General features: G+C 69.5%; 61 protein-coding genes and 2 pseudogenes (2 of these 63 running past the window's edge). 32 read left to right on the forward strand and 31 right to left on the reverse strand.

The annotated features are described in order from the left end of the window. Positions 1 to 62: the final stretch of a peroxynitrite isomerase gene (locus BST44_RS02295; RefSeq protein WP_083174858.1), read on the forward strand. 424 nt of this gene lie to the left of the window's left edge; only the last 62 of its 486 coding nucleotides appear in the window; its start codon lies off the left edge, out of view; the stop codon is at positions 60 to 62. 16 nt (positions 63 to 78) lie between these two features. Here the strand turns inward: BST44_RS02295 and BST44_RS02300 are convergent, their stop codons facing one another. From BST44_RS02300 to BST44_RS02310, 3 genes are read right to left on the reverse strand one after another with little or no spacing between them, the layout of a single operon-like run. Continuing rightward, positions 79 to 765, reverse strand: coding sequence for a PhzF family phenazine biosynthesis protein (locus tag BST44_RS02300; RefSeq protein WP_083174859.1), 687 nt, complete (start codon positions 763 to 765; stop codon positions 79 to 81). A 47-nt stretch (positions 766 to 812) separates the two neighbouring features. Continuing rightward, a complete protein-coding gene (locus BST44_RS02305) occupies positions 813 to 1,844 on the reverse strand; it encodes an alpha/beta fold hydrolase (RefSeq protein ID WP_083174861.1) in 1,032 nt (343 codons plus the stop codon). A 46-nt stretch (positions 1,845 to 1,890) separates the two neighbouring features. Beyond that, on the reverse strand, positions 1,891 to 2,856 hold the full coding sequence (locus BST44_RS02310) for a proteasome assembly chaperone family protein (RefSeq protein WP_083174862.1): 966 nt from the start codon (positions 2,854 to 2,856) through the stop codon (positions 1,891 to 1,893). A gap of 168 nt (positions 2,857 to 3,024) precedes the next feature. Between BST44_RS02310 and BST44_RS02315 the strand changes: the two genes are divergently transcribed. Beyond that, entirely contained in the window at positions 3,025 to 3,864 is an 840-nt protein-coding gene (locus BST44_RS02315; protein WP_083174864.1) for a trypsin-like serine peptidase, read from the forward strand. On the opposite strand, the gene sthA is transcribed toward BST44_RS02315, so the two are convergent. Next, on the reverse strand, positions 3,861 to 5,276 hold the full coding sequence (gene sthA / locus BST44_RS02320) for a Si-specific NAD(P)(+) transhydrogenase (RefSeq protein WP_083175084.1): 1,416 nt from the start codon (positions 5,274 to 5,276) through the stop codon (positions 3,861 to 3,863). The genes BST44_RS02315 and sthA overlap by 4 nt on opposite strands. Positions 5,277 to 5,387: 111 nt before the next feature. Here sthA and BST44_RS02325 point away from each other — a divergent pair, with 111 nt between their 5' ends. Then, positions 5,388 to 6,446 carry a DUF4192 domain-containing protein gene (locus BST44_RS02325; protein ID WP_083175086.1) on the forward strand — a complete coding sequence of 353 codons (1,059 nt, stop codon included), beginning with the start codon at positions 5,388 to 5,390 and terminating at the stop codon, positions 6,444 to 6,446. Between the two features lie 10 nt (positions 6,447 to 6,456). Here the strand turns inward: BST44_RS02325 and BST44_RS02330 are convergent, their stop codons facing one another. From BST44_RS02330 to BST44_RS02340, 3 genes are all read right to left on the reverse strand, one after another. Continuing rightward, entirely contained in the window at positions 6,457 to 7,146 is a 690-nt protein-coding gene (locus tag BST44_RS02330) for an iron-dependent transcriptional repressor DtxR (protein ID WP_065473127.1), read from the reverse strand. 181 nt (positions 7,147 to 7,327) lie between these two features. Continuing rightward, complete coding sequence (gene sigB, locus BST44_RS02335; protein ID WP_083174865.1) at positions 7,328 to 8,317, reverse strand: sigma-70 family RNA polymerase sigma factor SigB; 990 nt, start codon at positions 8,315 to 8,317, stop codon at positions 7,328 to 7,330. 134 nt (positions 8,318 to 8,451) lie between these two features. Next, a complete protein-coding gene (locus BST44_RS02340) occupies positions 8,452 to 8,853 on the reverse strand; it encodes a DUF3099 domain-containing protein (RefSeq protein WP_083174867.1) in 402 nt (133 codons plus the stop codon). An 80-nt stretch (positions 8,854 to 8,933) separates the two neighbouring features. Here BST44_RS02340 and BST44_RS02345 point away from each other — a divergent pair, with 80 nt between their 5' ends. Continuing rightward, a complete protein-coding gene (locus BST44_RS02345) occupies positions 8,934 to 9,173 on the forward strand; it encodes a DUF3039 domain-containing protein (RefSeq protein ID WP_064879665.1) in 240 nt (79 codons plus the stop codon). Here BST44_RS02345 and BST44_RS02350 read toward each other — a convergent pair. Both BST44_RS02350 and BST44_RS02355 read right to left on the reverse strand, forming a co-directional pair. Beyond that, positions 9,170 to 10,162: a YihY/virulence factor BrkB family protein gene (locus BST44_RS02350; RefSeq protein WP_083174868.1), complete on the reverse strand. Its 993-nt coding sequence runs from the start codon at positions 10,160 to 10,162 to the stop codon at positions 9,170 to 9,172. The genes BST44_RS02345 and BST44_RS02350 overlap by 4 nt on opposite strands. 64 nt (positions 10,163 to 10,226) lie before the next feature. Further along, a complete protein-coding gene (locus BST44_RS02355; RefSeq protein ID WP_007171575.1) occupies positions 10,227 to 10,412 on the reverse strand; it encodes a DUF7455 domain-containing protein in 186 nt (61 codons plus the stop codon). A 136-nt stretch (positions 10,413 to 10,548) separates the two neighbouring features. Here BST44_RS02355 and BST44_RS02360 point away from each other — a divergent pair, with 136 nt between their 5' ends. After that, entirely contained in the window at positions 10,549 to 10,914 is a 366-nt protein-coding gene (locus tag BST44_RS02360; protein ID WP_083174870.1) for a DUF952 domain-containing protein, read from the forward strand. Here the strand turns inward: BST44_RS02360 and BST44_RS02365 are convergent. The 3 genes from BST44_RS02365 to ppgK all read right to left on the reverse strand — a co-directional run bounded on the left by BST44_RS02365 (position 10,863) and on the right by ppgK (position 13,881). Then, on the reverse strand, positions 10,863 to 11,276 hold the full coding sequence (locus BST44_RS02365; protein WP_083174871.1) for a RidA family protein: 414 nt from the start codon (positions 11,274 to 11,276) through the stop codon (positions 10,863 to 10,865). The genes BST44_RS02360 and BST44_RS02365 overlap by 52 nt on opposite strands. 104 nt (positions 11,277 to 11,380) lie before the next feature. Continuing rightward, positions 11,381 to 12,895 (reverse strand): RNA polymerase sigma factor, encoded by a 1,515-nt coding sequence (locus BST44_RS02370; protein WP_142274334.1) that lies wholly within the window; start codon positions 12,893 to 12,895, stop codon positions 11,381 to 11,383. 176 nt (positions 12,896 to 13,071) lie between these two features. Then, on the reverse strand, positions 13,072 to 13,881 hold the full coding sequence (gene ppgK / locus BST44_RS02375; protein ID WP_083174873.1) for a polyphosphate--glucose phosphotransferase: 810 nt from the start codon (positions 13,879 to 13,881) through the stop codon (positions 13,072 to 13,074). A gap of 102 nt (positions 13,882 to 13,983) precedes the next feature. Between ppgK and BST44_RS02380 the strand changes: the two genes are divergently transcribed. Further along, complete coding sequence (locus BST44_RS02380; RefSeq protein ID WP_083174874.1) at positions 13,984 to 14,862, forward strand: inositol monophosphatase family protein; 879 nt, start codon at positions 13,984 to 13,986, stop codon at positions 14,860 to 14,862. Positions 14,863 to 14,868: 6 nt separating this feature from the next. Here BST44_RS02380 and cei read toward each other — a convergent pair whose 3' ends face one another. After that, positions 14,869 to 15,519 carry an envelope integrity protein Cei gene (gene cei, locus BST44_RS02385; protein WP_083174876.1) on the reverse strand — a complete coding sequence of 217 codons (651 nt, stop codon included), beginning with the start codon at positions 15,517 to 15,519 and terminating at the stop codon, positions 14,869 to 14,871. 194 nt (positions 15,520 to 15,713) lie between these two features. Between cei and BST44_RS02390 the strand changes: the two genes are divergently transcribed. Beyond that, on the forward strand, positions 15,714 to 16,016 hold the full coding sequence (locus BST44_RS02390) for a DUF4193 domain-containing protein (protein ID WP_007171590.1): 303 nt from the start codon (positions 15,714 to 15,716) through the stop codon (positions 16,014 to 16,016). A gap of 12 nt (positions 16,017 to 16,028) precedes the next feature. Here BST44_RS02390 and BST44_RS02395 read toward each other — a convergent pair whose 3' ends face one another. Then, entirely contained in the window at positions 16,029 to 16,514 is a 486-nt protein-coding gene (locus tag BST44_RS02395) for a DUF3093 domain-containing protein (protein WP_083174877.1), read from the reverse strand. A gap of 25 nt (positions 16,515 to 16,539) precedes the next feature. Between BST44_RS02395 and dut the strand changes: the two genes are divergently transcribed. Beyond that, entirely contained in the window at positions 16,540 to 17,004 is a 465-nt protein-coding gene (dut, locus tag BST44_RS02400; RefSeq protein ID WP_083174879.1) for a dUTP diphosphatase, read from the forward strand. 72 nt (positions 17,005 to 17,076) lie between these two features. Next, positions 17,077 to 17,841 (forward strand): DUF3710 domain-containing protein, encoded by a 765-nt coding sequence (locus BST44_RS02405; protein ID WP_083174880.1) that lies wholly within the window; start codon positions 17,077 to 17,079, stop codon positions 17,839 to 17,841. Positions 17,842 to 17,849: 8 nt separating this feature from the next. On the opposite strand, the gene BST44_RS02410 is transcribed toward BST44_RS02405, so the two are convergent. Next, positions 17,850 to 18,551, reverse strand: coding sequence for a hypothetical protein (locus BST44_RS02410; protein WP_083175089.1), 702 nt, complete (start codon positions 18,549 to 18,551; stop codon positions 17,850 to 17,852). Positions 18,552 to 18,689: 138 nt separating this feature from the next. Between BST44_RS02410 and BST44_RS02415 the strand changes: the two genes are divergently transcribed. Then, complete coding sequence (locus BST44_RS02415) at positions 18,690 to 19,058, forward strand: OB-fold nucleic acid binding domain-containing protein (protein WP_083174882.1); 369 nt, start codon at positions 18,690 to 18,692, stop codon at positions 19,056 to 19,058. A gap of 74 nt (positions 19,059 to 19,132) precedes the next feature. Beyond that, a complete protein-coding gene (locus BST44_RS02420) occupies positions 19,133 to 19,774 on the forward strand; it encodes a DUF3159 domain-containing protein (RefSeq protein WP_083175091.1) in 642 nt (213 codons plus the stop codon). A gap of 5 nt (positions 19,775 to 19,779) precedes the next feature. Here BST44_RS02420 and BST44_RS02425 read toward each other — a convergent pair whose 3' ends face one another. Next, positions 19,780 to 20,457, reverse strand: a complete 678-nt coding sequence (locus BST44_RS02425; protein ID WP_083174883.1) for a potassium channel family protein — start codon at positions 20,455 to 20,457, stop codon at positions 19,780 to 19,782. Between the two features lie 11 nt (positions 20,458 to 20,468). Beyond that, entirely contained in the window at positions 20,469 to 21,137 is a 669-nt protein-coding gene (locus tag BST44_RS02430) for a potassium channel family protein (protein ID WP_007171599.1), read from the reverse strand. A 130-nt stretch (positions 21,138 to 21,267) separates the two neighbouring features. Between BST44_RS02430 and BST44_RS02435 the strand changes: the two genes are divergently transcribed. From BST44_RS02435 to dxs, 4 genes are all read left to right on the forward strand, one after another. Continuing rightward, a complete protein-coding gene (locus tag BST44_RS02435) occupies positions 21,268 to 23,265 on the forward strand; it encodes an APC family permease (protein WP_083174885.1) in 1,998 nt (665 codons plus the stop codon). Continuing rightward, on the forward strand, positions 23,262 to 24,485 hold the full coding sequence (locus BST44_RS02440; RefSeq protein WP_439330689.1) for a class I SAM-dependent RNA methyltransferase: 1,224 nt from the start codon (positions 23,262 to 23,264) through the stop codon (positions 24,483 to 24,485). The genes BST44_RS02435 and BST44_RS02440 overlap by 4 nt, the downstream gene beginning before the upstream one ends. 201 nt (positions 24,486 to 24,686) lie before the next feature. Then, a complete protein-coding gene (locus BST44_RS02445) occupies positions 24,687 to 26,150 on the forward strand; it encodes a cation:proton antiporter domain-containing protein (protein WP_083174888.1) in 1,464 nt (487 codons plus the stop codon). A gap of 58 nt (positions 26,151 to 26,208) precedes the next feature. Then, positions 26,209 to 28,134, forward strand: coding sequence for a 1-deoxy-D-xylulose-5-phosphate synthase (dxs, locus tag BST44_RS02450; protein WP_083174889.1), 1,926 nt, complete (start codon positions 26,209 to 26,211; stop codon positions 28,132 to 28,134). Between the two features lie 101 nt (positions 28,135 to 28,235). Here the strand turns inward: dxs and BST44_RS02455 are convergent, their stop codons facing one another. The 3 genes from BST44_RS02455 to BST44_RS02465 all read right to left on the reverse strand — a co-directional run bounded on the left by BST44_RS02455 (position 28,236) and on the right by BST44_RS02465 (position 31,084). After that, positions 28,236 to 29,528: an HRDC domain-containing protein gene (locus BST44_RS02455; protein WP_083174891.1), complete on the reverse strand. Its 1,293-nt coding sequence runs from the start codon at positions 29,526 to 29,528 to the stop codon at positions 28,236 to 28,238. Position 29,529: 1 nt separating this feature from the next. Further along, on the reverse strand, positions 29,530 to 30,111 hold the full coding sequence (locus BST44_RS02460) for a DUF3000 domain-containing protein (RefSeq protein WP_244184712.1): 582 nt from the start codon (positions 30,109 to 30,111) through the stop codon (positions 29,530 to 29,532). 151 nt (positions 30,112 to 30,262) lie between these two features. Further along, positions 30,263 to 31,084 (reverse strand): enoyl-CoA hydratase/isomerase family protein, encoded by an 822-nt coding sequence (locus BST44_RS02465; RefSeq protein WP_083174893.1) that lies wholly within the window; start codon positions 31,082 to 31,084, stop codon positions 30,263 to 30,265. Positions 31,085 to 31,142: 58 nt separating this feature from the next. Between BST44_RS02465 and hemE the strand changes: the two genes are divergently transcribed. The 5 genes from hemE (at position 31,143) to BST44_RS02490 (ending at position 35,951) form a co-directional block, all read left to right on the forward strand. Further along, entirely contained in the window at positions 31,143 to 32,192 is a 1,050-nt protein-coding gene (gene hemE / locus BST44_RS02470; RefSeq protein ID WP_083174894.1) for a uroporphyrinogen decarboxylase, read from the forward strand. Beyond that, a complete protein-coding gene (locus BST44_RS02475) occupies positions 32,189 to 33,544 on the forward strand; it encodes a protoporphyrinogen oxidase (RefSeq protein ID WP_083174895.1) in 1,356 nt (451 codons plus the stop codon). Before hemE ends, BST44_RS02475 begins: the two co-directional genes overlap by 4 nt. 5 nt (positions 33,545 to 33,549) lie before the next feature. After that, positions 33,550 to 34,245, forward strand: coding sequence for a hydrogen peroxide-dependent heme synthase (hemQ, locus tag BST44_RS02480; RefSeq protein WP_007171616.1), 696 nt, complete (start codon positions 33,550 to 33,552; stop codon positions 34,243 to 34,245). Continuing rightward, positions 34,242 to 34,991 carry a class I SAM-dependent methyltransferase gene (locus tag BST44_RS02485; RefSeq protein ID WP_083174896.1) on the forward strand — a complete coding sequence of 250 codons (750 nt, stop codon included), beginning with the start codon at positions 34,242 to 34,244 and terminating at the stop codon, positions 34,989 to 34,991. The genes hemQ and BST44_RS02485 overlap by 4 nt, the downstream gene beginning before the upstream one ends. A gap of 111 nt (positions 34,992 to 35,102) precedes the next feature. Beyond that, positions 35,103 to 35,951 (forward strand): endonuclease domain-containing protein, encoded by an 849-nt coding sequence (locus BST44_RS02490; protein ID WP_083174898.1) that lies wholly within the window; start codon positions 35,103 to 35,105, stop codon positions 35,949 to 35,951. Positions 35,952 to 36,073: 122 nt separating this feature from the next. Here BST44_RS02490 and msrB read toward each other — a convergent pair whose 3' ends face one another. The 4 genes from msrB to BST44_RS02510 are packed head-to-tail and all read right to left on the reverse strand — an operon-like array spanning position 36,074 to position 40,150. Beyond that, a complete protein-coding gene (gene msrB, locus BST44_RS02495; protein WP_083174899.1) occupies positions 36,074 to 36,484 on the reverse strand; it encodes a peptide-methionine (R)-S-oxide reductase MsrB in 411 nt (136 codons plus the stop codon). Further along, a complete protein-coding gene (aftC, locus tag BST44_RS02500) occupies positions 36,481 to 37,791 on the reverse strand; it encodes an arabinofuranan 3-O-arabinosyltransferase (RefSeq protein WP_083174901.1) in 1,311 nt (436 codons plus the stop codon). The genes msrB and aftC overlap by 4 nt, the downstream gene beginning before the upstream one ends. 23 nt (positions 37,792 to 37,814) lie before the next feature. Beyond that, entirely contained in the window at positions 37,815 to 39,374 is a 1,560-nt protein-coding gene (locus BST44_RS02505) for an alpha/beta hydrolase (RefSeq protein ID WP_083174903.1), read from the reverse strand. 14 nt (positions 39,375 to 39,388) lie between these two features. Further along, positions 39,389 to 40,150, reverse strand: coding sequence for a pyrimidine reductase family protein (locus BST44_RS02510; protein WP_083174904.1), 762 nt, complete (start codon positions 40,148 to 40,150; stop codon positions 39,389 to 39,391). Here BST44_RS02510 and zapE point away from each other — a divergent pair. Next, positions 40,149 to 41,246 carry a cell division protein ZapE gene (gene zapE / locus BST44_RS02515; RefSeq protein ID WP_142274335.1) on the forward strand — a complete coding sequence of 366 codons (1,098 nt, stop codon included), beginning with the start codon at positions 40,149 to 40,151 and terminating at the stop codon, positions 41,244 to 41,246. The genes BST44_RS02510 and zapE overlap by 2 nt on opposite strands. Here the strand turns inward: zapE and BST44_RS02520 are convergent. From BST44_RS02520 to BST44_RS02530, 3 genes are all read right to left on the reverse strand, one after another. Then, on the reverse strand, positions 41,224 to 41,739 hold the full coding sequence (locus BST44_RS02520; protein ID WP_083174908.1) for a GNAT family N-acetyltransferase: 516 nt from the start codon (positions 41,737 to 41,739) through the stop codon (positions 41,224 to 41,226). The genes zapE and BST44_RS02520 overlap by 23 nt on opposite strands. Then, entirely contained in the window at positions 41,727 to 42,248 is a 522-nt protein-coding gene (locus BST44_RS02525; RefSeq protein ID WP_083175092.1) for a hypothetical protein, read from the reverse strand. Before BST44_RS02525 ends, BST44_RS02520 begins: the two co-directional genes overlap by 13 nt. Before the next feature lie 100 nt (positions 42,249 to 42,348). Beyond that, positions 42,349 to 43,083, reverse strand: a complete 735-nt coding sequence (locus BST44_RS02530) for a Clp protease N-terminal domain-containing protein (RefSeq protein WP_083174910.1) — start codon at positions 43,081 to 43,083, stop codon at positions 42,349 to 42,351. Between the two features lie 108 nt (positions 43,084 to 43,191). Between BST44_RS02530 and BST44_RS02535 the strand changes: the two genes are divergently transcribed. The 3 genes from BST44_RS02535 (at position 43,192) to BST44_RS02545 (ending at position 45,685) form a co-directional block, all read left to right on the forward strand. Continuing rightward, on the forward strand, positions 43,192 to 43,524 hold the full coding sequence (locus BST44_RS02535; protein ID WP_083175094.1) for a DUF732 domain-containing protein: 333 nt from the start codon (positions 43,192 to 43,194) through the stop codon (positions 43,522 to 43,524). Positions 43,525 to 43,749: 225 nt separating this feature from the next. Next, entirely contained in the window at positions 43,750 to 45,258 is a 1,509-nt protein-coding gene (locus tag BST44_RS02540; RefSeq protein WP_083174911.1) for an alanine/glycine:cation symporter family protein, read from the forward strand. Between the two features lie 82 nt (positions 45,259 to 45,340). Beyond that, positions 45,341 to 45,685 carry a DUF732 domain-containing protein gene (locus tag BST44_RS02545; protein WP_083174913.1) on the forward strand — a complete coding sequence of 115 codons (345 nt, stop codon included), beginning with the start codon at positions 45,341 to 45,343 and terminating at the stop codon, positions 45,683 to 45,685. 441 nt (positions 45,686 to 46,126) lie between these two features. Here the strand turns inward: BST44_RS02545 and BST44_RS02555 are convergent, their stop codons facing one another. Together BST44_RS02555 and BST44_RS02560 are read right to left on the reverse strand one after the other, a co-directional pair. After that, positions 46,127 to 46,330, reverse strand: a complete 204-nt coding sequence (locus BST44_RS02555; protein WP_083175096.1) for a hypothetical protein — start codon at positions 46,328 to 46,330, stop codon at positions 46,127 to 46,129. Between the two features lie 58 nt (positions 46,331 to 46,388). Next, the gene (locus tag BST44_RS02560; RefSeq protein WP_083174915.1) at positions 46,389 to 48,317 is read right to left on the reverse strand and encodes a putative alpha/beta hydrolase; all 1,929 of its coding nucleotides are present in this window, start codon (positions 48,315 to 48,317) and stop codon (positions 46,389 to 46,391) included. Positions 48,318 to 48,782: 465 nt separating this feature from the next. On the opposite strand from BST44_RS02560, the gene BST44_RS02565 reads away from it, so the two are divergent. The 4 genes from BST44_RS02565 to BST44_RS02580 all read left to right on the forward strand — a co-directional run bounded on the left by BST44_RS02565 (position 48,783) and on the right by BST44_RS02580 (position 50,722). Further along, a complete protein-coding gene (locus BST44_RS02565; RefSeq protein ID WP_083174916.1) occupies positions 48,783 to 49,130 on the forward strand; it encodes a DUF732 domain-containing protein in 348 nt (115 codons plus the stop codon). Between the two features lie 272 nt (positions 49,131 to 49,402). Next, positions 49,403 to 50,038 (forward strand): hypothetical protein, encoded by a 636-nt coding sequence (locus tag BST44_RS02570; protein ID WP_083174918.1) that lies wholly within the window; start codon positions 49,403 to 49,405, stop codon positions 50,036 to 50,038. Between the two features lie 45 nt (positions 50,039 to 50,083). Next, the gene (locus tag BST44_RS02575; protein ID WP_083174919.1) at positions 50,084 to 50,314 is read left to right on the forward strand and encodes a hypothetical protein; all 231 of its coding nucleotides are present in this window, start codon (positions 50,084 to 50,086) and stop codon (positions 50,312 to 50,314) included. A gap of 120 nt (positions 50,315 to 50,434) precedes the next feature. Then, positions 50,435 to 50,722, forward strand: coding sequence for a hypothetical protein (locus BST44_RS02580; RefSeq protein ID WP_083174921.1), 288 nt, complete (start codon positions 50,435 to 50,437; stop codon positions 50,720 to 50,722). 26 nt (positions 50,723 to 50,748) lie between these two features. Here the strand turns inward: BST44_RS02580 and BST44_RS02585 are convergent. Beyond that, positions 50,749 to 51,162: pseudogene (locus BST44_RS02585) on the reverse strand (transcriptional regulator); the annotation flags it as partial. A gap of 3 nt (positions 51,163 to 51,165) precedes the next feature. On the opposite strand from BST44_RS02585, the pseudogene BST44_RS02590 reads away from it, so the two are divergent. From BST44_RS02590 to BST44_RS02605, 4 genes and pseudogenes are all read left to right on the forward strand, one after another. Further along, a pseudogene (locus BST44_RS02590) lies at positions 51,166 to 52,023 on the forward strand (amidohydrolase family protein); the annotation flags it as partial. A 118-nt stretch (positions 52,024 to 52,141) separates the two neighbouring features. Continuing rightward, entirely contained in the window at positions 52,142 to 53,392 is a 1,251-nt protein-coding gene (locus tag BST44_RS31290) for a PPE family protein (RefSeq protein WP_083174922.1), read from the forward strand. 163 nt (positions 53,393 to 53,555) lie between these two features. Then, positions 53,556 to 53,747, forward strand: a complete 192-nt coding sequence (locus BST44_RS02600) for a hypothetical protein (RefSeq protein WP_142274336.1) — start codon at positions 53,556 to 53,558, stop codon at positions 53,745 to 53,747. A 47-nt stretch (positions 53,748 to 53,794) separates the two neighbouring features. Further along, entirely contained in the window at positions 53,795 to 54,322 is a 528-nt protein-coding gene (locus BST44_RS02605) for an Rv2253 family sensor-like surface protein (RefSeq protein WP_083174925.1), read from the forward strand. Positions 54,323 to 54,400: 78 nt separating this feature from the next. On the opposite strand, the gene BST44_RS02610 is transcribed toward BST44_RS02605, so the two are convergent. Then, positions 54,401 to 54,462, reverse strand: the final stretch of a protein-coding gene (locus BST44_RS02610; RefSeq protein ID WP_083174927.1) for a hypothetical protein. 238 nt of this gene lie beyond the right edge of the window; only the last 62 of its 300 coding nucleotides appear in the window; the start codon falls outside the window, past its right edge — the gene reads right to left on this strand; it ends in the stop codon at positions 54,401 to 54,403.

The following is a 54,462-nucleotide window of genomic DNA, read 5'->3' on the forward strand; positions in this document are numbered from 1 at the left end:
TGGGTGCGGTCGGGCAACCCTTGCAGCATCATCTGGCCGCGGTGCTGCACCGGCAGCGCTGAACCGGGGAACGCTCCGTCAGTTCAGCTGCGTCACACCATCGTTGACGACCCGCCCGGCCACCCCCACCCAGCCCTCGGCGTTCCACGTCGTCTCGATGACCGACCCCTTGCCCTGGGTGATGTGCAGGTCGCGGCTGAGGTAGTCGGTGATCCGCATCGCCGCCGAGCCGGTCGCCTCATCTTCGGGGACGCCCAGGTTGGCGGCGAACATCCGCGCGCGCAGCGACCCGGCGGCCCGGTCGGTCCAGGCCCACAGGTAGTGCGCCGTGTCGTCGGGGTAGTCGCCCGGGTCGGCGGCCAAAAGGTCTTCGGCGGAATCGAATTCGTGCAGGGCAACCTCGGGCGCCCACTCCGATCGGGCGCTGATGCTGGTGGAGTCGGCGGCGTAGCCCACCTGGACGATGCCCGCGGTCACCTGCAGTGTGTTGATCGGCGTTCCGTTCTGCCGCAGCCACCACGACGCGCCGACGGTTGGGTGCCCGGCGAACGCAATCTGGACCCGCGGGGTGTAGATCGTGGCGTGCGCGGTGGTCGACCCCGGCGCCGGGAGATCGACGAAAACCGTTTCGCTGTAGCCCAATCGGGTTGCCAGCCGCTGCCGGTCGCCGGGTTCCACCTGGCCGGCGTCCACGACGCCGAGCGGATTGCCGAAATTCCCGTCCGGGTCGGTGAACACCCGCAACACGGTGACGTCGATACCCATGGGCCGACTTTACGGCCCCGTCCGGGGGCCGCACCGGTCAAGGTGGTTCAGGTGGCGCTGCGCTCGTCGGAACCCATGGCGTTCAGCACGGCGACGCGGGTGGGGGCCGGGCCGCTGACGGCCTTCTCGCCGCCGCCGCTGCGGAGCAGCGCGCGCAGGGCGGCCTGGTCGTATTCGGCGGGCGCGGTGGTGTCGATGAAGCGCTCGACGACGTCGATGAAGCGGGCCGGGTCGTCGTGGAACGGAAAGTGGCCCGAACCTTCGAAGATCTCGAGGCGCGACCCGGGCATCGCGGCGTGCGCCATCCGCGCGTGACGCACGGGGACCACCACATCTTTGGTGCCCCAGACGATCTGCACCGGGATGGCCTCGGTCAGATAGCACCGGTCGAGCATGGTGACGATCTGCCCGCGCCAGTCCACCACCGCCCGCAGGGTCCGGCTGAAGGCCGCCGAGGCCGTCGGCTCCGGCAGGTCGTCGAGAATCCGCAAGACGTTGGGCAGGTCGCGGCCCAGGCCGGTGGACCCGATCGCCAGGCCGGCTATCCGTCCCGCCAGCTGGACCGCGGGCAGCACGAGGGGGAGCCGCAGCAGGGCCAGGGCCTCGCTGCCCATCGGCAACGACGCCAGCCGGAAGGCGACGTTGACGTCCTTGGTGACGCCACCGGCCGCGACCAGGATCAGCCGCTCGACCAAATGCGGGAACTGGTAGGCGAATTGCATGGCCACGCCGCCGCCCAGCGAGTGACCGACGATGGTCACCCGCTCGATGTCGAGCACCGACAGCAGGTCGCGCATCCCGTTGGCGTAGGCGGCCACCGAGTAGTCGGCGCGCGGCTTGTCGGAGCGCCCGTGGCCCAGCAGGTCGGGGGCGATGACCGTGAACCGCTGGGCGAGCTTGGCCTGCACGGTATTCCAGGTGGTGGAGTTGTCACCGATGCCGTGGACCAGCAGGATCGCCGGGCCGTCGCCGGCGATCCGGTAGGCGCGCTGGTAGCCGTGGATGGTGCGGAACTCCAGCCGGGGGGCGGTCACCTCCCGCACCGGGCGGAGAGTGCTCTTGCGCTTCCGCTCGGTCATGTCGCCAACCTTGGTGTCGGGCCGGGCTAGAGGCCGGGTGGAAAGGTCAGGCCTGGTCGTCGTCGTCGCGCTTCTTCTCCGCCTGCTGGGCGAGGAATCGCTCGAACTCTGCGCCAAGCTCGTCGCCGCTAGGCAGGTCCTCGTCGCGAGTTAGTAACGACCTGTTCTCCTGAGCGTCGATGAAGGCATCGTACTGGCGCTCGAGCGCGGTCACCACTTGAGCAACTTCCGCGCTCGCCTCGACCTGCTCGTCGATCTTGGTCCGGATCACAGCCGCCGCCTCGGTCAGCGCCGTCAGCGGCAGCTCGAGCGAGGCGATCTTGCCCACCTGCTCGAGCAGCGCCTCGGCGGCGGCCGGGTAGTCGGTCTGCGTCAGGTAGTGCGGCACGTGCACGGTGTAGCCGACGACCTCGTGGCCATGCTGGGCCATCCGGTATTCCAGCAGATTGGACGCGCTGCCGGGGACCTGGATCTCGGAGATCCAGGGCGTGAACTCGGCGATCAACTCGGGGTTGTTGGAGTGCGCGGTCATCGTGATCGGCCGCGTGTGCGGGACCGCCATCGGGACGGTGCCCAGGCCGATGGTCTGCCGCACGCCCAGGCGCTCGGCCAGCAGGCGTACCGCGGTGATGAAGCGCTCCCACTTCAGGTCCGGTTCCATGCCGGCGAGCAGCAAGAACGGGGTGCCGATGGTGTCGCGCAACGCGTACAGGCTCAGTTCCGGCTCGTCATAGTTGGTGAAGTGATCGGTCTTGAAGGTCATCAGCGGCCGCCGCGACCGGTAATCCAGCAGTTCGTCGATCGCGAAGGACGCGACCAGCTCGGTGTCCAGGGCCGCCTTCAGGTGCGACGAGGCCAGCCGGATCGCGTGCCCGGCGTCCGAGAACCCCTCCAGCGCGTGCACCAGCACGGGGCCTCGGCCGTCCGACGTCGACAACTGCGGCGCGGGCAGCTCGAGCTCGTACATGCCCGCCTGTCCCGGCTGATAGTGCGGGTCCTGTTCGTGAGCCATCGCCGATCGCCTCCTCTCGGGTGTCTCTGCAGGGTGCCCTACCAGTGTCCCCCGAATCGGGTGGCGCCAATATCAAACAGCGGTGTGAAGTTCGCGTTTAATCCACGGGCGAACGCGAGGCGGGGGCCCGCGCCGCGTCGGAATCTGACCGCCAGGCGGGCGTCGGGCATGATGAAAACGATGCGCGTTCCGATCGTGATGCTGTGCCTGGTGGTCGCCGTGGCGACGTCGGGGACGTCGTGCAAGCGGCCACCCGGCGATCACGCGTCCGCCCCGCCGGCGGCCCCGCCGCGCAGCAGTGCCCCGGTGCACCGGCTCGGTCAACCCCAGCCGAAGGCGGTGGCGGCGCCGGTCGACCCGGACAAGCGCGTCGGTGCGATCTTCATCGACGGCGGGCCGTTGCACGTGTGCACGGGCTCGGTGGTGCATTCGACGGGCGGCAACCTGATGATGACCGCGGCGCACTGCCTGGCCGGGGCGTCGAAGATCACCTTCGTGCCGGGTTTCTCCGGCGACGCGCCGCCGGCCGCGGGCGACGTGTGGACGGCCGACGCCGTCTACCTCGACCCCCGCTGGACCGCGAGCAAGGATCCCACCGCGGACTACGCGGTCGCACGGTTGAGCAACGACGCCGGGGGGTCGATCGAGTCGCACTCCGGTTTGGCGTTGACGCTGGGCACGACGCCGCCGCCCGGCAGCCACGTCACCGTGATGGGCTACCCGGCCGGCGTGGGCGGGGCGCCCATCGGGTGTCAGGCCAGCACGTCGGTGACCGAGGCCGGGTTCCCGTCGTTTCCGTGCGAGGGGCTGGTCGACGGGACCAGCGGCGCGCCCTGGGTCAGCGGGACCACGCTGACCGGGGTGATCGGCGGTTTCGAGCGCGGGGGCTGCGCCGCGAACGTCTCCTATTCGGCCCCGTTCGACGCGCAGACCGCGCAGTTGCTCGCCCGCGCCGACGCCGGCGGCCCCGGCGACCCGGTTCCGGGTCAACTCGACGACAGCTGTTAGCGGCGGAACTGGTTGAGGGCGCGCACCTTGTTCATCACGTCGAGCGCGGCCACCTTGTAGGCCTCGGAAAAAGTGGGGTAGTTGAACACGGCGTCCACCAGGTATTCGACGGTGCCGCCGCAGCCCATGACGGCCTGCCCGATGTGCACCATCTCGGTGGCGCTGGTGCCGAAGATGTGCACGCCGAGCAGCTTGAGGTCCTCGGTGGACACCAGCAGCTTGAGCATGCCGTAGGAGTCGCCGGCGATCTGGCCGCGCGCCAGTTCCCGGTACCGGGCTACGCCGACCTCGTAGGGGATCGCGTCCTTGGTCAGCTCGACCTCGGTGGCACCCACGTAGGACACCTCGGGGATGGAGTAGATGCCGATCGGCTGCAGCTCGGTGATGCCGTCGGTCGGCTCCCCGAAGGCGTGGTAGGCGGCCAGCCGGCCCTGCTCCATGGAGGTCGCGGCCAGGGCGGGGAAGCCGATCACGTCGCCGACGGCGTAGATGTGCGGCACCTTGGTCTGGAAGAAGTCGTCGACGAAGATCCGCCCGCGGTTGTCGGCCTCCAGCTCGGCGTTGTTCAGGTCGAGGTGGTCGGTCTGGCCCTGCCGCCCGGCGGAGTACATCACCGTCTCGGCCGGGATCTGCTTGCCGCTGGCCAAGGTGGTGACGGTGCCCGCCGAGCCGACGTCGACCGCGGTCACCTCCTCACCGAACCGGAAGGTCACCGCCAGGTCGCGCAGGTGGAACTTGAGCGCCTCCACGACCTCGGGGTCGCAGAAGTCCAGCATGTCGCTTCGCTTTTCCACCACGGTGACCTTGGTGCCCAGCGCGGCGAACATCGAGGCGTACTCGATGCCGATCACGCCGGCACCCACCACCACCATCGACGCGGGCAGCGACTTGAGGTCGAGGATCCCGTCGGAGTCGAGCACCCGCTCCTCGTCGAACTCGACGCCGGACGGTCGCGCCGGCCGGGTCCCGGTGGCGATGACGATGTATTTGCCACTGACAGTGAGCTTTTCGCGTCGGTTGGGGTCTTCGACCTCGATGGTGTGCGGGTCGACGAACCGCCCGTGACCGAGCAGCAGGTCGATGCGGTTGCGCATCAGCTGGTTGCGCACCACGTCGACTTCCTTGCCGATCACGTGCTGGGTGCGGGCCAGCAGGTCGGCGGGGGTGATCTTCTCCTTGACCCGGTAGCTCGCGCCGTACAGCTCGCGTTGGCTCATCCCGGTGAGGTAAAGCACGGCCTCGCGCAACGTCTTTGACGGGATGGTGCCGGTCTGGACGCACACGCCGCCGAGCATCTGGCCGCGTTCGACGACCGCGACCGACTTGCCGAGCTTGGCCGAGGCGATCGCGGCCTTCTGCCCGCCGGGCCCCGAACCGATGACCACCATGTCGTACTCTTGCGCCGAAGCCATGCGGTAACAGTAGATCAGCAGCACCCACAGTGCTGGGTTCATGCACAGGCCCGAGATTCCGCCCGTTCCCGCGAGCACGGGCTGACGGTGGGGGCCGTCAGCGTGGTGCGCATGACGACACATCGACCCGACTTCAAACTGACCCGACCCGGGGCGCTCATCGCCGCGCTGCCGGCCGTTCTCGGCTTCGTTCCCGAAAATTCATTGGTATTGGTGTCTTTGGACGGCGGCGACCTGGGCGCGGTGCTGCGGGTCGACCTCTCCGACGATCTCGCCGGCCGGGTCGGACACCTGGCGCAGGTCGCCGCGGCGGCCCGCCCCGACGCGGCGATCGCGGTGATCGTCGACGCGGAGGGGGCGCACTGCGCATGCTGCAACGAGGAGTACCGGATCGTGTGCGACGAGCTGGCAAAGTCCTTGTCCGAGCACCACATCGAGCTGTGGGCCGCACACGTGGTGGACCGGGTGGCGCCCGGCGGCCGCTGGCACTGCGTGGACGGCTGCGGGTCGAGCGGCGCGGTGGACGATCCGTCGGCGTCGCCCCTGGCGGCCGCGGCGGTGCTCGACGGCCGGCGCCTCTACGCGCGGCGCGCCGACCTGCAGGCCGTCATCGCGGTGCAGGACGCGGCGCGCAGCGAGGCCCTGACCGGCGCGATCGAACGGCAGGCGACCAGGCGCCGGGCGGCCCACCGCGCGGACCCGGCCCGCTGCGCCCGCGGCGACGTCAAGCACGCGATGACGGCCGCCGCCCGCGTGGCCGCCGGCGAGGCGCTGACCAGGACCCAGCTGGCGAAGCTGGGCTGCGCCCTGAGCGACGCGCAGGTGCGCGACATCCTCTACGCGCTTGCCGTCGGCGAGAACGCCGGCGAGGCGGAGACGTTGTGGGCGGTGCTGGCGCGCACGCTGCCGGCGCCCTGGCGGGTGGAGGCGCTGGTACTGCTCGCGTTCAGCGCGTATGCCCGCGGCGACGGGCCGCTCGCCGGGGTGTCGCTGGAGGCCGCACTGCGCTGCCGGCCCCAGCACCGGATGGCGGGCATGCTGGACACCGCGCTGCAGTCGGGGCTACGGCCCGAGGACATCCGGGAACTGGCGCTCACCGGCTACCGGCTGGCCAAGGAACTCGGGGTGCGGCTGCCGCCGCGGCGGCCGTTCGGCCGCAGGGCGTGCTAGCGGCGAGCGATCAGACCTTTTCCACCTTGACGGCGTGCGCCATCTCGTGCGGCAGGGTGACGTTCTCGTGCCCCGGGATGACGATGGTCACGCCGGCGGGGCCGGTCTCGACGGTCACCCGAGCGTTGGGGACGACGCCGGCGTCCTTCAGGCGGGTGATCAGGTCGATGTCGCCCTGCACGTGTTCGGTCAGCTGGCGCACGACCACGGCCACCGGCGAGCCGGGCGGCAGTTCGGTCAGCCTGACGAGGTCGGCGTCCTCGGCGCCGGAATCCGGGCCCACGCCCAGGTCCAACAGGCCGGGGATCGGATTGCCGAAGGGGGAGGTGGTCGGGTGGTTGAGGACCTTCACCAGCCGACGCTCGACGTCCTCGCTCATCACGTGCTCCCAGCGGCATGCCTCGGCGTGCACTTCCTCCCATGGCACGCCGATCACGTCGACCAGCAATCGTTCGGCGAGGCGGTGCTTGCGCATGACGGCGATGGCCAGCGCGCGGCCCTTGTCGGTGAGCTCGAGATGGCGGTCGCCGGCGACGTGGAGCAGCCCGTCGCGCTCCATGCGGGATACGGTTTGGCTGACGGTCGGCCCGCTCTGCTCGAGGCGTTCGGCGATGCGGGCACGCAGCGGCGTCACGCCCTCTTCTTCGAGGTCGTAGATGGTCCGCAGGTACATCTCGGTGGTGTCAACCAGGTCGTTCATTCAGCACCTTCCATCGCCGCCGAGTCTACTTGGCCGGCTGCGTGAATGGGTGTAACGCTTCCCCGACAAGCAGTATGCCCGCCGCGTCCGCGGCGGGCATACCGTCTTGCTACTGGCTCGGGCGGCGATCGCAAGCGCGGCGTTGGCCGGGCGCCGCGGGTCGCCGCAGATCTACCGGGTCCTAGCTTGCGTACGACCGTAGCCGGTCGGCGCGCTCACCGTGGCGGAGTTTGGACATCACGTCCCGCTCGATCTGGCGGACCCGCTCGCGCGAGAGGCCGAACAGCTTGCCGATCTGGTCCAGCGTGCGCGGCTGGCCGTCGTCCAGGCCGAAGCGCAGCCGGATCACCTGGTGCTCGCGCTCGTCGAGAGTGGCGAGCACGCTGCGGATGTCGGTGTGCAGCAGCTCGGCGATCACCGCGTTCTCCGCGGACATCGCCTCGGCGTCCTCGATGAAGTCGCCCAGCGGGGCTTCCTCTTCGGAGCCGACCGGCATGTCCAGGCTCACCGGGTCACGGCTGTGCTCGAGTAGGTCGTTGATCTTCTCGACGGCGATGCCGGACTCGGCGGCCAGTTCCTCATCGGTCGCCTCGCGCCCCAGGTTCTGGTGCATCTCCCGCTTGATCCGCGCCAGCTTGTTGACCTGCTCGACCAGGTGCACCGGCAGGCGGATGGTGCGGCTCTGGTCGGCCATGCCGCGGGTGATGGCCTGACGGATCCACCACGTCGCGTAGGTGGAGAACTTGAAACCCTTTGTGTAGTCGAACTTTTCCATCGCCCGGATCAGGCCCAGGTTGCCCTCCTGGATCAGGTCCAGTAGCGGCATGCCACGGCCGGTGTAGCGCTTGGCCAGCGACACCACCAGGCGCAGGTTGGCCTCCAGCAGATGACGGCGCGCGGCCTGCCCGTCGCGCACGACGGCCTCGAGGTCGCGTCGGCGGTTCTCGCCGAGGCGCTTGCGAGTCTCGAGCAGGTGCTCGGCGTAGAGCCCGGCCTCGATGCGCTTGGCCAGTTCAACTTCGCCCGCCGCGTTCAGCAGCGCCGTCTTACCGATGCCATTGAGATAAACGCGCACGAGGTCCGCGGCGGGGCTTTGAGCATCCAGATCGCCATCAAATCTGCTCGTGCTGGCGTTCGCCATAGCGACCTCCCGTTCGGCTTGTACTGTCATTGGGTTCAACGACAGATCAGCCCTGAGAGTTCCCGGCCCCCTGTCATCTCACACGTCTTGACGTGCAGGAATGTGCCGTCGACCTGAGAATGTCCTGAGAAGTCGGGGCGATGCGCTGCTCGGCTGGGAACCGGCTAGGAAACGATGTCGCCGCCCGGGCCGGGAGGCCATCCCGGCTGGGGGCGGCGGCGCGGTTCCAGCGCCGGGCGCTGGGCGGTGGGGAACAGCGGGGTGCGCCGCGCGGCATCGTCGAAGCGGCGGGGTTCGTCGGCGCTGCGCGGTGGCCGATCGTTGGCGATCAGGACCGCCATCCACGGCAACGGGATCGAGAGGGCCACGATGGCCAGCGAGATCAGGCCGTTGTGCCAGGCGCCGTAGGCCAGCGCGGCCAGAATCAGCGCCGGGATCCTGAACGCCATCAGCGTCAGGTACTTCCGGACCCGAGCGCGATGCTGCTCCTCGTAGGAGGGTGCTGCGGCGGTGATGAGGACTGGCCTGCCATCATCGTCGAACCCCAACTGGGTCTCGCGCTTCATTGCTCGCCGCGCCTCATTTCTCCACTCTCCCACAATCGACCGATTCCGGCAGAAGCGAGTCACGGGGCACAATGTCAGGTATGCAAACCCAGACGATCGAACGCACCGAGACCGACGAACGCGTCGACGACGGGACGGGCAGCGATACGCCGAAATACTTCCACTACGTCAAGAAGGACAAGATCGCCGAGAGCGCGGTGATGGGGAACCACGTGGTGGCGTTGTGCGGGGAGGTGTTCCCCGTCACCAAGGCGGCCAAGCCGGGCTCGCCGGTCTGCCCCGATTGCAAGCAGATCTACGACCGGATGAAGAAGGGCTAGATCGGCGCCGACGGCTCGGCCGTCACGGCGTTGTCGGGGGGCGCCGGCTCCGGTGGTGCCCCCGCGGCCCGCTTCGGCGCGGCGATGCGGGCTTGCAGCCATTTGCGCAACCGGTGGGCGTGCGTCTTCGGCGCCGGGAACTCCTCTTGGATCGCGGCGTTGAGTTCGGCCCCCAGCATGACGGCGAAGCCGCCGAAGAACGCGAACAACAGGAACGCGATCGGGGTGGCCAGCGCGCCGTAGGTGTAGCCGGTGCTGGTGATCCACCCCAGGTAGATCCGCAGGCCCAGCGTGGCGATCAGGAAGACCGCGGTGGCCAGCACCGCGCCGAAGAGCAGCCGGTGCGTCGGCAGCGGTTCGGGCAGGGCGACCCGGTACAGGATGACCACCCCCACCAGCAGGCCGAGGATCAGCACCGGGTAATAGCCGTAGCGCAGGACGTTGGCCAGGTCGTACGGGATGTGTTCGCTCACCTTGCGTGGGCCCACCACCAACACCGGCGCGGCGCACACCACGAACACCAGCATCACCACGTACAGGAACAGGGCGAACAGCCGCTGCCGCACGGGATGCCGCAACGGGGTCTGGTCGTGCGCCTCCACCACCGCGTCGACGTACGCCGAGATGGCCGACGAACCGGCCCACATCGAGATCAGGAAGCCCACCGACACCACCTCGCCCCGCGCGTTGGCGGTGACGTCGCGGATGGTCGGCTCGATGATCTCGTTGACGACGCTGGGGGAGAAGAAGCTGCGGATCGCCGAGATGATGCTCTTCTCGATCGCCGTCAACGTGTCCGGGCCGAACAGTGGCGCCACGTAGGCCAGGCTCCCGAGCATCCCGAGCAGCAGCGGCGGAAGCGACAGCGCCGACCAGAAACCCGCCTGCGCGGACTCGGAAAAGATGGAGTCATCCCAGCTTTTCGCGAGGGTCCTCAGACTGAGTCGCCAGATGTGATGGCGGGACGGTTTTGCGACTTGATCGCTCATACCCGTCCAGCATTACCGAAGACTGGCCCCGTCGCCCACATTGGCGACGGGTGAGTTGGCCGACCTAGCTTCCGCTGACCTCCAGGACGGCGGACAGCTCGGTCAGCTTGGCCTCGTGCTCGTTGGCGTGATGCTGGCAGAAGAGAAGCTCGGCTCCTGAAGGCAGCGTGGCGCGGACTCGAGCGGCGGCACCGCAGCGGTCGCAGCGGTCCGCACGGGTGAGCTCGGGACTGGTCAGAGTTGCATTCATGGCTTCTCCGTTCTTGCTTTTATTCACTCTCTCAGACGTATGGGGTTTTCGCGTTGTTCCCCGATCGTTATCGGGTGTGTCGTTTCTCACGGCGTGTAAACGTTTCGTTGCGGAAGGCTCTCTACAGTGATCACTTGTGACTTTCGCTCCTGACCTGCTGGTACATCTGTGCGGGCGCGACGAGTGGTTCGGTGCCCGCGCCGCCGGCGAGATCCGTCCCGACGCGTCGGGCGGCGGCCGCTTCATTCATCTTTCGGCGCCCGGGCAGGTCCACCTGCCCGCCAACCGTCTCTACCGGGGGCGCGACGACCTGGTGCTGCTGCACATCGACCCGGCGCGGCTGAACTCCGAAGTTCGTTGGGAGCCAGGGGTAGCAACGGATCCGGAGTCGATGCTGTTCCCGCACCTGTACGGTCCGCTGCCCGTCGGCGCGGTGATTCGGGTCACCGATTACCGGCCCGGGCCCGACGGGACGTTCCCGGCGGCCGGGGGGTCGACGTAGGCATCGGCCTCGATCTCGACCAGCAGCTCGGGCGCGATCAGGGCCGACACCTCCACCATCGTCGCCGCGGGACGGATGGTTCCGAAGACCTCCGCGTGCACCGCCGCGACCTCGCGCCAACGGGAGATGTCGGTGACGTAGACGCGGGTGCGGACCACGTCGGTGAGCGCCGCCCCCGCCCGCCCCAGCGCAGTCTCGATGCGGCGCAGGGCGTCTCGGGTCTGTGCGGCGACGTCCGTCGCCGGGCCGGCGCCGGTCGTTCCGGCAACCGACACGTGCGGGCCGACCCGAACGGCACGCGAATAGCCGACGGTGTCCTCGAACTCCGATTCCGAGGAGACCAGTGTGCGGTTGGCTGCCATGCGCCTCACCGTACGACGACGCCGCGGCCGGCGCGACGCATTTTCGGCGACGAGGTCAACGAGGTTGCGCGGCAACGGGTTCCGCGATGACAGGCGCCGGGTGCTTAGTCGAGGTAGTCCCGCAGGACCTGGGAACGGCTGGGGTGGCGCAGCTTTGACATCGTCTTGGATTCGATCTGACGGATGCGCTCGCGGGTGACCCCGTACACCTGGCCGATCTCGTCGAGGGTGCGGGGCTGGCCGTCGGTGAGGCCGAAGCGCAGCCGTACCACGCCGGCCTCGCGCTCGGAGAGGGTTTCCAGCACCGACTGCAGCTGGTCCTGCAGCAGGGTGAACGACACCGCGTCCACGGCCACCACGGCTTCGCTGTCCTCGATGAAGTCACCCAGCTGGCTGTCGCCCTCGTCGCCGATCGTCTGGTCCAGCGAGATCGGCTCCCGGGCGTATTGCTGGATCTCCAGCACCTTTTCGGGCGTGATGTCCATTTCCTTGGCCAGCTCTTCGGGCGTGGGTTCGCGGCCCAGGTCCTGCAGCAGCTCGCGCTGGATGCGGCCCAGCTTGTTGATCACCTCGACCATGTGCACCGGGATGCGGATGGTGCGGGCCTGGTCGGCCATGGCGCGGGTGATGGCCTGGCGGATCCACCACGTCGCATAGGTGGAGAACTTGTAGCCCTTGGTGTAGTCGAACTTCTCGACCGCGCGGATCAGGCCCAGGTTTCCTTCCTGGATGAGGTCCAGGAACGCCATGCCGCGGCCGGTGTAGCGCTTGGCCAGGGATACCACCAGGCGCAGGTTGGCTTCGAGCAGATGGTTTTTCGCGCGATCGCCGTCGCGGCAGATCCACATCATGTCGCGGCGCTGGGCGGCGGGCAGCTTGTCGCCGCGCTCGGCCATCTCGGCCATCAGCTGCGTGGCGTACAGGCCGGCCTCGATCCGCTTCGCCAGCTCGACCTCTTCCTCGGCGTTGAGCAGCGCCACCTTGCCGATCTGCTTGAGGTAGGCGCGAACCGAGTCCGCGGAGGCGGTGAGTTCGGCGTCCTTGCGCGCCTGGCGCAGCGCCTCGGACTCGTCTTCGTCCCAGACGAAATCCCCGGAAGCCTTGTCCTTTTCGGAGGGCTCGGCGATTTCCTCGTCGTCGGCGGCGGCCTCGGGGGCCGCGACGGCGGCCGGGGCGGCCCCCCCTTCCTCGGCGTCCTCGGAGTCGGCCGGGTCGATGTCGGCGTCCTCGCCGTCGGCCGCGACGTCGTCCTCGAGGTCGTCGAGGCTCAGGTCGCCGGCGTCGATCTCGAGGTCTTCACCGGGCTCGGCGTCGAGCTCCGCGTCGTCGAGATCTTCCACGACCTCGACGTCCACGTCGGCGTCCGCCGGGGCGCCCTTGGCCGCTTTGGTCCCGCGACCCGACGGGGCCTTGGCGGCGCGGGGCTTCTTGGCGCCGGCCTCGGCGTCGGCCTCGGACTTGGCGGTGCGCGCGGGCGCGGGCGCCTTGGCGGCGCGCTTGGCCGGGGCGGCGCCGTGGGCGGCCTTGGCCGCAGGGCGCTTGGCGGGGGCGGACGGAGACTTCGTGGCGGTCCGTTTCACCGGCGCGTCGGTTGCCGGGCTTGCCTTGGTCGCTGCCACTTACACCCCTTCGTTTGGACTCACCTTCGGTGGGTAATGGGCATGGTTAACCGAAAGTGTCTGCTATGTCGATGTCGGCGTTGGATCAGCGTGGGTATCTGCACGCTATCGGTCGGGCGGTCGCCGATGACCATTGTAACGACAGTGCCCCGCCGAACGGCTCTGCCGGGCGAAAATCAGTGGGTCACGTCCGAGGTCGAGGCCATGGCGGCGCCGACTATTCCGGCGGTGTTGAGCAGGGCCGCAGCCACCACCGGGGTGCGGTTTTCCAGCAGCGGTAGCCATTTGTCGGCCTTGCGGCTGATGCCGCCGCCGGCGATGAACAGGTCCGGCCAGACCGCATTCTCGATGGCCACCAGCACCCGGGTGACCTGCTTGGCCCACTTCTCGTAGCTCCAGCCGTTCCGCTCTTTGACCGACGAGGCCGCGCGCAGTTCGGCTTCCTTACCGCCGACCTCGAGATGCCCGAACTCGGTGTTGGGGATCAGCACGCCGTTGTGAATCACCGCGGAGCCGATCCCGGTGCCGAACGTCAGCAACACGACCAGGCCGGACTGGTTCCTGCCCGCCCCGTAGTGCTCCTCGGCCAGCCCGGCGGCGTCCGCATCGTTGAGCACCGTGACGTCCTGGCCGTCCAGCGCGGCGCTGATGATGTCGCGCGCGTTGGTGCCGATCCACGATTTGTCGACGTTGGCCGCCGTCTGGACCACACCGTGGGTGACCACCCCCGGATAGGTCACCCCGAGCGGACCGGTCCAGCCGAACGCGTTGACGACCTCGGCGATGGTCTTGGCGACCGCCTGGGGGGTCGCGGGTTGCGGGGTCAACAGCTTGATCCGCTCGCCGATCAGCTGCCCGGTGTCCATGTCGACGATGCCGCCCTTGATGCCGCTGCCGCCGACGTCGATGCCGAAACCCCGACGCTGTGGTGTGCCGACGGCCGCGCCGGCGGCGGGCGTGTCCGTAGTCGAGTCGGTGCTGGTCATCGAAGCTCCTGCGGGTCCTTGGGCTGTGCGCCCACCTTAGCCCGGCGTGGTGGTGGCTAAGGGGTATCTGCGGGGCCGTGGCGGTTGTGATGCGATAGACCCGTGACCCGAGGAGACGACGACCCCGACCGGTTGCGCGCGGTGGCCGAGTCGCTGGCCTCCGAGGCCGCCGCGTTCGTGCGGCGCCGGCGCGCAGAGGTGTTCGGCGCGGCCGGGGCGAGCTCGACATCCCCCGGCGACGGCGCGGTGCGGTCGAAGAGCACCCCCACCGATCCGGTGACCGTCGTCGACACCGAGACGGAGCGCCTGCTGCGGGACCGGCTGGCCGAATTGCGGCCCGGTGACCCGATTCTCGGGGAGGAGGGCGGTGGCCCGGCCGATCCGGCGGCCACGCCAGTGGACGCGATCACCTGGGTGCTCGACCCCATCGACGGCACGGTGAACTTCGTCTACGGCATTCCGGCGTACGCGGTGTCGGTCGGCGTGCAAGTCGACGGCGTGTCGGTGGCGGGGGCGGTCGCCGACGTCGTCGGTGGCCGGGTGTACTCGGCCGCGGTCGGGCTGGGCGCGCACGTCGTCGACGAGCGGGGCGTCAACCCGTTGCGATGTGCCGAGGTCGACGATTTGTCAATGGCGTTGCTGGGCACCGGTTTCGGTTACTCCCGGCAGCGTCGGGCCGCGCAGGCGGAGCTGTTGGCGCGGCTGCTGCCGGTGGTCCGCGACGTCCGCCGGATCGGTTCGGCCGCGCTGGACTTGTGCATGGTCGCGGCGGGCCGGCTCGACGCGTTCTACGAGCACGGCCTGCAGCCGTGGGATTGCGCCGCGGGCGCGCTGATCGCGGCCGAGGCGGGGGCGCGGGTCTCGTTGCCGCCGCGCGACGTCGAGGGTGCCGGGCTGGTGCTGGCGGCCGCCCCGGGAATCGCCGACGAGCTACTGGCCGCGCTGGACGAAATCGACGGCCTGGACCCGATTCTCGACTGACGTCGGTCAGCAGCTGCTGGAGTGGATCTTGGTGAGCAGCGCCGGGTCCGACGGCTCGGTGGCGCCGGGGCGCAGGGTGGCCAGTACGGCGTCGATGTCGTCGTTGTGGGCCAGCGCGGTGAAGTCCGTGCCCAGCGCCAGGTCGACGGAGTCGTCGGCGCGGCTGTCGTTGAACAGCTCCATACACGGCGCCACCAGCCACACCGCGGCCGCGGTGGCCTGCCCGGCGGTACCGAACCGGATCTCGCCCTGACAGGTGAGCCGGGCGCCGGCATACAGCGGGTCGTTGGCGGCGGCGGGCGCAGCGAAGCCGAGGTCTTTGAGCGCGCCCGCGACGTCGCCGGCTTGTCCGCCTCGGCCGCTGGCGTTGAGCACCCGGACCTTGGTGTCGCTGAGTTTGGCGGGTGTGACATCCATCATCGCGCTTCGCGAGACCTGCTCGCCGAGCTGAGCCGGCGCCGATCCATCCGCCTTCGGCGGCGGGTTGCACACCGCCACCTCGTGCACCTTCGCGGGCCTGGTCAGCGCGATCGTCCACACCACGGCCGTCACCACGACGAGGAAAACCACCACCACGATGGCGGGCCGGGGATTGCGCCGCCGGAAGGGCCGGCCGTGCTTGTCGAACGCGGTACCCTCGGTGATTTGTGCGACCACAGGTGCACTCTAATCGCACGAGAAACGCACTGTTCAAAGGCGAACGCAAGGGCCAAGATGGGCGTGTGACGTAAATCACACATTAACGGCCCACGATACGGGCACGAATCGTTTGGTGGATGCGTTCGACGCTGGTACAAAGCGATGCCTGAGATTACGAGGGCATGCAGAGGCAATAGGGCAGGGGAAGAGATATGCCTACCGACTATGACGCTCCACGGCGCACCGAGACGGACGACGTCTCGGAAGATTCGCTGGAGGAGCTCAAAGCCCGACGCAACGAGGCGGCCTCGGCCGTCGTCGACGTCGACGAATCCGAAACCGCTGAGTCTTTCGAGCTGCCCGGCGCCGACCTGTCCGGGGAAGAACTGTCCGTGCGAGTCATTCCGAAGCAGGCTGACGAGTTCACCTGCTCGAGTTGCTTCCTGGTGCAACACCGCAGCCGGTTGGCCAGCGAGAAGAACGGCTTGATGATCTGTACCGACTGCGCGGCCTGATCGGTTTCGAGGTCAGCTGCGCAATGCCGATAGCACCCGCTCCGGGTGGCGGCAGCTCACCAGCCAGTACGGCGTCGGGTCGTCCGGATCGTCGAGGACGACCAGGACCATCGGACCGACCCATGCCCGGTGCAGGACGAACGCCGCCGGGTCGAGCTGGCGGCCCAGGGCCGCGGACTTGGCCGACGGGGCTACCGCTGCGGATCGGGCGATCGCGGTGACCGGCAGGTGCGCCTCGCCGGCCCACAGCTCCACCCCTCCCGGGACCTTCGGATCGGCGGTGACCCGGATCTCGACGCGGCCCAGCCACCACAGCGCCCCGGCCGCGACGGCGAACAGCGTTGCGTACGGCAGCCACGTCGGTCCGGGGGCGACACCCATGTTGACTTCGAAAGCGATGAGGCCCGCCAGCCCGAAGCCCAGCGGCCACCACCACCAGGGCACCCACAGTCGTTCGCGATATCGCAGACTGTGCGGCGCGACGCGCGTACCGGACACGCAGTCAAGGGTAATCTGTGGCCCCGTGTCGACCAGTCTGGCCATCGTCCGCCTCGATCCCGAGCTTCCGCTGCCCACCCGTGCCCACCAGGGTGACGCCGGGGTGGATCTCTACAGCGCGGAAGACCTCAAGCTGGAACCGGGGCGGCGCGCCCTGGTCCGCACGGGCGTGGCCGTCGCGATTCCATTCGGGATGGTCGGGCTCGTTCACCCGCGCTCGGGGTTGGCCTCGCGCGTGGGACTTTCGATCGTCAACAGCCCGGGCACCATCGACGCGGGCTATCGCGGCGAGATCAAGGTCGCACTGATCAATCTCGATCCGGCCGAGCCCATCGTGGTGCATCGTGGCGACCGCATCGCCCAGCTGCTGGTGCAGCGGGTCGAGCTGGTCGACCTGGTCGAGGTGTCGTCGTTCGACGAGGCCGGCCTGGCCGAAACATCCCGTGGCGACGGCGGCCACGGCTCCTCCGGCGGGCATGCGAGCCTGTGATGCGCGCCGGTGGCGATGCGGTGGGGCTACCGCCCGCCCGCGGGGACGAAGCGATGAGGAGGGGCGGCGCTGATGGCTGCATTCGGTAAGCGCTCACGCAACGACGAGACCGGTGTCGGTCAGCCCGACCCGGCGGCGGGCGACGCCGTGGCACCACCCGGCGACGAGGCCTCCGACGAGATCGAAGAACTCGAGGGCCCGTTCGACATCGACGATTTCGACGACCCGTCGGTCGCGGAGCTGGCGCGCCTGGACCTGGGCTCGGTGCTCATCCCCATGCCGGAGGCCGGCCAGCTGCAGGTCGAACTGACCGAGACCGGGGTCCCGAGCGCCGTGTGGGTGGTCACGCCCAACGGGCGCTTCACCATCGCCGCCTACGCGGCGCCCAAGACGGGCGGCCTGTGGCGGGAAGTGGCCGCCGAGCTCGCCGATTCGCTGCGCCAGGACTCGGCCAAAGTCAGCATCAAGGACGGGCCGTGGGGCCGCGAGGTGGTCGGCTCCGCCTCCGGTGCGGTGCGCTTCATAGGTGTCGACGGCTATCGCTGGATGATCCGTTGCGTGATCAACGGTCCGCACGAGACCATGGAGGCGCTCGAGCAGGAGGCGCGAGCAGCGTTGGCCGACACCGTGGTTCGCCGCGGTGACACACCGCTTCCGGTGCGCACGCCGTTGACCGTCCAGCTGCCCGAGCCGATGGCGCAGCAGCTGCGGGAAGCCGCCGCCGCCCAGCAGGCGCAGCAACACGAGGAGGCGCAGCAGGGCGCCGACGAGCCCGCGGCGCGCCGCAGCGCCGACGGCTCGGCCATGCAGCAGCTGCGCACCACCACCGGCGGCTGACCGGGGGCTCAGCTCGCGTCGGCGAGGGCGGCCAGGCAGGCCGCGCCGAGCGCGGCGGGGTCCGCGCCGATCTGATCGAGCGTCACCGTCCGCAGCGCCGCGCGCGCCGCGGCGCCCACCCATTCCACCCCCACCCGCAGCGGGTGGACGGGGTCGTCGACCGCGGCCGCGACGCCCAGCGGCGCGGCCAGCCGCGCCAGCTCGGCGTGGGTCGGGGCGACGTAGGCGGCGGCCTCGTCCATCGCGCCGGGCAGCTGCGGCCATTGGCCGCGCCAGGAACGGGCCAGTTCGTCGGCCAGCCACGGCGGGCTGGACGCCCGCATCTGGCCGGTCGTCACCTCCAGCCCGTCCGCGCGCAACTGTGCCGCCGTATGCCGCGCCGCCAGGGCCGCGGGCGCCCCGTCCGGCGGCCCGGCCCAGGCCGGCAGCGCCGCCAGGACGGCGACCACCTTGTCCGCGTGGGCCAGCGCCCAGGCGACCGCCACGGCCGCGCCGATCGACACTCCGCCGACCGCGATCGGGCCCGTCCGCGCGGCGGCGTCCAGCGCGGACACGTAGCCGTCGATCAACCGATCCGGCCGCGGCGGCGGGGCCACGAGAAGGGCGCCGACCTGGCGCAACGGACCCGAGAACGCCCGCTCGACGTAGTCGTCGTCGGACCCCGTGCCGGGCAACAACACGGTGCTGACACCCCGCAGATCGACAGCCACCCCCCGATAGTGCCCCGGCGTTCGGCCGCGCTCCAACATGGGTGTTTGAGTCGGTTGGCGCATGGGAACCAACAGGTCTACGGTGTCCGTTGGCGTAAATGGAAGCGCCAAGGCTTATCGGCATTGTCAGGAGGGGCCATGGGGGCCCAAGGGTATCTGCGCCGGCTCACCCGTCGCTTGACGGAGACGCCGGAGCAACGCGACTCCGAGGAGTTGTCCGACGAGGTCGCGAGCACCGGCGCGCATCGGGCGATCGATTGTGAGCGTGGCCAAGAGGTCACGATGGTCGGCACGCTGCGCAGCGTGGAATGTAACGGCAAGGCCTGTGCGGGCGGTGTCCGCGCCGAGTTGTTCGACGGCAGCGACACCGTGACCCTGGTCTGGTTGGGCCAGCGCCGGATACCCGGCATCGACTCCGGCCGCAAGCTGCGGGTGCGGGGCCGGCTGGGCAAGCTGGAGAACGGGGCCAAGGCCATCTACAACCCGCACTACGAAATTCAGCGGTGACGCGTCCCGGCGATCGGGGGTCGGGCCGGCAACCGCACGAGTCGGGCTCCACCGAACCCGCGGCCACCGGCCGCATCACCCCGGAACGGCTCCTGGCACAGGCGGGCGGGGTCAGCGGCGTCATCTATTCGTCGCTGCCCGTCGTGGTCTTCGTCATCGCGTCGAGCGTCTCGGGTTTGTTGATGGCGATCGCGTCCGCGGTGGCGGTGGCCGCACTGGTCTTGCTGTGGCGGCTGATTCGGCGGGATTCCCCCCAGCCGGCGTTCTCCGGGTTCTTCGGCGTCGCCATCTGCGCGCTGGTCGCCTACGTCGTGGGGGAGTCCAAGGGCTATTTCCTGCTTGGCATTTGGATGTCGCTGCTGTGGGCGGTGGTCGTCGCGGCGTCGGTCGTCATCCGCCGGCCCCTGGTCGGCTACGTGTGGAGCTGGGCCAGCGGGCGCGGCCGCGCCTGGCGCGAGGTGCCCCGGGCGGTGTACGCGTTCGACATCGCCTCGCTCTGCTGGGTGCTGGTCTTCGCCGCCCGATTCGTCGTCCAGCGCCTGCTCTACGACGCCAACCAAACCGGTTGGCTGGCGGTCGCGCGCATCGCGATGGGGTGGCCGCTGACCGTGGCGGCCGCATTGGTGACCTACGCGGCGATCAAGTCTGTGCAGCGGGCCGTTCCGCCCGCCGGCGACACCGGGGTTCAGGTCGAGGCCCGCCCCGTCGGCGACTAGTCGGACTAGTCCGTCAGCGCGGGGCCGTCCGGCAGCAGCAGCTTGCGCAGGTCCTCCTCGGCGTCGGCGACCGCGACGAAGAGCAGCTCGTCGCCGCCTTCCAGCGGCTCGTCCGCCTCGGGCACGATCACCCGCGGGCCGCGCAGGATCGTGACCAGCGAGGCGTCCCGGGGCAGTTGAAGCCGGCGCACCGGCTTACCCCCCCAGGGAGTGTCGTCGGGCAGGGTGATCTCCACCAGGTTGGCCTGCCCCCTGCGGAATTCCATGAGCCGCACCAGATCACCGACGGCGACGGCCTCTTCGATGAGCGAGGCCAGCATGCGCGGCGTGGACACCGCCACGTCCACGCCCCACGCGTCGGTGAACAACCATTCGTTGCGGGGGTCGTTGACCCGGGCCACCACCCTGGGCACCGCGAATTCGGTCTTGGCCAGCAGGCTGAGCACGACGTTGGCCTTGTCGTCGCCGGTCGCCGCCACCACCACGTCGAACTCCTGCAGGTGCACCGACTCCAGCAGGCTCAGCTCGCAGGCATCGCCGAGCCGCCAGTGTGCCGCGGGGATCGCGTCGACGTCGACGTGGTCGGGGTTGCGCTCGATGAGCGTCACGTCGTGTCCGTTGCCGATGAGTTCGCGGCTGACGGAGCGGCCGACCGCGCCGGCCCCGGCGACAGCTACCTTCATTTCGCCGCTCCTTAACCGAGTTCTTCGCTGGGTGGCAGGGCCGCGATGGCCACGGCCTCGGCGGCGCGGCCGGAGATCGCGGCGACATAGATCTGATCGCCGGCCTGGATCACCGTCTTCGGCTCCGGCAAGACGCCGGCCCCGAACCGGATCAGGAACGCGACGCGGGCGCCGGTGGCCTGCTCGAGATCGGTTATCCGATGGCCGATCCACTCCTCGTGCAGGACGACCTCGGCGACGACGACCGTGCCGGTCGGGTCCCGCCACTTGGCGGTCTCGGTGTCTCGCAGCAGCGCGTTGAGCAGGCGGTCGGTGGTCCACGGCACGGTGGCGATCGTGGGGATGCCGAGGCGCTCGTAGACCTCGGCGCGCTTGGCGTCGTAGATCCGGGCGACGACGCGCTTGACACCGAAGGTCTCCCGGGCCAGCCGCGCCGAGATGATGTTCGAGTTATCCCCGGATGACACGGCGGCGAACGCGTCCGCCTCCTCGATGCCGGCCCGCAGCAAGACGTCCCGGTCGAATCCCTGCCCCAAGACCCGTTCGCCGGCGTACTCCGGGCTGAGCCGGTTGAAAGCGGTGCTGTCGCGGTCGATCACCGCGACGTCGTGGCCGATCCGGGACAGCCCGTCCGCCACCGAGGAACCGACGCGGCCGCAGCCCATCACCACTACTCGCACTTTCCGATCCTCTCGGCTGCGTCCTGCCTTCCGAATCGGCAACCCCATGCCGGGCGGGCCGATCCGGGTCGGCAAACATTCTCGCCTACGAAGCTACCGCCAGACCCCTGTGGGCTTACTCTTGGCTCTCGTGTCCAAACTTTCAACCGCAGCGCGTCGGTTGCTGATCGGCCGGCCGTTTCGCAGCGACCGACTGAGCCACACCCTGTTGCCCAAGCGGATCGCCTTGCCGGTGTTCGCCTCCGACGCGATGTCGTCGGTGGCCTACGCGCCCGAGGAGATCTTCCTGATGCTGTCGGTGGCCGGGCTGGCCGCCTACGCCATGGCGCCCTGGATCGGCCTCGCCGTCGCGGCCGTCCTGCTGATCGTGGTGTCCAGCTACCGGCAGAATGTGCACGCCTACCCGTCCGGAGGGGGCGACTACGAGGTCGTCACCACCAACCTCGGCGACACCGCCGGCCTCGTGGTCGCCAGCGCCCTGATGGTGGATTACGTTCTGACGGTTGCCGTTTCCATCTCGTCGGCCATGTCGAACATCGGCTCTGCCATCCCGTTCGTCTATGACCACAAGGTGTTCTTCGCGGTCGTCGCCACCCTGGCGATCATGGCGATGAACCTGCGCGGGGTGCGCGAATCCGGTCTGGCGTTCGCCATCCCGACCTACGCGTTCATCGTCGGGATCGCCTGCATGATCGTATGGGGCTTGTTCCGGATCTTCGTGTTGGACGACCCGCTGCGGGCCGAGTCGGCGGGATTTCAGATGCACGCCGAACACGGCAAGGTCGTCGGGTTCGCGCTGGCCTTCCTGGTGGCCCGCTCGTTCTCCTCGGGCTGCGCGGCACTGACCGGTGTGGAGGCCATCAGCAACGGGGTGCCGGCGTTCGAAAAACCCAAGTCGCGGAACGCGGCCACCACCCTGTTGATGCTCGGGATCATCGCGGTGAGCATGTTCATGGGCATGATCGTGTTGTCCGTGCAGACCGGGGTCCAGCTCGTCGACGATCCGGCCACGCAGCTGACGGGCGCCCCGCCCGGGTATCAACAGAAGACTCTGGTCGCGCAGCTGGCCCAGGTGGTGTTCGGCAGCTTCCACATCGGGTTCCTGCTGATCGCCGGCGTCACCGCGCTCATTCTGGTCTTGGCCGCCAACACCGCATTCAACGGCTTCCCGGTGCTCGGGTCGGTCCTGGCGCAGCACAGCTACCTGCCCCGCCAATTGCACACCCGTGGCGACCGGTTGGCGTTCTCCAACGGGATCCTGTTCTTGTCGGCCGCGGCCGTCGCGGCGGTGGTGGCGTTCCGTGCCGAGTTGAGCGCGCTGATCCAGCTCTACATCGTCGGCGTGTTCATCTCGTTCACGTTGAGCCAGATCGGAATGGTCCGGCACTGGACGCGGTTGCTGCGCACCGAGACCGACCCCCGCGTCCGGCGCACGATGATGCGCTCGCGGGTCGTCAACACGATCGGCCTGATATCCACCGGCGCCGTCCTGATCATCGTCCTCGTCACGAAATTCCTCGTGGGTGCGTGGATCGCGATCGTCGCCATGAGCGCGCTGTTCGTCGTGATGAAAATGATTCGCAAGCACTATGATTCGGTGAATCACGAGCTGGCCGAGCAGGCTGCCGAGCAGGAAAACGAGATGGTGCTGCCGAGCCGCAATCACGCCGTCGTGCTCGTGTCGAAGTTGCACCTTCCGACCCTGCGCGCCCTCGCCTACGCGCGAGCGACCCGGCCCGACGTGTTGGAGGCCGTCACCGTCAGCGTCGACGACGGGGAAACCCGCGAGCTGGTCCATCAATGGGAGGAAAGCGATATCAGCGTTCCCCTCAAGGTGATCGCCTCGCCGTATCGCGAGATCACCCGGCCCGTCCTGGATTACGTCAAGCGAGCGCGGGAAGAGTCACCGCGCACCGTCGTCACGGTGTTCATCCCCGAATACGTGGTGGGTCACTGGTGGGAGCAGGTGTTGCATAACCAGAGTGCGCTTCGGCTCAAGGGCAGGCTGCTGTTCATGCCGGGCGTGATGGTGACTTCGGTTCCGTGGCAATTGACTTCGTCGGAACGGCGCAGGACATTGCAACCGCACGTGGCCCCCGGTGACGCCCGACGGGGAATCTTCGATTGACACCGGAATCGACCCGCGCACCCGACGAGGTGACGGCCCCCCACGGGGAATTGACGTTGGTCACCGGCGCCCCGGCCAACGGCGGCAGCTGCGTGGCGCACCACGAAGGGCGCGTGGTGTTCGTCCGCTACGCATTGCCGGGTGAGCGGGTACGGGTGCGGGTCACCGCCGACCGCGGATCTTATTGGCACGCCGAGGTTGTCGAGGTGCTCGAGCCGGCGCCCGACCGCATCGCGTCGCTGTGCCCGATCGCCGGGGTGGGCGGCGCCGGCTGCTGCGACGTGGCGTTCGCCACGCCCGAGGCGGCCCGCACGCTCAAGGCGCAAGTGGTGGCCAATCAGTTGGAGCGATTGGGCGGACACCGCTGGGACGGCGAGGCCGAACCGCTGTCGGACGCCGGGCCGACGGGCTGGCGGACCCGCGTGCGGCTCGATGTGGGCGCGGACCGTCGCCCGGGCTTCCACCGGTATCACAGCGACGAGCTGGTGACCGACCTGCGCTGCGCGCAGCTACCGGCCGGCATGCTCGACGGGCTCGCCGAATCCGACTGGCCGGCCACCGCCCACTTGCACGTCGTCGTCGACGACGACGGCGCGCGGCATGTGGTGCGCACCCTGCGGCAGGGCAAGCGGACCGCGACCAAGGTGGTGGAGGGCGGCTACGAGGCGGTGCAACGGGTGGGCGCGCGCAGCTGGCAGATCCCGGTGACCGCCTTCTGGCAGGCGCACCGCGGCGCCGCCGGGGTGTACAGCCGGCTGGTCGCCGACTGGGCGGAGCCCCGCGCCGGCGCGACGGCGTGGGACCTCTACGGCGGCGCGGGTGTCTTCGCCGCGGCGCTGGGCGCGGCGGTCGGCGAGTCGGGGCGGGTGCTGAGCGTCGACACCTCGCGCGCCGCCACGCGCTCGGCGCGCGCCGCGCTGGACGACCTGCCCCAGGTGCAGGTCGTCACCGACTCCGTGCGCCGGGCGCTCGGCGCGCAACGGTCGAGCGCCGATGTGGCCGTGCTGGATCCGCCGCGGGCGGGCGCCGGGCGCGACATCATCGACCTGCTGGCCGCCGCCGGCGTTCCGCGGGTGGTGCACATCGGTTGCGAGGCGGCGTCTTTCGCGCGCGACGTCGGCCTCTACCGTGGCCACGGCTATGCCGTCGAGAAGATCAAGGTGTTCGACGCGTTTCCGCTCACCCACCACACCGAATGCGTCGCGCTGCTCACCCGGTAGCCCACCGGTCGCCCCCGGCCGCAACGCCGCCGCGGGTGTGTTCCGCCGCGAGCGGTTAGACTCCGTCGCGGTGTGCCGGGAAGTCTGGTCGGCGATGTCCTCGATGTCCCTGTCGACCGACCGAAAGGCTTGGGTGCCTTCCACCGAAGAGCGGGCCGCGACCGTCGAGTCGCCCGTCAGCCGTCTGGAATTGCGGCCGTCGTGAACGAGACTGTCAGTTACGCGCTGATGGTCTTGTTCACCAGCGCCGTCGGTTTGATCGCGGTGCTGGCGAGCCGGCTCACCGAGCGGATCAAGATTCCGGTGCCCCTGCTCGTGCTGGTCGGAGCGGCGGTCGCGGTGCGCGCCGTGCCCGCGGTGCAGCCGCCGTCGGAGCGGATGGTGGAGCGGGTCATCACCATCGCGCTGGTGCTGGTGTTGTTCGACGGCGGCATGCACATCGGGCCCGCCCGTTTCCGCAGGGCGGTCGCCCCCATCCTCTCGCTCGGCGTCCTGGGCACCGCCCTGACCGCCGCCGGCGCCGCGCTGATGCTGCACTACGCATGCGGGATCAGCTGGTTCCCCGCGGTGCTCGTCGCGACCGCGGTGGCCCCCACCGACCCGGCGGTGGTCTTCTCGGTCCTGGGCAAACGCGAGATCAGGGGTCGCAGCAGCACCATTCTGGAAGGCGAGTCCGGCGCCAACGACCCGGTCGGCATCTCGCTGATGTCCAGCCTGGTCGCCGCCGGTGCCCTCAGCGCGGCCGGGTTCGCCAGCGTGGGAACCCAATTCGCTTTGCAGATGGCGATCGGCCTGGCCGTCGGGGTGGTCGGTGGCCGCGCGCTGCTCGTCTTCATGCGCCGCGTGGCACTGCCCAGCGAAGGCCTCTACCCGCTGCGAACCCTGGCGTCCTGCCTGATGCTGTACGGCATCGCCACGCTGGCGCACGGCTCGGGATTTCTGGCAGTGTTCGTCGCCGGCATCGTGATCGGCGACGCCCGCGCGCCCTACAAGCCGGAGATCAAGCGCTTCCACGCCGCCCTGGCCGGCCTGGCCGAAATCGTCGCGTTCGTCGTGCTGGGCCTGACCGTCGACCTCAACGTGCTCATCCACTCCGACGTGTGGATTCCCGGGCTCGCCCTCGCGGTGGCCCTGACCGCGCTGATTCGTCCGCTGGCGGTGGGTGCCTGCCTGCTCGGTGTGCGGCTGAGGCGAAACGAACGCGTCTTCATACTGTTCGCCGGCCTCAAGGGGGCGGTGCCGATCCTGCTCGGCGAGTTGCTGCGCGCCGCGCACGTCCCCAACGCCGAACGCCTGTACGGCATCGTGGTCGTCGTCGTGATCTTCTCGGTGCTGGTGCAGGGCAGCGCGGTGCCCGGCGTGGCGAGCCTGCTGCAGCTGCCGATGCGCACCGTGGAGACCCGGCCGTGGGAGATCGGTGTCCGGCTCGCGGACGAACCCGAGGGGGTCCATCGCTTCAGCGTTGCGAAGGGGGCCGCCATCGAGGGGTGCACGGTCGAGGGGCTCGGCGACCGGGTCGGTGACATCTGGGTCAGCATCGTGGTCCGCACCACCGGCCTGGTGCCGGTGCGGGGCGACACCGAACTCCAAGCCGGTGACGAGGTCGTCGTCCTGGCGGATCCCGAACTTCGCGACACCCTGGCCGAACTCTTCGGCCCGCCGTAGGCCGCCACCTCCGGTCGCTTCCCTGCTGTGCCGGGCGGCCGCTGCGTAGACTATCGGGATGCTGGAACAGATCCGCGGGCCCGCTGATCTGCAACACCTGTCCGGGCAGCAGCTGCGCGAACTGGCCGCCGAGATTCGCCAGTTCCTGATCCACAAGGTCGCAGCCACGGGTGGGCACCTCGGGCCCAACCTCGGCGTGGTCGAACTGACGCTTGCCCTGCATCGGGTGTTCGACTCGCCCCATGACCCGATCGTCTTCGACACCGGCCATCAGGCCTACGTCCACAAGATGCTGACCGGACGCGCCCAGGACTTCGAGAGCCTGCGCAAAAAGGGCGGGCTGTCGGGCTATCCGTCGCGCGCCGAGAGCGAACACGACTGGGTGGAGTCCAGCCACGCCAGCGCGGCGCTGTCATACGCCGACGGCCTCGCCAAGGCCTTCGAGCTGACCGGTCACCGCAACCGGCACGTCGTCGCAGTGGTCGGCGACGGCGCCCTCACCGGCGGCATGTGCTGGGAGGCGCTGAACAACATCGCCGCGTCGCAGCGCCCGGTGATCATCGTGGTGAACGACAACGGCCGCAGCTACGCGCCCACCATCGGCGGCGTCGCCGACCATCTGGCCACCCTGCGCCTGCAGCCGGCGTACGAGCAGGCCCTGGAGAGGGGCCGCGACGCGGTGCGCTCGCTGCCGTTCTTCGGCAACCTGGCGTACCGGTTCATGCACAGCGTGAAGGCCGGCATCAAGGACTCGCTGTCGCCGCAGTTGCTGTTCACCGACCTCGGGCTGAAGTACGTGGGCCCGGTCGACGGCCACGACGAACGCGCGGTGGAGATGGCACTGCGCCACGCCCGTGGCTTCGGCCGGCCGGTGATCGTGCACGTCGTCACGCGCAAGGGCATGGGTTTCGCCCCGGCCGAGGACGACGAGGCCGAGCAGATGCATTCGTGCGGCGTCATCGACCCGGTCACCGGGCAGGCCACCAAGGTCGCCGGGCCCGGCTGGACCGCCACCTTCTCCGACGCGCTCATCGGTTACGCCACCAAACGCCGCGACATCGTGGCGATCACCGCGGCCATGCCCGGCCCGACCGGGCTGAGCGCGTTCGGGCAACGGTTCCCGGACCGCCTGTTCGACGTCGGCATCGCCGAGCAGCACGCGATGACGTCGGCGGCCGGCCTGGCGATGGGCGGCATGCACCCGGTGGTGGCCATCTACTCGACGTTCCTCAACCGGGCCTTCGACCAGATCATGATGGACGTCGCGCTGCACAAGCTGCCCGTCACCATGGTGCTCGACCGCGCCGGGATCACCGGCTCGGACGGTGCCAGCCACAACGGCATGTGGGACATGTCGATGCTGGGCATCGTGCCCGGCATGCGGGTGGCGGCGCCCCGCGACGCCACCCGGTTGCGCGAGGAGCTCGGTGAGGCCCTGGACGTCAACGACGGTCCGACGGCGCTGCGGTTCCCCAAAGGTGATGTGGGCGAAGATATTCCGGCGATCGAGCGACGTGGCACCGGCATCTCGGCGCTCGACGTGCTGGCCGTGCCGGCCGCCGGGCTCAATCACGACGTGCTGTTGGTGGGCGTCGGCGCGTTCGTCCCGATGGCTCTGGAGGCCGCCAAACGCCTGCACAACCAGGGGATCGGCGTGACGGTTATCGACCCGCGCTGGGCGCTGCCGGTATCCGACGGGGTCGTCGAGCTCGCGGCGCAGCACAAGCTCGTCGTGACGTGCGAGGACAACGGGGTCAACGGCGGCGTCGGGTCGGCGGTCTCCGCGGCCCTGCGGCGCGCGGAGATCGACATCCCGTGCCGCGACGTCGGCCTGCCGCAGCGGTTCTACGAGCATGCCTCGCGGGGCGAGCTGCTGGCCGACCTGGGGTTGACGGATCAGGACGTGGCCCGCCGCATCACCGGCTGGGTCGCCGCGCTGGGCAGCGCGGTCACCGAAGCGGAGATCCGCGAGCACCTCGACTAGCCGGCGGCGTCGTCGCCGGGCCTTCGCCGAGTGTGAACTCAGCGCGATTCTGAGCGCGATTTTTCGCACTGGTTGCACATTCGGCGTGGCGCGCCGCGACACTAGTCGGCGGCGTCGTCGTCGGGCGGCTGCAGCGCCCGCGCCAGCACCGGGTCCACCAATTCCCGCTGCCACGGCCGCGCCTGCCCGGCGCGCAGAAACGTCTCGACCGCCTCGAAGGGGTCGGGCGCGGCCTCCCAGTCCCAGCACAGCCGCCGCACCAGGTCGGGCGACACCAGGTTCTCGGTGGGGACGTTGACCCGCTCCGACACCTCCGAGAGCGCCGCCCGCGCCGCCTCCAGCCGCGCGGCGGCCTCGGGTTTGCGCCTGCCCCACCGCGCCGGCGGCGGGGGCCCGTTCGGCGGTTCGGCGTCCGCCGGCGGATTCTTGGTCTGCCGGGCGGCTTGCAGCGCCCCAAGCCAGGTTGCGGCGCTGCGGCGCTGGTTGCGCCCACCGAACACCGGCAGCGCGGTGAGGTCCTCGATCGTCTTCGGGTCGGCGAGGGCGGCCTCGATGATGGCCGAGTCCGGCAGGATGCGTCGCGGCGCGATGTCGCGGCGCTGGGCGATCCGGTCGCGGGTCAACCACAGTTCGCGCACCGCGGCCAGGGCGCGCTGGTCGCGCACCCGGTGGATCCCCGACGTGCGGCGCCACCGGTCCGGTCGCGCCGCCGCGCCGGGGTCCCGGGAACCCGCCTCGCGCAGATAGTCGAATTCCTCTGCGGCCCAGCCGGTTTTGCCCTGCTGGGCCAGCACGTCGGCGATCGCGGCGCGCAGCTCGATAAGCAGCTCCACATCGAGTGCCGCGTAGTTGAGCCACTCGTCGGGCAGCGGACGCTTGGACCAATCGGCCGCCCCGTGGCCCTTGGCCAACCCCGAACCCAGCAGCCGCTCCACCATGGTCGCCAGGTTCACCCGTTCGAACCCGGCCAGCCGCCCGGCCAGCTCGGTGTCGTACAGCGCCGGGGGCCGCAGGCCGACCTCCGCCAGGCAGGGCAGGTCCTGGTCGGCGGAATGCAGGATCCATTCGTCTTCGTTCAGCACCTCAGCGACGGGCCGGAGCGCCTCGAGCGGGTCGGCGTCGTGGCTGACCGGGTCGATGAGCACGGTGCCGGCGCCGGCCCGCCGGATCTGAATCAGGTAAGCCCGGTTGGAATAGCGAAAACCCGACGCCCGCTCGGCGTCCACCGCGAACGGGCCGCGGCCCCGGCCCAACAGCTCTGCGGCCGCCTCGATCTCGCCCACGGTCACCGAAAGGTCCGGGATCCCTTCGGCCGGGTGCAGCAGCGGGGTGGGCTGGGTTTCGGCGCTGTCGGGCGCGGCGCCGTCGGACCCGTGGGCCTCCGGTTCGCACATGTCAGGCGCGTGACCGCGAACTCAGATCCGTGACGCCCGTCGGCGGCAGGCCCGCCGCGTGTTCCAGTACCTCACAGAAGGCCTCGACGTGGACGCCGACTTGCGGCGTGGTCGCTGTCCACGACGCCCGCAGCTCCAGCTGGTGGGCGCGCGGTGGCCCGGAGATGTCGCCGTAGCGCACCGACGTGGTGGCGGTGACGGTGCCGCCGAGTGCGGTGACCTGCTCCATCCGGGACTCCAGCGCGTCGACCAGCCAGCTCCACGCCACCTCCGGCAGCAGGGGGTCGACGGCCTCGGTGGAATCCAGATCGGCCTGGATGTAGGCGACCAGCCGGATGGTGCCGTCCCACGCGTCGGCGCCCTCCGGGTCGTAGAGCAGGATCAGGCGGCCGAAGGCGTCGCCGTCGGACCGCTCGGGGACGATTTCACGGTCGGGATGCTTCACCTCGGCCCCCAGCGCGTAGCTGTAGGGCGCCAGGCGCTGGGGCGGGCGGATGGGGCCCAGCTCGATCTCCGGCCGCACGGTGACGGCGTTCATCGACGCTACCGCCTCGCGGAATGGCTCCGGTTCAGCTGAGGTCACTTGGCGCCGCTCCTGTTCATCCCGGCCGTCCTGGGTTGGCACGGCACGAGTCACAGGGTCCGACGGTAGACCTATCGGCCGACACGCGGAATCAGGCGCGCCGACCGCTACCAAGCCGTTACCAGACCTCATCGAGGGATATCGACCCTGCTCAGGGGGCGTTTCCGCCGGTAAAGCGGGCCGGCCGCTTCTCGCGGTGCGCGGCCAGGCCTTCCTGCACGTCGGGGCCGCTGAAGCTGAGGAACTCCAGACCGAGCGAGGTGTCGAAGGCGGGCGCGAACATGCGGTACCAGTAGTTGAGGCTGTGCTTGGTCCAGCGGATGGCGTTCTGCGCGCCGCGCGCCAGATCCTCGGCGATCCGCGTCGCCGTGGCAAGGACGTCGTCGTCGTCGACGCAGGTGGACACCAGGCCGATGCGCTCGGCCTCTTCGCCCAGCAGCGTCTCGCAGGTGAGCAGGTAGTACTTGGCCTTGGCCATCCCGACCAGCAGCGGCCAGCAGATCGCGGCGTGGTCGCCCGCGGCCACGCCCAGCTTGGTGTGCCCGTCGATCAGCTTCGCGGTGCGGCCCGCGACCGAGACGTCGGCGAGCAGGGCCACCACCAGGCCCGCGCCGACCGCGGGTCCCCGGATCGCCGAGACGACGGGCTTGTCGAAGTTGACCATGTTGAGCACCAGGTCGCGGGCTTCCCGCATGATGCGGATCCGGCCCTCGTAGTCGCCGATCGTCTCGGCGATCAGGTCGAAGCTGCCGCCGGAGGAGAAGGCCTTGCCTTCGCCGCGGACCAGCACCACGCGCACGTCGGGGTCGCGGGCGATCGCCGGCCAGATGTCGGCGAGGTCGCGATGCATCTGCGGCCCGACCGAATTGAGGCCCGGGGCGTCGAGCACCAGCGTCAGGATGCCGTCGTCGCCCACTTCGCAGCGCAGGCTGGGGAACTCGCCGTAATTCACAGGGGGGTGGCTGACTGGCACGGTCGTTGATAGTACGCAGCGCGGGGACGGGCCCTCCGTCGTGGCAGCATTGAGGACGATGAGTACTCGCCGCGACCTCCCCGAGTCGCCGTATCTGGCCGCCGTCACCGGTCGCAAACCCGCGCGGATCCCGGTGTGGTTCATGCGGCAGGCGGGTCGTTCGCTGCCCGAGTACCGGGCGCTGCGGGCCCAGACCGACATGCTCGCGGCCTGCTTCGACGCCGAGCTGGTCTGCGAGATCACCCTGCAACCGGTGCGCCGGCACGGCGTCGACGCGGCCATCTTGTTCTCCGACATCGTGGTGCCGCTGCTGGGCGCGGGCATCGACCTGGACATCGTCGCCGGGGTCGGGCCGGTGATCGCGTCGCCGGTGCGCACCGCGGCCGACGTCGACGCGATGAAACCCCTTGACCGACAACGGATTCAGCCGGTTTCCGACGCGGTCACGCTGCTGGTGGCGGCGCTGGGCGAGGTCCCGCTGATCGGGTTCGCGGGCGCGCCGTTCACGCTGGCGTCCTATTTGATCGAGGGCGGCCCGAGCCGCCACCACGCCCGGACCAAGGCCATGATGCTGGCCGACCCGGACAGCTGGAACGCGCTGATGGAAAAGCTCACCGACATCACCGTCGGCTTCCTGCGGGCGCAGGTGGAGGCCGGGGTGGACGCCATCCAGGTCTTCGACTCCTGGGCGGGCGCGCTGTCGCTCGCCGACTACCGCACCTACGTGCAGCCGCACAGCGCCCGGGTGTTCGGCGCGCTGGCCGAGCACGGCGTGCCGATGACGCACTTCGGGGTGGGCACCGCGGAACTGCTGGGCGCCATGTCGACGGTCGGTGCGACGGTCGTGGGGGTGGATTGGCGCACGTCGCTCACCGACGCCGCCGCCCGGGTCGCGCCGGGCACGGCGCTGCAGGGCAACCTCGATCCGGTGGTGCTGATGGCGGGCTGGCCGGCCGTGGAACGCGCCGCCCGCGCCGTGGTCGACGACGGGCGCCGCGCGATCGACGCGGGGGCGGGCGGTCACGTGTTCAACCTGGGCCACGGCGTGCTGCCGGAGACCGAGCCCGGCGTGCTGACCGACCTGGTGTCACTGGTCCACTCCCTATGACCGTCCCCTCGTATTGCGTTGTCGGGGGCGGTATTTCGGGTCTGACGGCGGCGTACCGGCTGCGGGCTGCGGTGGGTGACCACGCGGCCATCACGTTGTTCGATCCGGGTGACCGGCTGGGCGGCATCCTGCGTACCGAGCGGGTCGGCGGCCAGACCATGGACCTGGGCGCCGAGGCGTTCATCCTGCGCCGGCCCGAGATGCCGGCGCTGCTGGCCGAGCTGGGCCTGTCGGGGCGCCAACTGGTGTCCACCGGCGCGCGTCCGTTGATCTACAGCGGGCGGACGGTGCACCCGCTGCCCACCGGCACGGTGGTCGGGATCCCGTCGTCGGCCGCCGCGGTGGCGGGATTGGTCGACGAGGCGACCGTCGCGCGCATCGAGGCCGAACCCGGCCGCCCGTTGCGCTGGCGGCCCGGCAGCGATCCCGCGACGGCCGAACTGGTGGGGGAGCGGTTCGGCGAGCAGGTCGTGGCGCGGTCGGTGGATCCGCTGCTGAGCGGCGTGTATGCGGGCTCGGCGGCCACGATCGGCCTGCGCGCGGCCGCCCCCGGCGTCGCCGCCGCGTTGGACCGCGGCGCCGCCAGCCTGACCGACGCGGTCCGGCAGGCGCTGCCGCCGCCGACCGGCGCGCCGGTGTTCGGAGCGCTGGACGGCGGCTACCAGGTGCTGCTGGACGCGCTCGTCGAGCGAAGCCGGCCGCGACGGGTGCGGGCCGCCGTGCAGCGGCTGGAGCCCGCCGGACCGGGCTGGGCTTTGCTGGACGACGCCGGCGCCCGCTGGCACGCCGATGCGGTGATCCTGGCCGTCCCGGCACCCCGGGCGGCGCGCCTGCTCGCCGACATCGCGCCGACGAGCGCCGCCGCCGCCGGCCGGATCACCAGCGCGTCGTCGGTGGTGGTCGCTCTCGCGGTGCCGGGGGGCACCCCCTTTCCGGAGTGCTCCGGCGTGCTGGTGGCGACCGGAGAAGCGTTGCGCGCCAAGGCGATCACGCTGTCGTCGCGCAAATGGGGTGCCCGTGGCGACGCCCAGCTGCTGCGGCTGTCGTTCGGCCGGTGCGGCGACGGTCTGGCCGAAACGGCCTCCGATGACGAGCTACTGGTGTGGGCGGTGGACGACCTGGCCACCGTCTTCGGCCTGCACGTCGAGCCCGTCGACGCCCGCGTGCAGCGCTGGATCGAGGCCATGCCGCAGTACGGCCCCGGCCACGCGGGCCTGGCCGCCGAGGTCCGCGCGGGCCTGCCGCCGACGCTCGCGGTGGCCGGCAGCTACCTCGACGGCATCGGGGTGCCTGCCTGCGTCGGGGCGGCCGGGCGCGCGGTCGAGGCCCTCGAAGTGAAAGTGGCACGATAGATGCCATGGCCAAGCTCGACTACGACTCGCTGAACTCCACGATCCGCTACCTGATGTTCTCCGTCTTCTCCGTGGAGCCGGGCGAGCTCGGGGAGCAGCGCGACGACGTCATCGACGAGGCGTCGACGTTCCTCAAGCAGCAGGAGGAGCGCGGGGTGGTGGTGCGCGGCCTCTACGACGTCGCGGGCCTGCGCGCCGACGCCGACTTCATGATCTGGACCCACGCCGAACGCGTCGAGGCGCTGCAGGCGACCTACGCCGACTTCCGGCGCACGACCGCGCTGGGCCGCGCCAGTGCGCCGGTGTGGAGCAGCGTGGCGCTGCACCGGCCGGCCGAGTTCAACAAGAGCCACATCCCGGCCTTCCTGGCCGGCGAGGAGCCCGGCAACTACATCTGCGTGTATCCCTTCGTGCGGTCCTACGAGTGGTACCTGCTGCCCGACGAGGAGCGCCGCCGCATGCTCGCCGAACACGGCATGGCCGCGCGCGAGTACAAGGACGTCCGCGCCAACACGGTGCCGGCGTTCGCGCTCGGCGACTACGAGTGGATCCTGGCCTTCGAGGCGCCCGAACTGCACCGCATCGTCGATTTGATGCGCGAGCTGCGGGCCACCGACGCCCGCCGGCACACGCGCGAGGAGACACCGTTCTTCACCGGCCCCCGGGTGGCGGTCGAGCAGTTGGTGAACTCGCTGCCATGACCCGCCCCGACGTGACCGACCCTGCGCGATTCGAGGAGATGTACCGCGACGAGCGGACGTCGAACGGGCTGCCCACCGCCACGCCGTGGGACATCGGCGGCCCGCAGCCGGTGGTCCAGCAGCTGGTGGCCCTGGGCGCGGTCAAGGGCGAGGTGCTCGATCCGGGCACCGGGCCGGGCCACCACGCGATCTACTACGCCGCCAAGGGCTACTCGGCCACCGGGATCGACGGTTCGCCGGGCGCGCTGGAGCGGGCCCGCGAAAACGCGCGTCGGGCAGGGGTTTCGGTGAACTTCGAGCTGGCCGACGCCACCAAGCTCGAGGGCCTGGAAGGCCGGTTCGACACCGTCGTCGACTGCGCCTTCTACCACATCTTCAGCACCGAGCCCGAGCTCCAGCGCTCCTACGTACAGGCTCTGCGCCGGGCCACCAAGCCGGGGGCGCGGCTGTACATGTTCGAGTTCGGCGCCCACGACGTCAACGGGTTCAAGATGATGCGGTCGTTGTCCGAGAACGACTTTCGCGACGTGCTGCCGCAGGGCGGCTGGGAGATCAGCTATCTCGGGCCGACGACCTACCTGGTGAACATCAGCATCGAGCAGATCGAGATGATGGCCGAGCGCAATCCGGACGCGGCCGAGCAGGCGCAGGAGCTGCTCCAGCGTTTCCGGGCCATGGAGCCTTGGCTCGACGGCGGCCGGGTGCACGCCCCGTTCTGGGAAGTGCACGCCACCCGGGTGGACTGAGCCCCTCCCTCCTTCCCCGCGACACATAAACCCTTGCGACGACACGCCGCGATGTGTCGCAGGGGTTTATATCTCGTGGATCCGCCGGGAGCCGGTTGACGTCTTTCGTTCGTGGACGACGTGTTCATCGGGAGTGAGGCCGTGCGGCAGGGCAGGTTGAGCCCGTATCAGTTGCGCGTCGGGTTCCGGGCGATCTATCCCGACGTGTATCTGGGAGAGTCGGCGACCCCGTCGCTGCGGACGCGCTGCGCCGGGGCGTGGCTGTGGTCGGGACGACGCGGCATCGTGGCCGGGCTCGCGGCGGCCGGATTGCACGGCTCGGATTGGATCGACGACGACGTGCCGATCGAACTCATCTGGGGCAATCAGCACGCCCCGACCGGTGTGATCACCCGCAACCAGCGAGTTCAACGCGACGAGATCACCAGGGCCGCAGGCCTGCCGGTCACGACTGCGGCGAGGACTGCGTACGACGTGGCCAGGCAATTTCCCAGGGAGGAGGCGGTAGCGCGGCTCGACGCGCTGCTGCGGGCGCGCCCGTTCTGCCTCGAGGAGGTGCCGTTGCTGGCCAAGCGGTACCCGCGTGCGCGGGGGCTGCGGCGGCTGCGCGCGGCGCTCCCACTCGTCGACCCCGGCGCCGCGTCGCCCAAGGAGACCTGGCTGCGGCTGCTGTTGATCGACGCGGGATTTCCGGCTCCCGAAACCCAGATACCCGTGAACGACGGCTGGCGGTTGGTCGGCGTGCTCGATATGGGTTGGGAGCGGTACAAAGTCGCGGCCGAGTACGACGGCGACCAGCATCGCACCAGCCGCCGCCAATACGCCCGGGACCACTGGCGGCTACGCAAGCTGGAAGAACTCGGGTGGATCGTCATCCGGGTGATCGCGGAGGACACGCCGCAGGACGTCGTCGCGCGCGTTCGCGCGGCGCTCACCCGTCGCGGATGTCGCGAGATATAAACCGTTGCCATCCGCCACGGCGTGTCGTCGCAACTGGTTATGTGTCGCGACGACACGCCGCAGGACGTCGTCGCGCGCGTTCGCGCGACGGGATAGGTGGGGCGTGAGTGTCGCGAGGGTGACTAGGACCCCGCCGGCACCAGCCGCAGCGAGATCGAGTTGATGCAATACCGCTGGTCGGTCGGCGTCGGGTAGCCCTCACCCTCGAAGACGTGGCCCAGGTGGCTGTGGCAGTTGGCGCACAGCACCTCGACGCGCCGCATGCCCAGCGAATCGTCGGGCCGCAGGATCACCGCGTCGGAGTTCGCCGGGTCGAAGAACGACGGCCAGCCGCAGTGCGATTCGAATTTCTCTGTGCTGCGGAACAATTCGGCGCCACACGCCCGGCACTGGTAGATGCCCTCGGTCTTGGTGTCGGTGTACTCGCCGGTGAAGGGACGTTCGGTGCCGGCCCGGCGCAGCACGTGAAACTCTTCGGGTGTGAGCTTCTTCCGCCACTCGTCGTCGGTCAGCTGCAGCTTCGGGCTAGTCATGCATCCACGCTAGCGCCAACTCGCCTACCCGTCAGCCACGCCGGATCGATGCCCTCGTCCAGCCGGTTCTCGGCCTTGGCGTCCAGGTAACGGAACAGCAGCACGGTGAACGCGACGATCAGCAGCAGCGACCAGCCGTAGGTGATCTTGAGGTAGTGCAGCGCCCGTCCGTACCGCATGTACTTGTAGATCAGCCAGTCGTCCAACGTCATGAACCCGTAGATCCCCAGCCACGCCGGCCAGTTGCGGATCAGCGAATTCTTCAGCACCACGGTCATCAGGAACGGGAACAGCATCATCGAGTAGTAGCCCTGGGCCAGCGGCAGCACCAGCCAGGAACACAGCAGCAGCACGCCCGACGAGCTGGTGAACCAGAACAGCGGGTCGCGGGTGCGGTAGTAGCGGTACAGCAGCCACAGCGCGCCGATCGTGAGCAGCACGAACATCACCCGCAGGAAGACGATCAGCCAGGTCGGCAGGCCGAAGTACACGCCGTTGCCCTCGATCGAGCTGTTGAAGTAGTCCCGGGTGCCCCCGATGTACGGCAGCGTCTTGGTGACGAAGTCCATCGGGTCGCTGACCAACGGCCAGGCGACCGCGTTGACGACGGCGGGCACGACGATCGCGGGGATCAGCGCACGCCACTGGCGGTTCAGCAGGGGCAGCAACAGCAGCGGCCCCAGCACCGGTTTGAGCGTGAGCGTCAGGCCGATCACCAGCCCGGCCCACCACTGATGCCCGACCTTGCCGTCCAGCAGCCAGCGCAGGAACAGCACCTCGGCCAGCAGCACGCAGCCGTTGATGTTGGTGAACACCAGCGTGCTGGTCACGCTTTCGGTGCAGAACATGGCCAGCAGCAGGGCGGGCGCGGCCACCGACGAGAGGGTGTAGTTGAACAACCGCAGCAGCAGGTACCAGGCGATCAGGATCGCGACGGTGTTGATCAGGATGAACAGGTACCGCGACGGCGTGAAGGACAGGTAGCCGAACGGCGCCATCAGCAGGGTGCCGCCGGGCGGGTAGAGGTAGTGCGGGTCGACGTAGTCGAAGTGCTCGTTGTAGATGTCCCAGCCGTGCCGGAAGTTGAGGACCGCGCGGTACACCGGCTTGAAGTCGTCGGTGATGTTGCCGTTGAGCGTCAGGATGATGCTGCGGTGCAGCACCGAGAAGATGGCCACCGGCCACAACGCGGACCGCAGGATCGTCGCGGTGCTCGGTGGGCCGCTGCGGGGACGAAAGGCGGCCAGGATCCAATCACGCAAGCCGGTTCGGGTCGAGTCAGCTGCCGTCACCAGCGCACCGTACACCGGGCGCCCGCCGGGCCGGAAAATCAGGCGGGACAGTACGTGTCGGTGCCGGGCAGTTTGCCGCTGTTGACGTAGCCGATCAGCGGGGAAACCGCGCAGCTCGAGTAGATGCTGGCGCCGTGGCCGATGCCCTGCCACATCACCCGCTTGCTCGCCGCGTTGGCGTTGATGACGGTGGCCGCCGTCTGGGCGACCCCGTCGGTGCCCACGATCGGGTCGTTCTGCACGCCCAGCAGCAACACGTCGACCTTCAACGATTTCGGCGGCGCCGGCGGCGAGCCGGTGGGCCAGTGCACGCATTTGACCAAGTTGAGCGCCGCGACGGTGCCGAACTCGGGGTACAGCTTGGCCCACGCCACGACCAGTTCGCGCACCCGGTCCGGGGTGGGTCGGTTGACGGTGTCGCTGCAGGTGTTGACGAACTGGCCGTCGGAGTCCTGGGTCGCGTCGGCGTGGTTGATCAGGCTGGTCAGCTGGTTGGTGTCGCCGGAGCGGGCGGCCGCCAGCGCGTTGGCCAAATTGGTGGTGGCGTTGACGCGGCCGCCGGTGGGGAAGCCCAGCGCGACGGTGATGGCGCCCGCCAACTGGGCCACCGACGCGCCGGCGGGACCCTTGCCGGCGCGGGCGTCGGCCAGCAACCCGCTGACGGCGCCCTTCGGGTCGGGACCCAGCGCGCAGTTCACCGCGACACACTGGGCCGCGAACGCGTCGAGCGCGGCCTCCTGGCCCTTGACCTGTTGCTCGGCGGCGGCTTCGGCGTTGACGCCCAGCGCCACCGGCGAGTCGAGGATCAGCCGCGCGACCTTGTCGGGGCGCGTGGCCGCGTAGGCCAGCGCCACCTGGGCGCCGTTGCCGACGCCGACCAGCGCGACCGCCGGCACGTCCCACAGCGTGCGCAGCCGCTCGATGTCCGAGGCGGCGTGGGCGTCGTCGTAGGCGGAGGCGCCCGGCGCGATGGCGTCGGTGCAGTTCGTGGTGGCGGTGTTGGCGACGTCCGACAGGTTGGCGACGGGGTCGTCACCGGCCTGGAACTGCGCCTGGTCGCGCATGATCTGGCGGTCGGAGGGATCCCGGCAGTCGATCGGGTTCGACATGCCCATGCCGCGCCGGTCGACGGCGACGATCGGGTGGGTCTGCAGCACGTCGGCGCCGCCCCGCGACATCCAGACCGGCAGCTGCACCGAGGACGGCAGGTCCGAGCCGGTGGTGAAGACCAGGGGGGCGGCGTCGCGGGGGGTCTTGTCCGAGCGGGCGCGGACCACGCCGACGCTCACGCTGCCGGTGCCGCCGTTGACCGGGTCCAGGTCCGCGTCGTAGGTCGCGCAGTCCAGCTGGACCCCGGCGGCGGGCGGGACCGCGGCGTCGCCGAACACCCGCGACGTGCAGTCGTGCCACGGCAGGTCGTTCTTGGGGGCCGCGAGCGGCGGCGGGCCGCCGGGTGGCGGCTTAGCGGTGCTCGCGCCCTGGGGACGGGCGCCGGAATCGGTGGCGAAGCGCGGGTCGGCGGCCAGGCCGGGGGCGCAGCCGGCGACCACGGTGGTCGCCGCAACCAAGATCGTGGCGAGCGTGATCTGCCGACTCATGTCGACCACAGTAGCTAGACCTTGACGTAGCGGGTGTACAGGTAACCGGCGTCGTCGGTTAAAACGTGGGCGCGGCGCATCCGGGTCAGCAGCTGGCTGGGGCCGGTCGCGATGCGCCGGGCCAGGCCGCCGACGAGGTAGGGCGCGACGGTCAGGCAGAGCTCGTCGAGCATGTCGCGCTGGATCAGCGAGTCGAGCAGCATCGGCCCGCCCTCGGTCAGGATGCGGCGCATTCCGCGAGCGTCGAGGGTCGCCAGCATCACGGCCTCGTCGACCTCGCCCGGGTCGTCGCCCGAGCAGTCGACCACCTCGCACACGTCGCCCAGCAGCCGCCGCGCCGGGGCGGCGGCCGCCGCGCAGGTCAGCACCAGCGGCGGCACCTCTGTCCGGGTGAACACCGCCATGTCGCGGTCCAGGTGACCCGACTTGGTGACGATCGCCAGGGGCGGGACCTCGCTCTGCCCGCGGTCCTGCCGCTGTTGGCGCTGCGCGACGCTCAGCTGAGCGCCCGAATAGCCTTCGACCCGCACGGTGCCCGCGCCGACCACGATGACGTCGGCGAGCTCACGCAGCAGGTTGAACACGAACCGGTCGCCGGGGCCGCCCATCGTCCCGCTGCTGCCGCCGGAGGTGGCCCCGCCGTCGACGCTGGCGATGAAGTTGGCCCGCACCCAGGTCCCGTCGCGTTCGGGGTACTCGTAGAGCCCGGGGAGCGCGCCGTCGTCCAGTTCGCCCACCGACCCGAGCAGCGACAGCGGCGTCTCGGGAAGGGGCATGAGATCGATTGCAGCACGCCGTTACAGTTCTGGCATGCACGGGTCCACTTCGGGGCGGGTGGCGCACCTGGTGGATCGGCATCCCACCGTGTCGCCGGAGCGGCTGATCGCCCAATTGAGGCCGCCCCCAACGTTCGCCGACGTGAGCTTCGCGACGTACCGGCCCGACCCGGGCGAGCCGACGCAGTCCGCCGCCGTCGCGGCGTGCCGGGACTTCTGCCGCGAGGCGGTCGAACGCCGCGCGGGCCGGCGGAAACTGTTGGGCCGGCGCGTGGTGCTGCCCGGCGTCGGGTTGTATCTGGACGGCGGGTTCGGGGTGGGCAAGACGCACCTGCTGGCGTCGGCCTACTACGCGCTGCCCGGCGACGGGCCGCAAACGCCTACTCCCAAGGCGTTCGCGACCTTTGGCGAGTTGACGCAGTTGGCCGGGGTGTTCGGCTTCGCCGAATGCGTCGAGCTGCTGGCCGGCTACACGGCGGTGTGCATCGACGAGTTCGAGCTGGACGACCCCGGCAACACCACGCTGATCTCGCGGCTGCTCTCGTCGCTGGTCGAGCGGGGAGTGTCGGTGGCCGCCACGTCCAACACGCTGCCCGAGCAGCTCGGCGAGGGCCGGTTCGCGGCGCAGGATTTCCTCCGCGAGATCAACACGCTGGCAAGCATTTTCACCACCGTGCGGATCGAGGGCCCCGACTATCGGCACCGCGGCCTGCCGCCGGCGCCGCAGCCGCTGTCGGACGACGAGGTGGCGGCGCGGGCCGCGCGGGTCGACGGGGCGACGCTCGACGACTTCGACGCCCTGTGCGCGCACCTGGCCACCATGCACCCGTCGCGCTACCTGACCCTGATCGAGGGTGTGACCGCCGTGTTCCTGACGGGCGTGCACGGCATCGACGATCAGAACGTCGCGCTGCGGCTGGTGGCGCTGACCGACCGGCTGTACGACGCCGGCATTCCGGTGGTCGCGTCGGGGGAGAAGTTGGACACCGTCTTCAGCGACGAGATGCTCTCGGGCGGCTACCGAAAGAAGTACCTGCGGGCCATGTCTCGGCTCCTGGCGCTGACCGCCGGGGTCAGCGAAGCGCGCGGGTCATGACGAAGTCGTTCTCGCGGCTGGCGCCGACCTGAAACGTCCTGGTGCCGCTGACGGTGAAGCCGCTCTTGGCGTAAAAGCGTTGTGCGCGTTGGTTCGCCCGGTTGACGCCCAGCCACACGCGGGCCACGCCCCATCCGTCGGCCGTGGCCAGTGCGAGGTCCATCAGCGCGGCCGCGACCCCGGTGCCGTGGTGCTCGGCCGCAACGTAGATCTTGGACAGTTCCGCCGCGTCGTCGTCGACATCGCGAATCAGCATGGCGTATCCGATGATTCGCCCGTCGCTCGCCGCGGCCAGGATCGCCCGGCGCGGGTCGGCCAGGTATTCGCCGAAGCGCGCGGCCGACAGGTTGGCGTCGACGAATGCCGCGACGCTCTCGGGCGCCACCGAGGGCGGGCAGGCCAGCGCAAAGGTGCGCGCGGCGACATCGGCAAGCTCTTCAACGTCGACGGAGTCCGTCGTGACGGCGCGTACGGTGCGGGTCAGAGGTTCCACTGCGCGAGGTGGTAGCCCGTCTTCCTGTCCAGCAGGACCACGGTGGAGACGGGATCACGGTAGGCGTCCCAATACACTTCGCCCCGCACGACCGCCCCGTTCGGCGCGTTGGTGAGGACGTTGTCCAGCGCGTCGGGCGCATCGGTGGCCCGCGGCTTGTAGGCGTCGGCGAACGGGGTCACCCCGTCGAAGCTGAAGCTGGTCGCCATGATGAACGGGTTGGGCACCCGGACCGCGTGCACGACCACGTCCGCGCGCTCGACGGTGCTGCCGGGAAAGCCCTTGTAGGTGCCTTCGCGCGTGTAGCCGAAGCCGGGCGGCGGATCGCAGGGGGACACGCCCGTGACGGTGACGTCGGCGACGTAGGTGCCGGTGTCCACGCGCAGCGTGTCACCGATGTGGCCGATCGGGGCGTCACCGGCCCAGGCGCGCGGCGTCGAAACGGCGACGGCGGTGACGCTTGCGGCGGCGACGAGAAAGCCGGACAGGACTACCAGCCAACGGTGCATCTTCCCCACGTCTTCGCCTCCTCGGCACCCTTGTCCCGGGACCTTCGAATGATCGCACACGCGGTGCCGGCGACGGGAGGGGTCGGACCACACACCCGAATCAGCCCTGCGCGCGCGCACCGAGCGATTCGAGCGCCTTGATCACGTCGGCCTCGATGCGGTCCCTGTCCACGCCGCACCGGCGCAGCGGTCCCTCGTCGGGGGAGGAGTCCTCCAGTTCGAGTAGCGCCAGCAGCAGGTGCTCGGTTCCAATGTAGTTGTGGCCCAAGCGAAGTGCGTGACGGAAGGTCAGTTCCAGGGCTTTGCGCGCGGGGCCGCTGAACGGGATGAGGTCGGGTGTCTCGGCGACGGCCGGCGGCAGCCGCACGGCGGCGCGCAGCGCGCCGGTGTCGACCTTCTGCAGGTGCAGCAGCACCGTGGCCAGGGCGGCCGGATCGTCGAGCAGGCCGAGGAGCAGGTGGTCGGGGGTGATCTCGGCGTTGCCCGCCTCGTGCGCGGCGTTCTGGGCCGCCACCACCGCGCCGCGCGCGCGGGGGGTGAAGCGGCCGAAGCCCTGTTCGGGGTCGAGGGTGGCGGGTTCGGCGCGGGGCACGAACCGCTTCTGGGCCGCCTGTTTGGTGACGCCCATGCTCTTGCCGATGTCGGTCCACGACGCCCCGGAGCGGCGGGCCTGATCCACGAAGTGCCCGATCAGGTGGTCGGCCACCTCGCCCAGGTGCTCGGCGGCCAGCACGGCGTCAGCCAACTGGTCCAGCGCGTCGGTGTGCACCGATTTGATCGCGCCGATCAGCTCGTCGAGGCGGACGGGGTAGGCGATGCGGGTCGGCTCGGGCATGTCGTCAACGGTAAGTTGACGCCATGGCGGTGTCAACCGTGGGTTGACGATGTTACGAATTGTTTCGTCAACTGCGGGCGGGCCGCACTCCTGGGACGATTTGTGTTCATGAAGCTTGTATTGACAATTGCCGGCGTGGTCGCCGGAATCGGGTTGGCCGTGCCCGCACACGCCGATGACACCGACGACGCCTTCCTCGGCTCGCTGAATTCCGCGGGCTTCACCTATAACGATCCGGGACAGGCAATCCAGGCCGCCCACTATGTGTGTTCGGCGGCCGGCGGTGGCACGGCGATGGCCGATATCGCTACGGCGATGGTGTCCAAGGCCCCCGCACTCAGCCAGGAGAAAGCGGAGAAGTTCACCGCGATCGCGGCCAGCGCCTACTGCCCGGACGCCATCTCCTCGACCACCACCACGACCGCCAGCTCCACGTCCTGAGCGGCACCGTTGGGCCGGACGGGCGGCGCCGTGGGTATCGACCCACGGCGCCGCTTCGTCTGGCAACCGTGTGCGGCGGCGGCCCGTGGTGGCGAATGTGATGCGCTTTTTACATATCCGCCCACTAACGGCGGGTGAACGAAACCTGTAATCAACAATTCGCCCATACCATTTCGGCGACGACCAGCGGACGACCAGCGGACGTAGCCGAAAGGAAGCAGGGGCTTGGACTTTCTTCAACGGCAGTTGGTGGAACCCCTCAGCAACCTCCTCAATACGCACGTCCTGATCTATTTGCTGATCGGTGGCGGGATCTATTTCACGGTCCGCACGCGCTTCATCCAGATCCGCTACTTCGGACGCATGCTGCGCCAGCTCCGCAGGGCACGCCACCACGACGGGGGCATCTCGTCCTTCCAGGCGTTCTGCGTGGGTCTCGCGTCGCGTGTGGGCACCGGCAACATCGCCGGGGTCGCAATCGCGCTCACCGTCGGCGGGCCCGGCGCCGTCTTCTGGATGTGGGTGGTGGCAGCCGTCGGCATGGCCACCGCGGTGATCGAGGCGACCCTGGCCCAGATCTTCAAGGTGCGCTCCGATGACGGCGCCTTCCGCGGCGGTCCCGCGTTCTACATCGAACGGGGCCTGCGGTCCCGGGCGGGCGGTGTCGTCTTCGCCATGCTGTTGGTGCTCACCTTCTCCACGGCGTTCAACATGGTGGAGACCAACGCGATCAGCGGGGTGCTGGAGTCGTCACACGGCATCGGAGTCGGTTGGACCACAGTCGTTTTGGCGGTGCTGGCGGCGCCCGTGCTGTTCGGCGGGGTGCGGCGGGTCGCCCAGTTCGCCGGGTCGGTCCTTCCCGTGGTCGCCCTGGTGTACACGGTGCTCGCGCTGGGCATCGTGGCCGTCAACATCACCGAGCTGCCGGCGGTCATCAAGGAGATCATCGGCGGGGCATTCGGAATACGCCAGATGGCGGGCGGTTTCGCCGGTGGCGTGCTCGCCGCGATGTTCACCGGCGTCAAGCGGGGCCTGTTCGCCTGCGAGGCCGGGATGGGCAGCTCGCCCAACATCGCGGGCGCCGCGACCGTGGCGCATCCGGTGGAGCAGGGCCTGATCCAGGCGCTGGCCGTATTCGTCGACACGATGGTGATCTGCACGGCGACGGCCTTCATCGTGCTGTTGTCGGGCCCCGAGACCTACAACCCCGCCCGCTTGGGGGCGATCGCCGGCGCGAGCCTGACCGAGTCCGCGGTCGCCGCCGATCTCGGGTCGTGGACCACCGTCCTGATGACCGCGGTGGTGTTCGTCTTCGCGTTCGCCTCGGTGCTGAGCAACTACGTTGTCGCCGAGGCCAACCTGTTCTACCTGGGCGGTCGCCGGCTGGCGGCCAATGTGCTCAAGGTCGTCACGCTGCTGTCCATCGCCTTCGGGGCCCTGGCCAAGCTGACGCTGGTGTGGGCGCTCGCCGACCTGACCATGGCGGTGATGGCGATCGCGAACCTGCTCACCATCTGCCTGCTGGGCAAGTGGGCGTTCGCGGCGCTCAAGGATTACCACCGACAGTTCGCGCAGGGAGTGGCGCCGGTTTTCGTCGCCAGCCAGGCCGGTCTGCCCGGTGTGCTCGACGGCGACATCTGGGAGACCGCAGAGCGTCGGCAGGTCGGGGCGCTACCCGAGTCGCTGACGCTGCGGCGTCCGGTGCTGCGCCCCTCCCGCGCGCCGGCCGCGTAGCGCTGCGGGGCCGGCGAGAGTTCACCCGCCGTTCGCCCGACGAGGTGCCATTCGCGGACGGGTCTGCGACAATCGCTGCGTTATGCGATTCCTACTGGGTTTGGTCGGCGTCGCGACCGCGATCGGCTTGGCCGCGCCGGCGCACGCCGACATCAACAACGATCAGGATTTTCTCACCGACCTGCGCGACGCCGGCATCACCTACCAGAACGGCGACAACGCGATCACGATCGGCAAGTCGGTGTGCGAGCTGCTCGACGATGGCCAGTCGTCCGCCGAGATCGTGACGCAGCTCCGCAACCAGAACCCGGCCTTCCAGGGGGCGAGCGCGGCCAAGTTCACCTACCTGTCGGCCGCGCACTACTGCCCGAAGTACATCACCGGCGAGGGCCGCGGCCCGAAGCCGGACGGTCAGCCCGGCAACTGAGCCCCCGCGTTACCGGCCCACGCGGGCCCGCGCCGTCCAGATGAGGGTCGGGCTCGAGGAAGCCCTCGGCCTCGACCCGCAACGTGCGGCCGGTCCAGCGGGCCCGGGCGTGCGCGCGCGTGAGGCCGGGAACGGGGGCTGCGATGGCCGGGGCGCTGCACCAAATGACCAGTGCCACCACAATTCCGGCGAGGGTCTTCGGCGCGTTCGTAGCCGTGGGGATACCGCTGGGCCGGGGCTCTGCGCGACGCCCGGAACCCGACAGATTGCTGGTGGAGACATCGGACCGCTTGTGCGGCGCGGCGCCGAGCAACCCCATCGAGCCGGACAGCAGCGCGATGACCAACTCGACGAGCCCGGTTCGGTGCGGTTCGGCGGGGCTGAACCACCGCCGGTTGGCCTGGCGGCGTTCGGCCGGAATCGACCTCGCCGCCGGCTGCGCTACTTGTCCCGCGGGGCGCGATCGCGCGGTGGGCGGGAGCGCCTGGGCAGCAGCATGAGCATCACCGGGAACCGCAGCAGCGCGTCCCGGTGGGACACTTCGAGGAACACCGTCTCTATCTCGATGTTCCTGATCGGCTGGCGTTCCATCATCAACCGCGTCCGCAGGTGATGCGGGGTCCTCAGCCACTCGACCAAATTCATGCTCGCGACTCTACTCCCTCGACGAAAGTCATTGCGGGGCAAACCAACTTGTCGGCAGTCAATCGCGGTGCCGGCCATCGAAGAAATGGTCATCGGTGATGGAACCCGGCGGGCGGTTCCACTCCGGGTCGTAGATCGCCGGAGTGCGCGGGCCCAGCGTGACCGGGGGCAGCCCGGGGATCCTGATCTGGATGGCACCGGCGCGGCGGCGGTGTTCAGCGGTCAGGCCGTCGGCTTCCAACGCGTCGCCGTGGCCCGAAACGATGTGGGCCATGCTGTGCAGCGCCTCGCTGCCCGGAGCGTAGTAGTGCGAATGAGCGCGGGGGTCGACGCCGCCGGAGCCGGGCACCTCGGCGCGGAAGCGCACCGATCCGAAGCCGTCGACGGCGGGGTCGGCGCCCAAGCCGGGGTCGGTGCCAGTCAGCTGCCCGAGGATGTCGCCGCCGAAGAAGTGCCTGCTCAGCCCATCGAGCTGCCCGATCATTCCCACCGGATCGGTGGAGGCGTCGCCGACGAAGACGTGGCCGCCGTCCAGGTGGAAGTCGGCGGCGCTTTTGGCCGCGTCGGTGCCCGGACAGCCAAGCAGCACAGCGTCATTGGCGCGCATGCCGTGCACGGCGAACGCGTCGGCCACCGTCGTCGACCCGTACGAGTGGCCCAGCGCGGTGACGTGCTGGTCGCCGCCGAGGTGAGTCGCCCACAGGCCGTTCACTTCCCGCGCCAGCGCCGCACCACCTGCCCGTGCGAGGTGGGGCGTGGAGATGCGCTGGACGTCGGAGGGGCGGTCGGGGGCGTCGTAGCCCATCCACGCGATCACGGCCGTGGGGTGGTCCGGATCGGCGGCGTTGGCCTGGGCGAAGAGGCTGAGGGCGTCGTTGTGGCCGTCGTGCAGCCAGCCGCCCCGCACGCTGCTGTTGGTGCCGGGCACGATCACCGCGGTGTTCTTCGCCGTGTCCGGGTTGCCGATGGCGATCGCCGCGCGGCCCTTGCCGCCGAACGCCACCGGGTCGTAGGCGAACAGGTAGACCGGGTTGGGATGCTGGGCATCACCCGCGTCGTGGTCGAGGCCCCGGCTGACTTCGTCGGCGTTTCGGTAGCGGGTGACGTCGGCGGCGGCGAGGCCGTATCTCGCCGGATCGCGCAGCACGTCGTCCACGGAGACGCCGCTGCGGCGGGCGGTGTCACGCACCCGCTCGAGGTCCCGCGCCAGGACGACCGTATTGGCGGCATTGCGCGCGAGGATCGGAACGCCATTCAGATTGCCGATCTGATCGGGGTTTTCGGCGATGAAGCGCCGCCGCTGCTGCGCGGTCAGCGAAGTCCACCACCGATGCACGTCCTCGGCGCCGGCGGCCGGGATCTGCGTGCCCGCGTCGGCTTGCCGCGGCGACGACGGGTCGTAGCCGTCGGCGCCCAGGTGGCCCAGCGACTTCTGCAACGTCGCCGAGTACCGGCTGCGCAGCGACTTACTCTGAGCCAGTGCGGCTTTGGTGCCGTCGATGGCATCGTCTTCGCACGCGCGGATCAGGGCGTCGAGCGCCGCCTCGTCGGTCGCGCCGCCCCGTTGCGTCTCGACGGCCTGGACGATCACGTCGTCGAGCTCTTGCAGCTGAGCTTCCAGGCGGGCGATCTCGCCGGCTTGGGCCCCTTGCGCCTCCGCGAGCGCCGCGGCGACGTTCTTCAGGTCGGCGCCGATCTTGGGCAACTGCAGCGACTGCGCTCCCAGTGCCCTGATCACTCGCCGCACTTCGGCGGAGTCGTTGATCGGATGGCCCCCTCCCTGAGGGTTCCAGGCCGCGCCGAACCGCTCGCGTGCGCGTTCGAAGGCTTCGTTGGCATCCCGGGTGCAGCCGCCCGCTCGGTGAAATGCCTCCGCCAGGTCCGAGATCTCCGACGGGCTCCCGGCCTGCAGGCTCCGGTTGATCGCCCACGGATCGCCGCCGGCTTCGGCGATCAGCGCCGGGACGCTTATGAGCCGGAGCCGCATCGCACCGCCCGCCGTTGTGCCGCGTCCCGGCCGTCCATGCGGGCGCACTCTACTAGTCGATCCGGTCTCGCGCGGTTCACCAGGGGCCCCGGTTGTGGGCAACTGCCCGCCGGTGGCACCCGTGCGCCGCCTTCCGCCGATTGTCTGGCATTTCAAGGTGTTTCGCACGGCCCGGAGGACTTAAACCTGTGGGGTGAACGCGCAGGCCGAAGGCTATCTGAGCTTCGACGGCGCCCAGTCGAACTGGCTGCCGTGTGGGTGGACGACGGATGGGCGGCGGTGGACCCCGCGGCCGCCCTGAGCGATGGTCCCGAATCCGGCGGGCGGCGTTAGTCCGCCGCGAAGCCGATTATTCAGCTTTTCATAAGCTGCTTTTTCCCTGTGTTCCCTATTCTTCCTTCTTCTGTCGCATTGGAGCCGGCGCCGAGAGCCTCGTCAACGGCGTGAAGAAAGGATCCGGATCGCATGCCTTCACCCCGCTGGCTGGCCCGAGTGGCTGCCCCCGTCATGGTCGGCGCCGCCGTCCTCGCGAGCCCCGCGATCGCGGCCGCCGATGCCAACGACGACGCCTACCTCGCCCAACTGCGCGCCCAGGGCTTCAGCTGGCCGCCGGACCACGATGCCGCCCTGGTGGGGATGGGGCGCCTGATTTGTGACGACCTGGGCTGGGGCTGGACCTACGACCAGATTGCCCAGAACATTCACAACGAGTTGGATCCGCGCAACGTGACGTTGGGCGACCTCCAATCCATGGTGAGCATCGCGCATGCGACGTATTGCCCGCTTCAGCGGTGCTGGGCCGCGCACTGCTGAAAGGTGCCAGCGCCGGTCCTTCGGCGCCGCAACAATGGCCGCGGTTTCTTTGAGGAATTGCGCCGGAATTTCTTAACGCCATTTGCATCACACGGCCTTTAATGCTGGTGTAGCGTCCCGATCAATTTCACAGCGGAACGTGGCAGAAAGACCGAGCGATGAAAGCAGCAATCGCGGCCGCGACGGCAGCCGTTTTTGCTTTGGGTCTGCCCAGTGCCGCACCGGCTCATGCCGAGACGACTGCCACCGTCAAAGCGCCGACCACTCCGCGCATGAATGGCTCGACCTCGAAGTCCGGCCAAGACGGCGTGTACAACGCCGGGCAGGTCCTGAGCCTGGTGTGCCACGCCGCGGGTGAGCCGGTGCGGGGGTTCTTCAGCTACCAGATCGCCAACGGCGGCTGGGACAGCCTCTGGTACAAGACGACTGACGGTCACTACGTCGCCGACGTCGACGTCGACACGCACACCCTGGACGCGCTTGGCCCCGACTGCGGCGGTGGCGGTGGCGGTGCGGCGGCCGCCGCACCGGCCGGTCAGGACAAGGCGGCTCGCGCGATGGCGTGGGCGCGCGGCCAGATGGCGGCCGATCCCGACAACACGGTTCAATGCGAGGCTTTCGTGGAGCAGGCCTACAACCACGCGTTCAGGTACCCGTCGGCGATGGATGCTTTCAACGATTTCAACCGCAAGGGGCTGATCCACACCAACGCCGACGGCATCCCGGAAGGCGCGCTCGTTTTCACGAGCAATCCGGGATTCGACCACGGCACCGGGCACGTCATGCTCAGCGAGGGTAACGGCCAATACCTCACCGCCAATTACTTCACCCCGCCGCGCATCCGGGAGATCAGGCCGAGCCCCAACGATTCGCAGAACATCTTCCTCGGCTGGGCGTACGCGCCGTAGCCCTTGAGGCGTGAGCGCGCCGATGCCTGTGGTACGCACGTCCACATGAACAATCCTTCGCCCGGTCCGGGTTGGTGGCTGGCCTCCGACGGCAAGTGGTATCCCCAGCAATGGGAGTACACCTGGGATTACCGGGAGGGGGACACCGCGATGGACGAGATGAAGTTGCGGGCGGACGAGTTGGGCCGCCAGGGCTGGGAGATGGTGGGCATGGACGCCGACCACCGCGGAGCCTTCTCCGTCGCCTGCTTCTTCAAGCGGCCGATCGCGCCGTAATCTTGGCGCCCGGGTCTATTCCGGTGTGAGGCGCGAGGCGGTTTGGGGTAAACGACGCAGTAACGCGGCCGGGACGCGTCGGTTCTGCAGTCGGGTCATGAGTGGAGAAGGCGGCGACAGATGGTTCGTCAAGAGGGTGGCCGGTGGGACGTCGGCATCAAGGACAAGGCGGTGTACCTCGAGCGGGTGTCGGAGGGCGACGAGCGAATCTTCGACGATTCACTGGACTCCGAGGAGGCCCGCAAGTTGGCGGAGCTGCTCACGAAATTCGCGGACAAACTCGACGACTCCGAAGAGTCCGACGACTCCGAGGATGACGGGGACTCCGAGGATGACGGGGACTCCGACGACGAGGACGGGAATTCCGACGACGACGGTGAGGACTCCGAAGGCTCGGAGCGAGACTAGCCGCCCGTGCCGGAGGACGTTGCCCGTCAGCGCATTTGGGTGGCGTCCGGACGGTCCGGCTCGTCGGCCAGGGCGGCGCTGAGCCGGCGGGTCGCCGAGGCCAGCTGCGCTCCCATCCTGGTAACCGCCTCGCCGCTCATCGGCTCGGCGCTGGGCACCAGGCTGAGCATCAGGGCGATGCCGGAGCTGGGTTCGAGGATCGGCGAGTCGATGTGGCTCACCTCGTAGGTGCGGTCCGGCTCCAGCTCGACCGGAAACCACTCCTCCTGGTGGATGAGCTCGTCGGTCAGCGCCTGTGCCAACTGGCTCAGCCGGGTGGAACGCACCTCGGCGCTGCGCACGATCAGTGCCAGCTCCTGCAGGCGCACGTCGGGCAGCAGGTGCAGCCCCACCGCGTAGCCGCGCTGCTGGGCGGCGGTGATCGCCCGGCGGTAGCGCTCACCGAGCGGCGGGCCGGTGTCGCGGCGGTGCCGATCCTGGCCGACGTGGATGCGGCGGTCGCCGAGGTCACCCGGTCGGCCGAATCCGGGCTGCGGGGCGGGATCCTGATCCCGGCGCGCTGGGTCGGCTACCCGCCGTACCACGACCGTCGCTACGACAAGGTGTGGGCGGCCTGCCAGGACTTGCAGATGCCGATGCACACCCATTCCGGCCCCGCCCCGCAGGAGGAGTACGGCGGGCACCTGGGCATCTACGTCACCGAGGTGCGCTAGTGGGGCGCCCGGCCGCTGTGGTTCGCGTTGTGGTCGGGCGTGTTCGAGCGCTTCCCGCGGCTGCGCTGGGGCGTCACCGAGTGCGAAGCGTTCTGGGCCAACGATCTGCTCTGGCTGATGGACACACGGTATCTGCGCGAGCACTCGGCCAAGAAGATGAGCCATCAGATGGAGGGCGACCTGACGATGCCGCCGTCGGCCTACTTCGATGGCAACTGCTTCATCGGGGCCGCCACCACCGAGCGCAGGGAGCTGGCCCAGCGCTACGAGATCGGCGTGTCCAATTTGTTGTGGGGCAACGACTTTCCCCGTCCGGAGGGCACCTGGCCGCACACCCGCGAGTGGCTGCAGCGCTCGTTCTGGGACATTCGCAACGAGGAGATCCGCCAGATGCTGGGGCTGGCGGCGGCCGAGCTGTACAACTTCGATCTGGGCGCGCTCGCCGGGCTGGCCGAGCGCATCGGCCCGACCCCGGAGGACCTCGGCCAGGACGACGCGGTGAGCGTCCCGAAGTGGGAGGCGGCCCGCCGGACCGGCCGCCACTGGCTGACGGCCGCCGAGCTGATCCCCGACCTGGTGGAGAACTGAATCGGCGGCATCGTTTCGGCGTTTTTACCCGCAAAAAGGGCCGTCATAAAACATACTGATGGCGCTTCGCGCGCACCCCGGGCTGTGAGCGCACCCCTACTCACAAGGCAAAGACGCCATGGATTTTGGGTTACTGACGCCGGAGGTCAACTCCGCCCGCATGTATGCGGGCCCCGGTTCTGGTCCGATGCTTGCCGCCGCGGCGGCCTGGGATGCGATAGCCGCTCAGCTGGAATCAGCTGCGAACGGCTACTTTTCGGAAATCACGGGCCTGGCGGGGCAAACGTGGTTTGGTCCGTCGTCGATGCGGATGGTCGCCGCAGCCGGCCCCTATATGGCATGGCTGCAAGCGAGCGCCGCCCAGGCTGCCCAAACCTCGGCTCAGGCGTATGCGGCGGCGGCCGCCTACGAGTTGGCGTTCGCCATGACTGTGCCCCCACCGGTGATCGCGGCCAACCGCGCACAACTGCTGGCGCTGATCGCAACCAATTTCTTCGGGCAGAACACCCCCGCGATCGCGGCTACCGAAGCCCAGTACATGGAGATGTGGGCACAAGACGCCACCGCGATGTACACGTACGCTGCTGACTCCTCGACCATGAGCACGCTGACCTCGTTCAACGAGCCGCCGCCGACCACCAGCCAAGCCGGGCAGGCCGACCAAACCCGGGCGCTGGCCCAGTCCGTCGCCAATACCACCGGTGCCCGCACCCAATCCCTCGTGCAGCAGGCGTCGACCAACACCACGGCCCACAGCATCGACTACACCCCGCCCGCCAGCCTCGACCCCTCGATCCCGCCGGGCGGGACTGCCACCGTTCCACCCGGCAGCATCATTTCCGTCGGGACCAACACACATCTGGTCGTCGACAGCGGATCGGTCACGTTGTCACCCTCCCCGGTCGTCGGCGGCTTCGCGGTCACCGCCAAGTCCGCCATGACGCTCAACCCCGGCAGCGTCTTTCTCGCCGTCTCTGGATGGTCAGAGGGTGGCGTGCCGGTCAACCCGGGCTCCCTCATCACCGTGGGCACCCAGGCCGTCACCCTCACGCCCACCCACGTGTTGGTCCCGGGCCTCGGCACCCTGCAGACCGGCTCCGTCACGCTCGGCGCCCAGTCGGGCATCCTCACCGCGAACGACACGGCCACGGGCTTCGCCGGCGTCGCAGGCGCCACCATCACGAACAGCGCCGGCACCGTCTCTTACACCGCCAACGTCGGAATACCTCAGTTGGCCGCGTTGAGCACCACCCCAGGCCTGACCGGAACCGCTGGAATCCAGCCGCAACTCAACGCGGAGGCGCTTGCGGACTGGGCGCGTCGCCTCGCCGTCGGCCCTTCCATCGAAGTAGCGGCCGGTTTAGGGTAGAACAATCCGCACTCATCGAAGATTCGGGCCGAAGAGAGCTGTATTCGGTTGCAGCACATGATATTTGATCGAACGACGAGGCAGACTTCCTCCGGTCGTGGAGTCGGCGAATGACCAAAGTTTGCACAAGATTAGCGGTTTCGCTGACGCCGATGGGTTGAGCGTGCCTCTGAAACGCGTTGACGAGTTGATGCCCGGAGACAAGATTCGCATGAAGATCGGGCATGCGACCGTCGTGGCGACGGAGCCCCTCGATGACGGTCGCACCCTGCTCACCTTTGCCTACGGGACCAAGGCGCCCGCCGACAACGATCTCACCGTGGACGTCCTGAACCCCGACGAGTGGGGTTGGTGACGGCCAAGACCTTGTCGGCGCCGGCTCGGGGTACGACTATTGGGGGAATGGTCGTGGACACGGAGGAGTTTGCGATGGCCTCGGACCGCTTGAAAATCGTCGCCGGTCTATGCGCCGCGTCGCTCCCGATCGTCCTGTCGCTTTCCCCGGTCGCCTCCGCCGACAACCCGTCCTGGAACGGCCAGTACGCGATCACGTTCATGGTCGGTCCCAAGGCCGGGACCAGCATGGCGGTCGGCAACCCGGAGGGGCAGCACACCGAGACCTACGGCTTCCGCTCGAGCTGCACCAACGGCAAGTGCGTCGCCACCATCGTCAGCGGCCCCCCGCCGAGCAACCCGACGGTTCCGCAGCCGGTTCAGTTCACCTGGGATGGAAGGTCCTGGTCGCAGGTCAGCGATTTCCAGTGGGACTGCATGATGCCCGACACCTCGATCGAGTGGAATCCGGCCCGGGCCACGGTGCGCTACACGCCCCAACCCGACGGCTCGCTGGACGGGCTGATGCACACCGACATCTTGAGCGGCGCGTGCCAGGGCACTATTGACATGGACATGAAGGCTGAGCGCGTGTGAACGGGGACGCGCGGTCTCGTTGAAGTTATGGCGCGCCAGGCATCTCGATAGTGACTGGCGGTTTGCCGGTGTTTGCGGCTAGTGGGGCTGGTTGGCCATGAAGCACTGCACTTGTTTGACGGCGTCCTCGGGCTTCACGC

Source organism: Mycobacterium scrofulaceum (assembly GCF_002086735.1).
GTDB classification, from domain to species: Bacteria; Actinomycetota; Actinomycetes; order Mycobacteriales; family Mycobacteriaceae; genus Mycobacterium; species Mycobacterium scrofulaceum.

Excerpts from the sequence above, each read along its gene's own strand:
- msrB (WP_083174899.1), bottom strand. The coding sequence starts at position 36,484 with ATGACTAGCCCGAAGCTGCAGCTGACCGACGACGAGTGGCGGAAGAAG.
- BST44_RS02330 (WP_065473127.1), bottom strand. The coding sequence starts at position 7,146 with ATGAACGACCTGGTTGACACCACCGAGATGTACCTGCGGACCATCTAC.
- BST44_RS02315 (WP_083174864.1), top strand. The coding sequence starts at position 3,025 with ATGATGAAAACGATGCGCGTTCCGATCGTGATGCTGTGCCTGGTGGTC.
- BST44_RS02340 (WP_083174867.1), bottom strand. The coding sequence starts at position 8,853 with ATGAAGCGCGAGACCCAGTTGGGGTTCGACGATGATGGCAGGCCAGTC.
- BST44_RS02350 (WP_083174868.1), bottom strand. The coding sequence starts at position 10,162 with ATGAGCGATCAAGTCGCAAAACCGTCCCGCCATCACATCTGGCGACTC.
- hemQ (WP_007171616.1), top strand. The coding sequence starts at position 33,550 with ATGGCCAAGCTCGACTACGACTCGCTGAACTCCACGATCCGCTACCTG.
- BST44_RS02355 (WP_007171575.1), bottom strand. The coding sequence starts at position 10,412 with ATGAATGCAACTCTGACCAGTCCCGAGCTCACCCGTGCGGACCGCTGC.
- BST44_RS02565 (WP_083174916.1), top strand. The coding sequence starts at position 48,783 with ATGCCTTCACCCCGCTGGCTGGCCCGAGTGGCTGCCCCCGTCATGGTC.
- dxs (WP_083174889.1), top strand. The coding sequence starts at position 26,209 with ATGCTGGAACAGATCCGCGGGCCCGCTGATCTGCAACACCTGTCCGGG.
- BST44_RS02560 (WP_083174915.1), bottom strand. The coding sequence starts at position 48,317 with ATGCGGCTCCGGCTCATAAGCGTCCCGGCGCTGATCGCCGAAGCCGGC.
- sthA (WP_083175084.1), bottom strand. The coding sequence starts at position 5,276 with ATGGCTTCGGCGCAAGAGTACGACATGGTGGTCATCGGTTCGGGGCCC.
- BST44_RS02325 (WP_083175086.1), top strand. The coding sequence starts at position 5,388 with ATGACGACACATCGACCCGACTTCAAACTGACCCGACCCGGGGCGCTC.
- BST44_RS02575 (WP_083174919.1), top strand. The coding sequence starts at position 50,084 with ATGAACAATCCTTCGCCCGGTCCGGGTTGGTGGCTGGCCTCCGACGGC.
- BST44_RS02365 (WP_083174871.1), bottom strand. The coding sequence starts at position 11,276 with ATGGCAGCCAACCGCACACTGGTCTCCTCGGAATCGGAGTTCGAGGAC.
- BST44_RS02530 (WP_083174910.1), bottom strand. The coding sequence starts at position 43,083 with ATGCCCGAGCCGACCCGCATCGCCTACCCCGTCCGCCTCGACGAGCTG.
- BST44_RS02510 (WP_083174904.1), bottom strand. The coding sequence starts at position 40,150 with ATGCCCCTTCCCGAGACGCCGCTGTCGCTGCTCGGGTCGGTGGGCGAA.
- BST44_RS02570 (WP_083174918.1), top strand. The coding sequence starts at position 49,403 with ATGAATGGCTCGACCTCGAAGTCCGGCCAAGACGGCGTGTACAACGCC.
- BST44_RS02485 (WP_083174896.1), top strand. The coding sequence starts at position 34,242 with ATGACCCGCCCCGACGTGACCGACCCTGCGCGATTCGAGGAGATGTAC.
- zapE (WP_142274335.1), top strand. The coding sequence starts at position 40,149 with ATGAGATCGATTGCAGCACGCCGTTACAGTTCTGGCATGCACGGGTCC.
- BST44_RS02305 (WP_083174861.1), bottom strand. The coding sequence starts at position 1,844 with ATGACCGAGCGGAAGCGCAAGAGCACTCTCCGCCCGGTGCGGGAGGTG.
- BST44_RS02505 (WP_083174903.1), bottom strand. The coding sequence starts at position 39,374 with ATGAGTCGGCAGATCACGCTCGCCACGATCTTGGTTGCGGCGACCACC.
- BST44_RS02300 (WP_083174859.1), bottom strand. The coding sequence starts at position 765 with ATGGGTATCGACGTCACCGTGTTGCGGGTGTTCACCGACCCGGACGGG.
- hemE (WP_083174894.1), top strand. The coding sequence starts at position 31,143 with ATGAGTACTCGCCGCGACCTCCCCGAGTCGCCGTATCTGGCCGCCGTC.
- BST44_RS02605 (WP_083174925.1), top strand. The coding sequence starts at position 53,795 with ATGGTCGTGGACACGGAGGAGTTTGCGATGGCCTCGGACCGCTTGAAA.
- BST44_RS31290 (WP_083174922.1), top strand. The coding sequence starts at position 52,142 with ATGGATTTTGGGTTACTGACGCCGGAGGTCAACTCCGCCCGCATGTAT.
- sigB (WP_083174865.1), bottom strand. The coding sequence starts at position 8,317 with ATGACAGTACAAGCCGAACGGGAGGTCGCTATGGCGAACGCCAGCACG.
- BST44_RS02345 (WP_064879665.1), top strand. The coding sequence starts at position 8,934 with ATGCAAACCCAGACGATCGAACGCACCGAGACCGACGAACGCGTCGAC.
- BST44_RS02580 (WP_083174921.1), top strand. The coding sequence starts at position 50,435 with ATGGTTCGTCAAGAGGGTGGCCGGTGGGACGTCGGCATCAAGGACAAG.
- BST44_RS02425 (WP_083174883.1), bottom strand. The coding sequence starts at position 20,457 with ATGAAGGTAGCTGTCGCCGGGGCCGGCGCGGTCGGCCGCTCCGTCAGC.
- BST44_RS02545 (WP_083174913.1), top strand. The coding sequence starts at position 45,341 with ATGCGATTCCTACTGGGTTTGGTCGGCGTCGCGACCGCGATCGGCTTG.
- BST44_RS02475 (WP_083174895.1), top strand. The coding sequence starts at position 32,189 with ATGACCGTCCCCTCGTATTGCGTTGTCGGGGGCGGTATTTCGGGTCTG.
- BST44_RS02390 (WP_007171590.1), top strand. The coding sequence starts at position 15,714 with ATGCCTACCGACTATGACGCTCCACGGCGCACCGAGACGGACGACGTC.
- BST44_RS02525 (WP_083175092.1), bottom strand. The coding sequence starts at position 42,248 with ATGCACCGTTGGCTGGTAGTCCTGTCCGGCTTTCTCGTCGCCGCCGCA.
- ppgK (WP_083174873.1), bottom strand. The coding sequence starts at position 13,881 with ATGACCAGCACCGACTCGACTACGGACACGCCCGCCGCCGGCGCGGCC.
- BST44_RS02405 (WP_083174880.1), top strand. The coding sequence starts at position 17,077 with ATGGCTGCATTCGGTAAGCGCTCACGCAACGACGAGACCGGTGTCGGT.
- BST44_RS02310 (WP_083174862.1), bottom strand. The coding sequence starts at position 2,856 with ATGGCTCACGAACAGGACCCGCACTATCAGCCGGGACAGGCGGGCATG.
- BST44_RS02535 (WP_083175094.1), top strand. The coding sequence starts at position 43,192 with ATGAAGCTTGTATTGACAATTGCCGGCGTGGTCGCCGGAATCGGGTTG.
- BST44_RS02555 (WP_083175096.1), bottom strand. The coding sequence starts at position 46,330 with ATGAATTTGGTCGAGTGGCTGAGGACCCCGCATCACCTGCGGACGCGG.
- BST44_RS02455 (WP_083174891.1), bottom strand. The coding sequence starts at position 29,528 with ATGTGCGAACCGGAGGCCCACGGGTCCGACGGCGCCGCGCCCGACAGC.
- BST44_RS02415 (WP_083174882.1), top strand. The coding sequence starts at position 18,690 with ATGGGGGCCCAAGGGTATCTGCGCCGGCTCACCCGTCGCTTGACGGAG.